General features: G+C 55.8%; 58 protein-coding genes and 1 pseudogene (2 of these 59 cut by a window edge). 40 read left to right on the forward strand and 19 right to left on the reverse strand.

Annotated elements, in window-relative coordinates; genetic code table 11:
• From yhdP to M2406_RS26525, 10 genes and pseudogenes are all read left to right on the forward strand, one after another.
• Positions 1-989: the 3' end of an AsmA2 domain-containing protein YhdP gene (yhdP, locus tag M2406_RS13600; RefSeq protein WP_259190334.1), read on the forward strand. 2,827 nt of this gene lie to the left of the window's left edge; 989 of the gene's 3,816 nt are visible here — the last part of the coding sequence; its start codon lies beyond the left edge, outside the window; its stop codon occupies positions 987-989.
• Positions 986-1,846, forward strand: a complete 861-nt coding sequence (gene nit1 / locus M2406_RS13605) for a deaminated glutathione amidase (RefSeq protein ID WP_012147100.1) — start codon at positions 986-988, stop codon at positions 1,844-1,846. The genes yhdP and nit1 overlap by 4 nt, the downstream gene beginning before the upstream one ends.
• 7 nt (positions 1,847-1,853) lie before the next feature.
• Positions 1,854-3,299, forward strand: coding sequence for a metalloprotease TldD (gene tldD / locus M2406_RS13610; RefSeq protein WP_012147099.1), 1,446 nt, complete (start codon positions 1,854-1,856; stop codon positions 3,297-3,299).
• A gap of 287 nt (positions 3,300-3,586) precedes the next feature.
• Complete coding sequence (locus tag M2406_RS13615; RefSeq protein WP_259190335.1) at positions 3,587-5,260, forward strand: ShlB/FhaC/HecB family hemolysin secretion/activation protein; 1,674 nt, start codon at positions 3,587-3,589, stop codon at positions 5,258-5,260.
• 26 nt (positions 5,261-5,286) lie between these two features.
• Complete coding sequence (locus M2406_RS13620) at positions 5,287-14,409, forward strand: hemagglutinin repeat-containing protein (RefSeq protein ID WP_259190337.1); 9,123 nt, start codon at positions 5,287-5,289, stop codon at positions 14,407-14,409.
• 9 nt (positions 14,410-14,418) lie between these two features.
• On the forward strand, positions 14,419-14,781 hold the full coding sequence (locus M2406_RS13625; protein ID WP_041419068.1) for a hypothetical protein: 363 nt from the start codon (positions 14,419-14,421) through the stop codon (positions 14,779-14,781).
• Positions 14,782-14,891: 110 nt separating this feature from the next.
• Positions 14,892-15,101 (forward strand): hypothetical protein, encoded by a 210-nt coding sequence (locus tag M2406_RS26520; RefSeq protein WP_012147095.1) that lies wholly within the window; start codon positions 14,892-14,894, stop codon positions 15,099-15,101.
• A gap of 110 nt (positions 15,102-15,211) precedes the next feature.
• The gene (locus tag M2406_RS13630; protein ID WP_405050624.1) at positions 15,212-16,315 is read left to right on the forward strand and encodes a VENN motif pre-toxin domain-containing protein; all 1,104 of its coding nucleotides are present in this window, start codon (positions 15,212-15,214) and stop codon (positions 16,313-16,315) included.
• A 4-nt stretch (positions 16,316-16,319) separates the two neighbouring features.
• Positions 16,320-16,625, forward strand: a complete 306-nt coding sequence (locus M2406_RS13635; protein WP_259190339.1) for a hypothetical protein — start codon at positions 16,320-16,322, stop codon at positions 16,623-16,625.
• Between the two features lie 117 nt (positions 16,626-16,742).
• Positions 16,743-16,895 (forward strand): annotated as a pseudogene (locus M2406_RS26525) (adhesin); the annotation flags it as partial.
• 267 nt (positions 16,896-17,162) lie between these two features.
• On the opposite strand, the gene M2406_RS13640 reads toward M2406_RS26525, so the two are convergent.
• Positions 17,163-18,107 (reverse strand): nucleoside hydrolase, encoded by a 945-nt coding sequence (locus M2406_RS13640; RefSeq protein ID WP_017894163.1) that lies wholly within the window; start codon positions 18,105-18,107, stop codon positions 17,163-17,165.
• A gap of 208 nt (positions 18,108-18,315) precedes the next feature.
• Between M2406_RS13640 and M2406_RS13645 the strand changes: the two genes are divergently transcribed.
• Positions 18,316-18,597 (forward strand): zinc ribbon domain-containing protein, encoded by a 282-nt coding sequence (locus tag M2406_RS13645; RefSeq protein WP_259190340.1) that lies wholly within the window; start codon positions 18,316-18,318, stop codon positions 18,595-18,597.
• A 2-nt stretch (positions 18,598-18,599) separates the two neighbouring features.
• Complete coding sequence (locus tag M2406_RS13650; protein ID WP_012147089.1) at positions 18,600-18,977, forward strand: hypothetical protein; 378 nt, start codon at positions 18,600-18,602, stop codon at positions 18,975-18,977.
• Here the strand turns inward: M2406_RS13650 and aaeR are convergent.
• The gene (gene aaeR / locus M2406_RS13655; protein ID WP_012147088.1) at positions 18,940-19,851 is read right to left on the reverse strand and encodes an HTH-type transcriptional activator AaeR; all 912 of its coding nucleotides are present in this window, start codon (positions 19,849-19,851) and stop codon (positions 18,940-18,942) included. The genes M2406_RS13650 and aaeR overlap by 38 nt on opposite strands.
• Before the next feature lie 308 nt (positions 19,852-20,159).
• Between aaeR and aaeX the strand changes: the two genes are divergently transcribed.
• From aaeX to M2406_RS13680, 5 genes are all read left to right on the forward strand, one after another.
• Positions 20,160-20,363 carry a p-hydroxybenzoic acid efflux pump operon protein AaeX gene (aaeX, locus tag M2406_RS13660; RefSeq protein WP_012147087.1) on the forward strand — a complete coding sequence of 68 codons (204 nt, stop codon included), beginning with the start codon at positions 20,160-20,162 and terminating at the stop codon, positions 20,361-20,363.
• A gap of 7 nt (positions 20,364-20,370) precedes the next feature.
• The gene (gene aaeA / locus M2406_RS13665; RefSeq protein WP_012147086.1) at positions 20,371-21,306 is read left to right on the forward strand and encodes a p-hydroxybenzoic acid efflux pump subunit AaeA; all 936 of its coding nucleotides are present in this window, start codon (positions 20,371-20,373) and stop codon (positions 21,304-21,306) included.
• A complete protein-coding gene (gene aaeB / locus M2406_RS13670) occupies positions 21,306-23,273 on the forward strand; it encodes a p-hydroxybenzoic acid efflux pump subunit AaeB (protein WP_012147085.1) in 1,968 nt (655 codons plus the stop codon). Before aaeA ends, aaeB begins: the two co-directional genes overlap by 1 nt.
• A gap of 243 nt (positions 23,274-23,516) precedes the next feature.
• Positions 23,517-23,966: a ribonuclease gene (locus M2406_RS13675; protein WP_259190341.1), complete on the forward strand. Its 450-nt coding sequence runs from the start codon at positions 23,517-23,519 to the stop codon at positions 23,964-23,966.
• Between the two features lie 5 nt (positions 23,967-23,971).
• Positions 23,972-24,271 (forward strand): barstar family protein, encoded by a 300-nt coding sequence (locus M2406_RS13680; protein ID WP_259190342.1) that lies wholly within the window; start codon positions 23,972-23,974, stop codon positions 24,269-24,271.
• A 30-nt stretch (positions 24,272-24,301) separates the two neighbouring features.
• On the opposite strand, the gene yjgA is transcribed toward M2406_RS13680, so the two are convergent.
• Entirely contained in the window at positions 24,302-24,850 is a 549-nt protein-coding gene (gene yjgA, locus M2406_RS13685; RefSeq protein WP_012147082.1) for a ribosome biogenesis factor YjgA, read from the reverse strand.
• A 187-nt stretch (positions 24,851-25,037) separates the two neighbouring features.
• On the opposite strand from yjgA, the gene M2406_RS13690 reads away from it, so the two are divergent.
• From M2406_RS13690 to cybC, 4 genes are all read left to right on the forward strand, one after another.
• A complete protein-coding gene (locus tag M2406_RS13690; RefSeq protein ID WP_259190344.1) occupies positions 25,038-25,388 on the forward strand; it encodes a type II toxin-antitoxin system RelE/ParE family toxin in 351 nt (116 codons plus the stop codon).
• Positions 25,385-25,723 carry a helix-turn-helix domain-containing protein gene (locus M2406_RS13695; RefSeq protein WP_012147080.1) on the forward strand — a complete coding sequence of 113 codons (339 nt, stop codon included), beginning with the start codon at positions 25,385-25,387 and terminating at the stop codon, positions 25,721-25,723. The genes M2406_RS13690 and M2406_RS13695 overlap by 4 nt, the downstream gene beginning before the upstream one ends.
• Before the next feature lie 175 nt (positions 25,724-25,898).
• Positions 25,899-27,239, forward strand: coding sequence for a metalloprotease PmbA (pmbA, locus tag M2406_RS13700; protein ID WP_115183661.1), 1,341 nt, complete (start codon positions 25,899-25,901; stop codon positions 27,237-27,239).
• 151 nt (positions 27,240-27,390) lie between these two features.
• Positions 27,391-27,777, forward strand: coding sequence for a cytochrome b562 (cybC, locus tag M2406_RS13705; RefSeq protein WP_259190345.1), 387 nt, complete (start codon positions 27,391-27,393; stop codon positions 27,775-27,777).
• A 57-nt stretch (positions 27,778-27,834) separates the two neighbouring features.
• On the opposite strand, the gene rnk is transcribed toward cybC, so the two are convergent.
• Positions 27,835-28,245 carry a nucleoside diphosphate kinase regulator gene (gene rnk, locus M2406_RS13710; RefSeq protein ID WP_012147077.1) on the reverse strand — a complete coding sequence of 137 codons (411 nt, stop codon included), beginning with the start codon at positions 28,243-28,245 and terminating at the stop codon, positions 27,835-27,837.
• A 423-nt stretch (positions 28,246-28,668) separates the two neighbouring features.
• Between rnk and M2406_RS13715 the strand changes: the two genes are divergently transcribed.
• From M2406_RS13715 to M2406_RS13760, 10 genes are all read left to right on the forward strand, one after another.
• Positions 28,669-29,016: a glycine dehydrogenase gene (locus tag M2406_RS13715; protein WP_259190346.1), complete on the forward strand. Its 348-nt coding sequence runs from the start codon at positions 28,669-28,671 to the stop codon at positions 29,014-29,016.
• A gap of 34 nt (positions 29,017-29,050) precedes the next feature.
• A complete protein-coding gene (locus M2406_RS13720) occupies positions 29,051-29,416 on the forward strand; it encodes a glycine-rich SFCGS family protein (protein WP_012147075.1) in 366 nt (121 codons plus the stop codon).
• Positions 29,416-29,712 (forward strand): DUF4312 family protein, encoded by a 297-nt coding sequence (locus tag M2406_RS13725; protein WP_017894153.1) that lies wholly within the window; start codon positions 29,416-29,418, stop codon positions 29,710-29,712. Before M2406_RS13720 ends, M2406_RS13725 begins: the two co-directional genes overlap by 1 nt.
• Positions 29,713-29,742: 30 nt before the next feature.
• A complete protein-coding gene (locus tag M2406_RS13730) occupies positions 29,743-30,519 on the forward strand; it encodes a DUF4311 domain-containing protein (protein WP_012147073.1) in 777 nt (258 codons plus the stop codon).
• 11 nt (positions 30,520-30,530) lie between these two features.
• Positions 30,531-31,181 (forward strand): DUF4310 family protein, encoded by a 651-nt coding sequence (locus M2406_RS13735; protein WP_017894152.1) that lies wholly within the window; start codon positions 30,531-30,533, stop codon positions 31,179-31,181.
• Positions 31,182-31,243: 62 nt separating this feature from the next.
• A complete protein-coding gene (locus tag M2406_RS13740; protein WP_259190347.1) occupies positions 31,244-32,383 on the forward strand; it encodes an amidohydrolase/deacetylase family metallohydrolase in 1,140 nt (379 codons plus the stop codon).
• On the forward strand, positions 32,367-33,485 hold the full coding sequence (locus M2406_RS13745; protein WP_259190348.1) for a DgaE family pyridoxal phosphate-dependent ammonia lyase: 1,119 nt from the start codon (positions 32,367-32,369) through the stop codon (positions 33,483-33,485). Before M2406_RS13740 ends, M2406_RS13745 begins: the two co-directional genes overlap by 17 nt.
• On the forward strand, positions 33,482-34,222 hold the full coding sequence (locus tag M2406_RS13750; RefSeq protein ID WP_017894150.1) for a 2-dehydro-3-deoxy-phosphogluconate aldolase: 741 nt from the start codon (positions 33,482-33,484) through the stop codon (positions 34,220-34,222). Before M2406_RS13745 ends, M2406_RS13750 begins: the two co-directional genes overlap by 4 nt.
• A gap of 92 nt (positions 34,223-34,314) precedes the next feature.
• Positions 34,315-35,529, forward strand: a complete 1,215-nt coding sequence (locus M2406_RS13755; protein ID WP_259190349.1) for a lactonase family protein — start codon at positions 34,315-34,317, stop codon at positions 35,527-35,529.
• Positions 35,530-35,580: 51 nt separating this feature from the next.
• The gene (locus M2406_RS13760; RefSeq protein ID WP_017894148.1) at positions 35,581-37,497 is read left to right on the forward strand and encodes a transcription antiterminator; all 1,917 of its coding nucleotides are present in this window, start codon (positions 35,581-35,583) and stop codon (positions 37,495-37,497) included.
• Between the two features lie 55 nt (positions 37,498-37,552).
• On the opposite strand, the gene npr is transcribed toward M2406_RS13760, so the two are convergent.
• The 12 genes from npr to M2406_RS13820 all read right to left on the reverse strand — a co-directional run bounded on the left by npr (position 37,553) and on the right by M2406_RS13820 (position 45,898).
• Positions 37,553-37,825 carry a PTS phosphocarrier protein NPr gene (gene npr, locus M2406_RS13765; protein WP_012147066.1) on the reverse strand — a complete coding sequence of 91 codons (273 nt, stop codon included), beginning with the start codon at positions 37,823-37,825 and terminating at the stop codon, positions 37,553-37,555.
• A complete protein-coding gene (rapZ, locus tag M2406_RS13770) occupies positions 37,822-38,676 on the reverse strand; it encodes an RNase adapter RapZ (protein ID WP_012147065.1) in 855 nt (284 codons plus the stop codon). Before rapZ ends, npr begins: the two co-directional genes overlap by 4 nt.
• A gap of 131 nt (positions 38,677-38,807) precedes the next feature.
• The gene (gene ptsN / locus M2406_RS13775; RefSeq protein WP_012147064.1) at positions 38,808-39,269 is read right to left on the reverse strand and encodes a PTS IIA-like nitrogen regulatory protein PtsN; all 462 of its coding nucleotides are present in this window, start codon (positions 39,267-39,269) and stop codon (positions 38,808-38,810) included.
• A gap of 163 nt (positions 39,270-39,432) precedes the next feature.
• Entirely contained in the window at positions 39,433-39,720 is a 288-nt protein-coding gene (hpf, locus tag M2406_RS13780) for a ribosome hibernation promoting factor (protein WP_012147063.1), read from the reverse strand.
• Between the two features lie 23 nt (positions 39,721-39,743).
• Complete coding sequence (gene rpoN, locus M2406_RS13785; protein ID WP_012147062.1) at positions 39,744-41,177, reverse strand: RNA polymerase factor sigma-54; 1,434 nt, start codon at positions 41,175-41,177, stop codon at positions 39,744-39,746.
• A gap of 50 nt (positions 41,178-41,227) precedes the next feature.
• Entirely contained in the window at positions 41,228-41,953 is a 726-nt protein-coding gene (gene lptB / locus M2406_RS13790) for an LPS export ABC transporter ATP-binding protein (RefSeq protein WP_006317106.1), read from the reverse strand.
• A gap of 6 nt (positions 41,954-41,959) precedes the next feature.
• On the reverse strand, positions 41,960-42,499 hold the full coding sequence (gene lptA / locus M2406_RS13795; RefSeq protein WP_012147061.1) for a lipopolysaccharide ABC transporter substrate-binding protein LptA: 540 nt from the start codon (positions 42,497-42,499) through the stop codon (positions 41,960-41,962).
• The gene (lptC, locus tag M2406_RS13800; RefSeq protein WP_012147060.1) at positions 42,468-43,046 is read right to left on the reverse strand and encodes an LPS export ABC transporter periplasmic protein LptC; all 579 of its coding nucleotides are present in this window, start codon (positions 43,044-43,046) and stop codon (positions 42,468-42,470) included. Before lptC ends, lptA begins: the two co-directional genes overlap by 32 nt.
• A complete protein-coding gene (gene kdsC / locus M2406_RS13805) occupies positions 43,043-43,597 on the reverse strand; it encodes a 3-deoxy-manno-octulosonate-8-phosphatase KdsC (protein ID WP_017894144.1) in 555 nt (184 codons plus the stop codon). The genes lptC and kdsC overlap by 4 nt, the downstream gene beginning before the upstream one ends.
• A gap of 17 nt (positions 43,598-43,614) precedes the next feature.
• Complete coding sequence (gene kdsD, locus M2406_RS13810) at positions 43,615-44,601, reverse strand: arabinose-5-phosphate isomerase KdsD (RefSeq protein WP_012147058.1); 987 nt, start codon at positions 44,599-44,601, stop codon at positions 43,615-43,617.
• A 20-nt stretch (positions 44,602-44,621) separates the two neighbouring features.
• Entirely contained in the window at positions 44,622-45,599 is a 978-nt protein-coding gene (locus M2406_RS13815; RefSeq protein WP_017894142.1) for a calcium/sodium antiporter, read from the reverse strand.
• A 20-nt stretch (positions 45,600-45,619) separates the two neighbouring features.
• Positions 45,620-45,898 (reverse strand): hypothetical protein, encoded by a 279-nt coding sequence (locus M2406_RS13820; protein ID WP_156779312.1) that lies wholly within the window; start codon positions 45,896-45,898, stop codon positions 45,620-45,622.
• A gap of 4 nt (positions 45,899-45,902) precedes the next feature.
• On the opposite strand from M2406_RS13820, the gene mlaF reads away from it, so the two are divergent.
• The 7 genes from mlaF to murA all read left to right on the forward strand — a co-directional run bounded on the left by mlaF (position 45,903) and on the right by murA (position 50,714).
• Positions 45,903-46,718 carry a phospholipid ABC transporter ATP-binding protein MlaF gene (gene mlaF / locus M2406_RS13825; protein ID WP_012147056.1) on the forward strand — a complete coding sequence of 272 codons (816 nt, stop codon included), beginning with the start codon at positions 45,903-45,905 and terminating at the stop codon, positions 46,716-46,718.
• A gap of 4 nt (positions 46,719-46,722) precedes the next feature.
• Positions 46,723-47,505, forward strand: a complete 783-nt coding sequence (gene mlaE, locus M2406_RS13830) for a lipid asymmetry maintenance ABC transporter permease subunit MlaE (protein WP_012147055.1) — start codon at positions 46,723-46,725, stop codon at positions 47,503-47,505.
• A gap of 4 nt (positions 47,506-47,509) precedes the next feature.
• Complete coding sequence (mlaD, locus tag M2406_RS13835) at positions 47,510-48,061, forward strand: outer membrane lipid asymmetry maintenance protein MlaD (RefSeq protein ID WP_012147054.1); 552 nt, start codon at positions 47,510-47,512, stop codon at positions 48,059-48,061.
• Positions 48,062-48,075: 14 nt separating this feature from the next.
• Complete coding sequence (gene mlaC, locus M2406_RS13840; RefSeq protein WP_012147053.1) at positions 48,076-48,705, forward strand: phospholipid-binding protein MlaC; 630 nt, start codon at positions 48,076-48,078, stop codon at positions 48,703-48,705.
• Positions 48,705-49,004 carry a lipid asymmetry maintenance protein MlaB gene (gene mlaB, locus M2406_RS13845; protein ID WP_012147052.1) on the forward strand — a complete coding sequence of 100 codons (300 nt, stop codon included), beginning with the start codon at positions 48,705-48,707 and terminating at the stop codon, positions 49,002-49,004. The genes mlaC and mlaB overlap by 1 nt, the downstream gene beginning before the upstream one ends.
• Before the next feature lie 140 nt (positions 49,005-49,144).
• Complete coding sequence (gene ibaG, locus M2406_RS13850; protein ID WP_012147051.1) at positions 49,145-49,399, forward strand: BolA family iron metabolism protein IbaG; 255 nt, start codon at positions 49,145-49,147, stop codon at positions 49,397-49,399.
• Positions 49,400-49,454: 55 nt separating this feature from the next.
• The gene (murA, locus tag M2406_RS13855; protein WP_012147050.1) at positions 49,455-50,714 is read left to right on the forward strand and encodes a UDP-N-acetylglucosamine 1-carboxyvinyltransferase; all 1,260 of its coding nucleotides are present in this window, start codon (positions 49,455-49,457) and stop codon (positions 50,712-50,714) included.
• Positions 50,715-50,783: 69 nt separating this feature from the next.
• Here the strand turns inward: murA and degS are convergent, their stop codons facing one another.
• The 3 genes from degS to zapG all read right to left on the reverse strand — a co-directional run bounded on the left by degS (position 50,784) and on the right by zapG (position 53,906).
• Positions 50,784-51,842 (reverse strand): outer membrane-stress sensor serine endopeptidase DegS, encoded by a 1,059-nt coding sequence (degS, locus tag M2406_RS13860; protein WP_115183666.1) that lies wholly within the window; start codon positions 51,840-51,842, stop codon positions 50,784-50,786.
• Between the two features lie 96 nt (positions 51,843-51,938).
• Complete coding sequence (gene degQ / locus M2406_RS13865; protein ID WP_126501836.1) at positions 51,939-53,309, reverse strand: serine endoprotease DegQ; 1,371 nt, start codon at positions 53,307-53,309, stop codon at positions 51,939-51,941.
• A gap of 195 nt (positions 53,310-53,504) precedes the next feature.
• Positions 53,505-53,906 (reverse strand): Z-ring associated protein ZapG, encoded by a 402-nt coding sequence (zapG, locus tag M2406_RS13870; protein ID WP_012147047.1) that lies wholly within the window; start codon positions 53,904-53,906, stop codon positions 53,505-53,507.
• A gap of 231 nt (positions 53,907-54,137) precedes the next feature.
• Here zapG and zapE point away from each other — a divergent pair, with 231 nt between their 5' ends.
• Both zapE and rplM read left to right on the forward strand, forming a co-directional pair.
• Positions 54,138-55,268 (forward strand): cell division protein ZapE, encoded by a 1,131-nt coding sequence (zapE, locus tag M2406_RS13875; protein WP_017894135.1) that lies wholly within the window; start codon positions 54,138-54,140, stop codon positions 55,266-55,268.
• 276 nt (positions 55,269-55,544) lie between these two features.
• Positions 55,545-55,712, forward strand: partial view of a 50S ribosomal protein L13 gene (gene rplM / locus M2406_RS13880; RefSeq protein ID WP_012147045.1) — the start only. The gene runs 261 nt beyond the window's last position; 168 of the gene's 429 nt are visible here — the first part of the coding sequence; the start codon lies at positions 55,545-55,547; the stop codon falls past the right edge of the window.

Genomic DNA, 55,712 nt, shown 5'->3' on the forward strand with positions numbered 1-55,712 from the left:
AGGGGGATGAAGTCGACGGCAGTCTGCGGGTGACGGATCGTGGGCCGTGGCGTGCCGATATCAATTATCTTTATTACAATCCGCAGTTTAGCGATAGCAAGGGGACGGCGACGGCGGCGACCAACCCGCTGGCCGCGGCAGAAAAGGTTTCTTTCCGTGACTGGCCGTCGTTGATGCTGCGCTGCAAGTCGTGCTGGATGATGGGGCAAAACCTCGGCAAGGTGGAGGCGGATCTGGCCAATCAGGGTGATACCCTGACCCTGGAGCATGGCTTGGTCGATACCGGCAAAGGGCGCATGACCGCCAGCGGCCTGTGGAAGCAGAACGCCCAGGAAGAACGCAGCTCGCTGAAAGGCAAACTGCTGGGTGGCAAAATTGATGAAACCGCCGCTTTCTTCGGCATCACCACGCCGCTGAAAGGCGCGCCTTATGACATTGATTTTGATCTGTACTGGCGTGGCACGCCGTGGAAACCGCAGATGAGTACCCTCAGCGGTGCGATGAAGGTCAATATGGGCAAGGGTGAGATCGACAGCATGGGCGGTGGACGTGCCGGCCAGCTGTTGCGTTTGGTCAGTGTCGACTCCCTGTTGCGTAAGTTGCAGTTCGATTTCAGTGATACCTTCGGCAAAGGTTTCTACTTTGACTCCATCCGCAGCACCGCGTGGCTGAAAGATGGCATAATGCATACCGATAACCTGTTGGTTGACGGGCTGGCGGCGGATATCGCCATGAACGGACAGGTCGATTTGGCGCGCCGCCGGATTGATATGGAAGCAGTGGTCGCACCGGCCATTTCGACCACTGTCGGTGTGGCGACGGCATTCGTGATTAACCCGATTGTCGGCGCGGCGGTGTTTGCTGCCTCGCAGGTGTTGGGGCCGCTGTGGAGTAAGATCTCGCTGATTCGTTACCACATCAGCGGCGATTTGGACCAGCCGAAGGTCAACGAGGTCCTGCGTAAGCCAAAGGAGGATAAGGCGTCATGAGAAATGCTAACGTTGCGTTGTTACAGTTGTGCAGTGGCGATCGGGTGCGTGATAACCTGGCCCAGATTGAACAGCAGATTAAGCAGCTCAATACCGGGGTAAAACTGGTGATGACGCCGGAGAACGCGCTGCTGTTCGCCAATTCTGCGGCTTATCGTGAACATGCTGAACGCCAGGGCGACGGGCCGCTGCAGAATGCGGTGCGCGAGATGGCACGGCGTTATGGCGTCTGGCTGCTGGTGGGGTCGATGCCGTTGGTCAGCCGTGAAAATCCTGCGCTGATCACCACCAGCAGCCTGCTGTTCGACGACCAGGGCGAGATCCGCGCGCGCTATGACAAGCTGCACATGTTCGACGTGGACATTAACGACTCTCACGGCCATTATCGGGAGTCGGATACCTATCAGCATGGCCAAGAGCTCCAGGTAGTGGATACCCCGGTCGGGCGGCTTGGCATGACCATCTGCTACGATCTGCGCTTCCCGGCGCTGTTCCAGGCGTTACGGGCACAGGGCGCTGAACTGATTTCCGTACCGGCGGCCTTTACTCGTGTGACCGGTGAGGCACACTGGGAAATTTTGCTGCGCGCCAGAGCGATAGAAAACCAGTGTGTGATCCTGGCGCCGGCACAGGTTGGCAGCCATGGCCCGACTCGTCGCACCTGGGGCCATTCGCTGGCGGTGGATGCCTGGGGCAAGGTATTGGCTGAAAACCCCGATGCGGTATCGGCGTTGAAAGTTCGGGTCGATATCACCGGCCTCAAAACCATTCGCGAGCAGATGCCGGTATTGCAGCACAACCGATTCCAGACGTCGCTGACGGCGCCGTTTGACAACAAATTCTCCATTAAAGAGTGAAAAAATTATGAGCCTGACGTTTGTCAGTGAGCAGTTACTTGCTGCCAATAAGCTGAGCCACCAGGATCTGTTTTCCGTCCTGGGGCAACTGGCCGAACGCCGCCTCGATTACGCCGATCTCTATTTCCAGTCGAGCTACCACGAAGCCTGGGTGATTGAAGACGGTATCATCAAGGATGGCTCTTACAATATCGACCAAGGGGTTGGAGTACGCGCCGTGAGCGGCGAGAAAACCGGCTTCGCCTATGCCGATCAAATCACCCTGAACGCCTTGCAGCAAAGCGCCCATGCCGCGCGCAGCATAGTGCGTGACAGCGGTAATGGTCAGGTGCATACCTTGGGTGAAATCAGCCATAAGGCGCTGTATCCCCTGCTCGATCCGCTGCAAAGCCTGCCGCGGGAAGAGAAAATCGCCCTGTTGCACCGCATTGACAAGGTAGCCCGCGCGGCCGATAAGCGGGTGCAGGAAGTTAGCGCCAGTATCACCGGCGTGTATGAACAAATTCTGGTGGCGGCCACCGACGGTACTCTGGCTGCGGACGTTCGCCCATTAGTGCGCTTGTCTGTCAGCGTACTGGTGGAGCAAGACGGCAAGCGTGAACGCGGTTCCAGCGGCGGCGGTGGCCGTTTCGGCTATGACTATTTCCTGGAAATCGCCGATGGCGAAGTCCGTGCTGACGCCTACGCCAAAGAAGCGGTGCGCATGGCATTGATTAACCTTTCTGCCGTTGCAGCCCCAGCCGGTAATATGCCGGTGGTGCTGGGCGCAGGCTGGCCGGGCGTCCTGCTGCATGAAGCGGTGGGCCATGGTCTGGAAGGCGACTTCAACCGTCGTGGTACTTCGGTCTTCAGCGGCCAGATGGGTCAGTTGGTGGCTTCCGAGCTTTGTACGGTGGTGGATGACGGCACTTTGCAGGGGTTACGAGGTTCACTGGCGATCGATGACGAAGGCGTACCGGGCCAGTACAACATGTTGATTGAGAACGGTATCCTGAAAGGTTATATGCAGGACAAACTCAATGCGCGTCTGATGGGCGTTGCGCCGACCGGTAACGGCCGCCGTGAGTCCTATGCGCATCTGCCGATGCCGCGCATGACCAACACCTACATGCTGGCGGGCAAGTCTACGCCGGAAGAGATCATCGCCAGCGTTGAATACGGCCTGTACGCGCCGAACTTTGGCGGCGGCCAGGTGGATATCACCTCCGGCAAGTTTGTGTTTTCCACCACCGAAGCCTACCTGATCGAAAAAGGTCGCATCACCAAGCCGGTGAAGGGCGCCACCCTGATCGGCTCCGGTATTGAGGCGATGCAGCAGATTTCGATGGTGGGCAACGATCTGGCGCTGGATAAAGGCGTCGGCGTTTGCGGTAAAGAGGGGCAAAGCCTGCCGGTGGGGGTTGGTCAACCGACCCTGAAGCTGGACACCCTGACCGTCGGTGGTACCGCGTAATACTTTCCAGGGGCCGGTTCACGGCCCCTATCCGTTTCTGTTTTGCGGCGCTCATCGCATTAGCAGCAATTTTTGGGTTTAGCTGAAATAAAGAGCGATCCACTGTTTTTTCCTTTTCGTGCGAATCAATGAATTATATTTAACTATTACAGGTGATTTTCTGCGGTTTGGCTTAGGAATTGTCTCTACCAATCGGCCTGAACTACCTCATTGGCTAATGATTCAACCTTGTTACATTCCCCGTCCTGTCGTTAAAATGCTGAAAAAACACACGGATGGTCTTCTGAATGGATTCAGTTACTCAACGGCTTTCGGCTGCTTTGCTGTGCATTTTCTTTTCTTCCGCCACCGGCGCTAACCTGCTTAGCCCGGCGGACCGCGACACGATCCAACAACAGCAGCGCGAATTACTGGAACAAAACCAGCAGCAGCGACAGGAATTGCAACGCAGCCTGACGCCGACCTTGCCAGCAACCCCGGCACCCAGCGCCAACGCGGGTGGCCCTTGCTTCACCATCACCCAAATTCAACTGGAAGGCGCCGAGCATCTGCCTGCCAGCGCGCAACGTAAACTCACCCAGAATTACCTGCAGCAATGCCTGAATCTGGGGCAAATCCAAACGCTGGTGCAGCAGATCTCCGACTGGTATATCGGCCGTGGCTATATCACCAGCCGCGCATTTCTGACCGAGCAGGATCTGTCGCGTGGCGAACTGCGGTTACTGGTGCTGGAAGGCAAGCTGGAGAAAATTCAGCTGGAAAAGCAGGACGATCGGATGCTGAAAATGGCCTTCCCGGGCCTGCAGGGCAAGATCCTTAACCTGCGTGATATCGAGCAGGGCATGGAGCAGATTAACCGCCTGCGTCAGCAACCGGTGCAGATAGAAATCCTGCCCGGCAGCCAACCGGGTTACTCATTGGTCAATCTGAGCGCCAAACCCGAATTTCCGCTGATGCTGGGGCTGGGTTTCGACAACAGCGGGCAAAAAAGCACCGGGAGCGGGCAGATCAACGGATCCTTGACCGGCAATAACCTGCTCGGGTTGGCGGACCAATGGTTTGTCGCTGGCGCCCGCAGCAGTGATTTTGCCAACGATCACAACGCACGCAGCGTACAAACCGGCGTCAGCCTGCCCTATGGCTACTGGACGCTGGATTACAACTATTCCTACAGCGATTACCTGACCACGCTCAATAACCAGGGTTTTGACTGGCGCTCCAGCGGTGACAGCCAGACCCATCGCCTGGGCGTTTCGCGGGTGCTGTTCCGTGACGGCGAAATGAAAACCGGCCTGTCGTTGGGGCTGACGCACCGCATCAATCGCAATTACCTCAACGATACCCGGCTGGAAAGCAGCAGCCGCAAGCTGACCAGCGTCACGTTAGGGGTCAGCCATAGCCAGAAATTGCTGGGCGGGTTCGCCACCCTGAACCCGGCCTACAGCCGTGGTGTCCCCTGGCTGGGCGCAGAAAATGACAGCGGAAAAATCAAGGAAGCGCCCCGGGCCGAGTTTCACAAACTTTCGCTTTCTGGCAGCTACTACCTGCCGCTGACGCAAGATTGGACCTATCTCACCAGTCTTTACAGCCAGTGGAGTAACCACCGTTTGTACGGCAGCGAACGCCTGACGATAGGTGGGGAAAGCTCTGTGCGTGGTTTCAAGGAACAATACCTTTCCGGTGACAAGGGCGGTTACTGGCGTAACGAGGTCAATCGCACGCTGGTGACATTGCCGTACCTCGGCAGCATCAACGCCCTGGCGGCGCTCGATGGTGGCTATTTACAGCGTGACAAGCTGGATGCTAACGCCTCCGGCACGCTGTGGGGCGGCGCAGTGGGGCTGGGCAGCCGCGGGCGCTATTTCGGCAGCCAACTGACCGTCGGCTGGCCGCTGGCTTATCCCGACTGGTTGAAGCCGGATCGGGTTTCGGTTTACTACCGGGTGAATATCGTACTTTAACGCTACTGTACAGGAAGGTTTCAAGGATGAAGCGTAAACCGAATCAACCGCTTAATACCCCTCAGCGTCTGCTGAGCTACACCCTGTGCATGTTACTGGCCGGGCAGCCGCTGCTGCCGGCGCTGGCCGAAGGCGTTAACGTGGCCGAAGGTAATACCCGTGTCGATCAGGCCGCCAACGGCGTGCCGGTGGTCAACATTGCCACGCCGAATCAGGCCGGTATTTCCCATAACAAATACAACGATTTCAACGTCGGCAAAGAGGGCGTGATCCTCAACAACGCCACCGGGCAGCTCAACCAGAGCCAGCTTGGCGGCCTGATCCAGAACAACCCCAACCTGCAGGCCGGCAAGGAAGCGCAGGGCATCATCAACGAAGTGGTGGCACCGAACCCTTCACAGCTTCAGGGCTACCTGGAGGTGGCAGGAAAGCAGGCCAGCGTGATGGTCGCCAACCCCTATGGCATCACCTGCGACGGCTGCGGCTTTATCAACACCCCTAACGCGACGCTGACCACCGGCAAACCGGTGCTGGGTGCCGACGGCAAGCTGCAGGCGCTGGAAGTCACCCAAGGGGCGATCACCATTCAGGGCAAGGGGCTGGACGCCAGCAAGAGCGACAAATTCGCCCTGATCGCCCGCGCTACCGAGATTAACGCTCAACTGTATGCCAAAGATCTCAACATCACGCTCGGGGCTAACCGGGTGGACGCTACCGGCAAGGCCACGGCGATCGCCGGTAATGGCGACGTGCCCAAGGTGGCCATCGACACCGGCGCCCTTGGCGGTATGTACGCCAACCGTATTCATTTGGTGTCCAGTGAAAAAGGGGTCGGGGTCAACCTCGGCAACCTCACCGCGCGTGAAGGCGATATTCAGCTGGATGCCAATGGCCAACTGCGACTGAATAAAACGCTGGCGCAGGGCGGTCTGAATGCCACTGCGGCGGGAATAACGCTCAGCGGCAACCACAAGGCCGGGCAGGCGCTTACCCTGAACAGCGGTGGCGATATTGCCATGAGTCAGGCCACGCTGAGCGCCAAAGGGGATATGCAACTGACTGCCGCAGGCAAACTGCAGGCGGGCAAAGCCGATACGGACGGCCGCCTGCAAGTGGATGCTGCCAGCCTGAGCAGCGATAAAAACAGCAGCCTGACGGCCGAAGGCGATATCCACCTGACGCTCAGCGGCGACGGCAACTGGCAGGGCACCCTGACCGCTGGACGCGATCTGCAGTTGCAGGCCAATCATCTGACCAACGCTGGCCAGCTGGCTGCCAATCGCGACAGCCGTGTTAAGACACAGAATCTGACCAACAGCGGCCTGATCCAGGCTCAGGGCACACAGAACCTGACCAGCAACCAACTCGCTAACCTTGGGCAGTTGCAAGCGGGGGGAATGCAGACCATCACCGCCAACGCTGTCGACAATAAGGGGACGATCGGCTCCCAACAACAACTCGAACTGCGGGTACGCGACAGGCTTAATGTCGCGGGCTCACTACTTGCCGATGGCCCATTGACGGTACAGGCGGGTGAATTTTTACTGGCCGGAAGCGCCAGCGGCAAGCAAGGCGTCACCCTTGATCACACCGGCTCTCTGAAAACCGAGCTGGGCTCATCGCTGCTGAGCGACGGCAATATCACCCTCAACGCCGATGATGTACGGCTCGGCGGGCTGCTTTCCAGTGAACTTGGCCTGACGATAGAGACAAAAAAACTGCTGTCTACCGCCGGCGCCCGCACCCAGTCCAAACAGGACATGAAGCTCAAGGTTGCGCAAGACGCGCAGCTGGCCGGCGTGTTCAACACGCTGGAGGATTTGAAGTTTTCTGCCGCCACGGCGGATAACAGCGGCGAAATAGACGCGCGCAATATTGACTGGGGCGGAGACTCGCTGAAGCAGCGCGGACACCTGAAGGCCACTGAGAACGCCACGCTGAAGGTAAAACAGCTCGATCAGCAGGGGGATCTGCTGGCTGACCAACGGCTGGAGCTACGCGGCGATAGCCTGGTGAACAGTGGGCTGATGGGGGCCCAGACGCTGGAACTGGTGTTAAGCGAATCGCTGAACAACACCGGCAACCTGCACGGCGTACAAAAGCTGGCGTTGCAGTTGGCTAAGGATCTGACCAACGCTACTGGGGGCAAGCTGCTCAGCGAAGGCGAATTAACGGCCCAGGCGGCGACGGTTAATAACAGCGGATTATGGCAGGGGGATCGTATCACGCTGACTGCGCGGCAGTTGGATCATAAAGGTACGCTGCAGGCGGGCAAGGGGATCACACTGGATCTAAGCGGCGATCTTGATGCCGGTCTCGACAGCAAGATTTTCTCCAATGGCAAAGCGGACCTGACGGCGCTGACCTTGAACAACCAGGGTCATATACAGGCAGAAGAATTGAAGTTAAGCGCTGCAGACCTGACCAACAGCGGCAGGCTGCAGGGGCAAAAAAGCCTCGAGGCCAAGCTAAGCGGCATATTCAATAACCTGGCCGGCGGCAATGTGCGCAGTCTGGGGACGTTGCAGCTGGAGGCTAAAGAGCTCAATAACGCCGGGGATCTGCAGGGGGATGGCAGCAGCGCGCTGCAGTTGGATCTTCAGTTGATCAACTCAGGTAACCTGATGGCAGGTGGTGCGCTGAGTCTGCAAGCACCGACGCTGAACAACAGCGGCTTGATGCAGGCCGACAGCCTGACGTTCACCGGCACGACGTTGGATAACCGCGGCACATTGAGCACCTCCGGCGATAACCAGCTCACGCTGGATACTCTGAATAATAAAGGGACGTTGCAGGGCGGTAATTTAAAACTGAAGGCGGACAGCCTGGATAACACCGGCACGCTGCTGGCGACAAGCCAGATGAGCCTCAAAGCGCGGCAGATTGATAACCAGAACAGCGGCAAACTATTGAGTGGCGGCGATATTTCACTGGCCAGCACCCTGTTGAATCAGTACGGCCAATTGGTGGCGCTAGGCAACATGACGTTGACACTGAAAGACGCCTTCACCCAGAGCGGCACCCTGGCGGTGGGCAAAGCGCTGGTTCTGACCAGCGACGGCGATATTCTGCTGCAGGGCACCACTCAGGGCCAGTGTGTGGATATTCGCAGCGGCGGTCAGTTGAGCAACGCCGGTTCATTGCGTGGCGGCAGCGGAGAAATGCGCCTCGAAGCCGCCGGGCTCACTCAAAACGCCGCCGCCAGCCTGCAGTCGGGCGGATTGGTGCAGCTGTTGAGCCGTGGCGACATCAGCAACAACGGCTTTATCGGCACCTCCGGTACTCTGCTGTTGAGTGCCGCCAACTCATTGCTCAACAGCGGCATGCTGTACGCCGGCGTCGATATGAAGTTGCTGGCTGATCGTATCACCAACCAGCGTGGCGACATTCTGGCAGCCAGCAAACTGTGGATGCAGAAAGACGCCGACGGTAATACCAACAGCCAGATCGTCAACACCTCGGGCACCATCGAGACCGAAACCGGCGATATTCAGATCAAAACCGCGCATCTGCTTAATCAGCGTGATGGGCTGAAAACCTCGGTTACGCAGGAAGATCTGACCAAAAAATACGACTGGCTGAACGGGGCCACGGCCAGCATTCCGCTGAGCTTCTTTAACGATGACGAGTACGGTTATTACACCGTGGAGACCATGCGTCAAATGGCGGGGGATGCTGCGCGTGAAGTGTACAAGACGTATACCTACGCCTCGCCGTATGCCACCACCAAAGAGTTGGCGTTGTCGACCAGCAAGGTGACGGTCAGCAGCTCGGGCGGCGCGGCGCGCATTGCCGCCGGCCGTAACATGACGCTGAATGCCACGACGCTGGATAATCTGGCCAGCGATATTCTGGCCGATGGGGATATTGCGCTCACCGGCAGCACGCTGAACAACCAGTCATGGGCTGCGGGTACAGAAACACGTTATCAAACCTATACCTATCAAAAACCGCCGTTACCGGGCTCGGATAATACGCCGAAGGTATCCGCGGTCTCTGCAATCAATAATTACGCCAAAGGGAAAATCGACGACAAAAATATCCACTATAAAGCCAGCGGAGAAGTGCGCACTGAACGCACCGACGACGGTGTTTATCGTTCAGTGCTCCAGGCTGGCGGTGCAGTCAACGCCAAGTTTACCGACGATATCAGCAATACCACTGTGACCCCGAACGCCGGTAGCCTCAGCCACACTCTGGCGCGGCCAACGCTGGATAGCCTGCAACAGCCGGAAGCCGTCAATGCGGTAGAACAACAAGCCCTGGCGAAGGACCAAAGCGTAGTGTTTGGTTCGCCGGAGTGGAAAGACAATCTGGCGGATTACCCGTTGCCAACCGGTGGCAACGGTCGTTTTGTCGTGACCGAAGACCCGAACAGCCCCTATCTGATCACCACCAATCCCAAACTGGACGGCCTGGGCCAGTTGGACAACAGCCTGTTCAACGATCTCTACGCCATGCTGGGCCAACAGCCGGGCGCGGCCCCGCGTGAAAGCGACAGCCGTTTCACCAACGAGAAGCAGTTTATCGGCTCGGCCTATTTCCTCGACCGCTTAAAGTTAAACCCAGATTACGACTACCGTTTCCTGGGCGATGCGGCGTTCGATACCCGTTACATCAGCAACGCGATGCTCAGCCAGACCGGTCAGCGCTATCTTAACGGCGTCGGATCCGAACTGGCGCAGATGCAGCAGTTGATCGACAACGCGGCACGGGCGCAGAGCGGCCTGAAGTTGCAGTTTGGCATTGGCCTGACACCGGCACAGGTTTCACAGCTGGAGCACAGCATCGTCTGGTGGGAGAAGGTGACGGTCAACGGCCAGACGGTGCTGGCACCAAAACTGTACTTGGCCAAAGCTGACGTCGCCCCACTGAGTGGCAGCGTGATTGCGGGCAACAAGGTTAACCTGAACGGTGGCAGCATCCGTAACGACGCCAGCACGCTGCAGGGCGGTGAGCGGTTGAACGTCAACAGCCAGGCAGGCATCAGCAATCTTAATCAGGGAATGATCAACGCTAAAGATGGGCTGAGTTTGAACGCTATTGGGGATATCAGCAATATCGGTTCGACCATCAGCGGTCAGCGGGTCGAGCTTGCAAGCCAGAACGGCAGCATTATCAATAAAACCCAGGCCCGCCAGTGGGATGCCACCGGTACCCTGGGTGGCCAATCGCTGACGCTGTCGCGTACCGAAGTCGGTGATACCGCCGTGATCCGCGCCGGAGATACATTGAATATGCAGGCCGGTAACAATATCGATGTTACCGGGGCGCAGGTTACCTCTGGTGGTGCAATGGATCTACGGGCGGGTGGCAATGTCAACTTGCTTGCCAATAACACTTCTCGCGTCGATAAGTCAGACGGCGGCCGCTGGGGCGGTGGGCTAAAAGAAAATGAAACCCATGGCAGCCTGGCCACTGAAATCAGTGCGGGTGGGGCGCTAAACGTCAACGCCGGGCAGGATCTGAACCTGGTTGCCAGCCAAATCGGCAGCAAGGGGGATGCGGCATTAACAGCCGGGCGTGACATCAATCTGAACACCGCCGAACAGGGGAGCCGTCAGAAAACCGACGGTAGCGAACACATCAGCAGTGGTGCGACGCGCAGCACCCTCACTAGCGGTGGGGATCTGCAGTTGCAGGCCGGTCGCGATTTGAATTCGCAGGCGGCGGCGCTGGTGGCGGATAACGACGTTGAACTCCGCGCCGGGCGTGACGTTAACCTCAATACTCAACAAAGCCGGGAATATCAGGAAAGTCACGGCGGTCGCCAACAGCGAGTAAACGAGTCCATACGCCAGCAGGGCACTGAAATCGCCAGCGGTGGCGACACGCGCATTCAGGCCGGACGGGACGCGACCCTTAACGCCACCCAGGCCCAGGCCAGCGGTGACGTGGCGGTGAGTGCCGGGCGTGATATCGCGCTGAACAGCGCCACCGAAAGCGACTATAGCTTCTTTGAAGAGACCAAGGTCAAAAAAGGCCTGATGTCCAAAACCACCACCCATACGGTGGAAGAGGATTACGCCACCCGCGAGAAAGGCGGGCTACTGAGCGGGAACAATGTCTCACTCAATGCCGGTAACGATCTCAAGGTGCAAGGCTCGACGGTGGTCGGCGACGGCAAGGTAAACCTGCAGGCGGGCAATAACGTCGACATTGTGGCAGCCACCGAGGAGCAATCCCGTTATCGGCTGAATGAGAAAAAAACCAGCGGCATGTTCAGCGGCGGTGGCATCGGCGTGACCTTCGGCAGCAAATCTTCCCGTCATCAGTTGAACGAAGACGGCACCACCCAAAGCCAGAGCGTCAGCACCATTGGCTCTACCGGTGGCGACGTGAATATCGTGGCCGGTGCCAAGGCGCATATCGGCGGCGCGGACGTGATTGCGGATAAGAACCTGTCGGTGACGGGAGATAGCGTACAAATCGATCCGGGTCAGGATATCCGTCGTCGTGATGAAACCTTTGAACAGAAACAAAGTGGTCTGAGCCTCGCCTTGTCCGGCACGGTTGGTAGCGCCATCAACACGGCGGTAACGACGGCCCAGCAAGCGAAGCAGGAGACTGATGGTCGGTTGGCGGCATTGCAGGGCACCAAAGCAGCCTTATCTGGCGTGCAGGCCGTTCAGGCAGGGCAACTGGCACAAGTCGGCAATACCGATACCGAAGAAGGCAGCATGGTAGGTATCAGTGTCTCGCTGGGGGCACAGAAATCGTCGTCGAAACAGCATCAGGAGCAAACCTCAGTTACTGGCTCGACGCTCAACGCCGGTAATAACTTGCAGGTGACGGCCACCGGCAAGGGTAACACGGCTGAAAGTGGCGATATTGCCGTGGTGGGCAGCCAGCTCAAAGCAGGGGGCGACACTACCCTAAATGCCGAACGGGATGTGTTGCTGCTGGGCGCAGCCAATACGCAGAAGACCGAGGGCAGCAACAAGAGCAGCGGCGGCAATATCGGCGTCAGTATTGGCGTAGGGCAACAGACCGGATTGAGCGTGTTCGCCAATGCCAACAAGAGCCAGGGCAGCGAGCATGGCGATGGCACGTTCTGGAGTGAAACGACGATAGACAGTGGCGGCACGCTGTCAATGCACAGCGGCCGGGATACCCTGTTGTCGGGTGCGCAGGCCAGTGGCGAAAAGGTGACGGTGGATGCCGGGCGTAATCTGACGTTGCAAAGCCAGCAGGATAGCGATAATTACGACGCCAAACAGACCAGCGTCAGTGGTGGCGTCAGCGTGGCCATCATCGGTGCCGGTGGCTCTGCCAGCTTGAGCATGAGTCGTGACAAACTGCACAGTAATTATGACAGCGTGCAGGAGCAAACCGGTCTGTTTGCCGGCAAGGGCGGCTATGATGTTAAGGTGGGCGAGCATACGCAGTTAGATGGCGCGGTGATTGCCAGCACGGCTACGGCGGATAAAAACCGCCTTGATACCGGCACCTTGGGCTTCAGTGATATCCATAATCAGGCGGATTTCAAGGCCGAGCATCAGGGGGGCAGCATCAGCAGCGGTGGCCCGGTAGGGGCCGACTTGCTAACCAATCTGGCGGGCGCAGCCCTGTCCGGCGCTGGTAATAAAGGGCATGCAGAAGGCACCACGCAGGCGGCAGTGTCGGGCGGTAGCGTGGTCATTCGGGACCAGGCCAACCAGCAGCAGGACGTTAATCAACTCAGTCGCGATACCGATAACGCCAACGGCAGTATCGGACCGATATTCGACAAGGAGAAAGAGCAGAACCGGCTGAAGCAGGCGCAGCTGATTGGTGAGATCGCCGGACAGACGATCGATGTTATCCGCACCCAGGGTGATATTAATGGGCTGAAGGCGGCGAAGGATAAGCATCCGGGGCTGGACGCGAAAGCGTTGCGTAAAACGCCGGAATATCAAGCCGAGATGAAGGAATATGGCACCGGCAGCGATATACAAAGAGCCGCACAGGCGGTGACGGGGGCGCTGCAGGCGCTGGCGGGGAACAATCTTGCCGGAGCACTGGCGAGCGGCGCGGCACCGTATCTGGCGAGAGAAATCAAAGCGCGTATCGGTGATGACAACGTGGCCGCCAACGCGATGGCGCATGCGGTGTTGGGTGCGATAACCGCGCAGTTGAACAACCAGTCGGCGGTAGCGGGTGCGGTAGGTGCCGGTGGTGGTGAGCTGGTAGCGCGGGTGATAGTAGAGATAAGGTTCCCGGGCCGTGACATAAGCAGTCTGACAGAAAGCGAGAAACAGCAGGTCAGTGCTTTGAGCCAGCTGGCCGCAGGACTGGCGGGAGGTCTCGTCTCAGACAGCAGCGCAGGGGCCGTGACAGGTTCGCAAGCCGCTAAGAATGCGGTGGAGAATAACTTGTTGGGCGGGAATGAGGAAACTCAGACCAAGTTCGCGCAGGAACACGGCAAGAATATTGCGTCTTGCAGCACTGACTCAAGTTCAGCATCCTGCCAGAAAGGTTTGGCGATGAACGATGCGCTGATGGTTGCTTTGCCAGCCGGGCTTGGTGGTGGCGTTCTGGCCGCTGCGACACCGGAGCTAGCGGCAGCAGCCAAGGCGGCGATACAGACCTGTGCGGGTAATGTAGTGCTGTGCCTTAATAATGCTGGTATCCAGATGTCGGAAGCCATCGTGCCGGGTGGTGTAGGTGCCGGTGGTGCGGTGGGTATCGGTAAGACAGCGGCAGAGGCGACAGCCGCTAAGGCTGAAGCTGTGGCAGCTAATGCTGCGAAGAATATAGGAAAGGGTACAACGGGTTCTTTAAGTGGCCAGCCAACTAAACTGCCGCCGAATGCCTCAGCAGAAAATATACGTTCACTCCAACGAGAAAATGAGGGGGCGACGATTCTGTCTAAAAATGGTTATCATGTTGAGCAGAATCCTGTAACTCCCGGGGTTAAAAAACCAGATTATAAAATTAATGGTGAGGTGTTCGATAATATCGCCCCTAAAACAAACTCAGTTCGTAATATTTATGACCGAGCTTTAGAGAAAGTGAATAGTGGTCAAACAAACAATGTCGTTATCAACTTGGCAGATACAAAAGCAAGCGTTAGTGAGTTGCAAAAACAATTTAGTGATTGGCCAATCAAAGGGTTAGATAAGGTTATAGTTATCGACCAGTCAGGAAAGCCAATCCGAGTTAAGTAAGGTATGAAAATGTCAATTGATATAGCGTGTTATACATCAATAAGTATTGATGAACTGAGTGAAAGGTTAAGTGTGGTAAGGAAAAAGTACGACCATCTCTTTGATGGCCCGTATCTTATGTTTGATCCACATACAATTTTAAGTCGCCAACAGCTTGGGCTGATTGATGATCGTGTTGAAAAGTACAATCAAGAGACTAAGTTATTAATTGCTGAAGAGTTTGGACTAAAAGAACCAAAATCTTATTTTTTGATTGCAGTGAATGATAAATCCTTCCCTGAGTTGACTACTTCTGGAATAGCAGATGTATTCAGGCAAGAGTTAGGGGAAGGCAATATAATTATGCTTTTAAATGGTGAAGATCTAATCTAGACCATGTGATGAATCCCGGCCAATTGGTCGGGATTATTGTTTTAGGCCCTAAATACCCCTACTTCTCGCCTCCGTAACCGGATCACGTCGGGTACAACGGTGATCTCCAGTTGTTCGGCATCAATGATGCAGGATCCGGAGAGTCAGGTGCCGGTACTCTGGGCTTCAGTGATATCCATAATCAGGCGGATTTCAAGGCCGAGCATCAGGGGGGCAGCATCAGCAGCGGTGGCCCGGTAGGGGCCGACTTGCTAACCAATCTGGCGGTAGCGTGGTTATTCGGGACTAGGCCAACCAGCAGCAGGATGTTAATCAACTGAGCCGGGATACCGATAACGCCAACGGCAGTATCGGACCGATATTCGACAAGGAGAAAGAGCAGAACCGGCTGAAGCAGGCGCAGCTGATTGGTGAGATCGCCGGACAGACGATGGATGTTATCCGCACCCAGGGTGATATTAATGGGCTGAAGGCGGCGAAGGATAAGCATCCGGGGCTGGACGCGAAAGCGTTGCGTAAAACGCCGGAATATCAAGCCGAGATGAAGGAATATGGCACCGGCAGCGATATACAAAGAGTCGCACAGGCGGTGACGGGGGCGCTGCAGGCGCTGGCGGGGAACAATCTTGCCGGAGCACTGGCGAGCGGCGCGGCACCGTATCTGGCGAGAGAAATCAAAGCGCGTATCGGTGATGACAACGTGGCCGCCAACGCGATGGCGCATGCGGTGCTGGGTGCGATAACCGCGCAGTTGAACAACCAGTCGGCGGTAGCGGGTGCGGTAGGTGCCGGTGGTGGCGAACTGGTAGCGCGGGTGATAGTAGAGATAAGGTTCCCGGGCCGTGACATAAGCAGCCTGACAGAAGGTGAGAAGCAGGAGGTGAGTGCTTTGAGCCAGCTGGCCGCAGGACTGGCGGGCGGTCTCGTCTCAGACAGCACCGCAGGGGTCGTGACAGGTTCGCAAGCCGCTAAAAATGCGGTGGAGAATAACTTCTTGGGCGGGAATGAGGAAACTCAGACCAAGTTCGTGCAGGAACACGGCAAGAATATTGCGTCTTGCAGCACTGACCCAAGTTCAGCATCCTGCCAGAAAGGGCTGGCGATGAACGATGCGCTGATGGTGGCGCTTCCTGCAGGTCTTGGCGGTGGCGTTCTGGCCGCTGCGGCTCCGGAACTAGCGGCAGCAGCCAAGGCGGCGATACAAACCTGTGCGGGTAATGTAGTGCTGTGCCTGAATAATGCTGGTATCCAGATGTCGGAAGCCATCGTGCCGGGTGGTGAATGGGGAGCTAATAAATCACACTTCACAATGACGAAGGATGAACTGAAGACTGTCTTGCAGTCAGATACTGTTGTGAAGACACCGGTGCAATACTCACCATCTACTGGTAACTATATTCGTACTGTGGATATGGGGAAAAATATTGGTGTTGATGCAATGAACAACAGTATGCCAACGTCAATTATGACGGTCATCACTGATAAGAAAGGTAATTTGGTCAATACGTTCCCGGGTAAGACGGTGGTGAGGTAACTATATGTTTATTGTTTACTTATGGGATAAAGTTATTGGTGAAAGTATTGCCTCATTGGAAGACTTTCAGGGGAATGAAAGTTCTTTAATCAGGGATGATCACTGTAAATACCCATTGTTATCTGAGTTATCTAACTGTGACATGGAGCTTTTTAGTGATGAGCAACTTGCAAATCTTCGTAAGGAGATTAATAACCTGATGAAAGATGAATCATCAGAGCAAGATGTTCATGATTACCTATTATCTGTGATTGCACTAATAGATCAGGCTGATCGCGATAATAAGAGTATTTTATTTTCTCCGTTTTAATGAACCACCTCGACCGATGGCCGAGGTGGTTGCTCTCAGATCCTAAATCCCCCATCTTCTCGCAGTTGCAACCGGATCACCCCGGGTGCGGCGGTGATCTCCTGTTGGGCGCTGTAGGCGCTGGCGGGGAACAATCTTGCCGGTGCATTGGCGAGCGGCGCGGCACCGTATCTGGCGAGAGAGATCAAAGCGCGTATCGGTGATGACAACGTGGCCGCCAACGCGATGGCGCATGCGATGCTGGGTGCGATAGCCGCGCAGTTGAACAACCCGGAGGTGAATTGGTCGGGGGTCCGTCGACCAGTTCAAGTGCAGCCCAACCCCGCGAACGGCATCGTTGGCGCAGTGGCAAGCCAGTGATTATGCGATGGTGGAGCAGGTCACCACGGAATATATGGATAACTGCCTTAGCCAGTTGGATGGGCAATTAACTGCATTACTAAAACGCTAGTTTATCCCCCGATAAACCCAGGCCGGGTGGCTATCCAAACACCCCCGGCCCACCGCCTTACCATTACCTGTCCTACAAGCCGCAGCCTAAACCTTCACTTCCCCAATTCTCTCCAGCGCATCCACTATCAAATCCCAAAACTTATCCTGATCCAGCGTCACCGCCACCTGAGTGTGGCAGTCCGGCGGCGGTGCGGCGCGGAAGTCGGCTACCGTCATGCCCAGCGTCAGGGTGCCGGTCAGTTCGATATCCACCGGGACTTTACGCACCGTCATCACTTCGGGGTCGATCACATAGGCCACCGCGCAAGGATCGTGTACCGGCGGGGCGCTAAAGCCCTGCGCCTGCTGATACATCTTGCCAAAGAACTCAAGCAGTTCGCCGACAAACCTGGCTGGTCCGGTTTGGATAGCGGCGATGCGGGCACAGACTTCTGGCGTGGCGAGCGCCTGATGGGTCAGATCCAGCCCGACCATGGTCAGCGGCCACTTTTCATTGAACACGATGTGCGCGGCTTCCGGATCGATCTTGATATTAAATTCCGCCACCGCGCTCCAGTTGCCCACGTGGTAGCCGCCGCCCATCAGCACCACTTCTTTCACTCGTTCGGCAATGCGTGGTTCTTTGCGCACCGCCATGGCGATGTTGGTCAGGCCGCCGGTCGGAACCAGCGTCACGCTGCCCGGCGGGTGAGCCATGATGGTATCGATGATCAGATCTACCGCGTGGCAGGGTTCCAGCGCCAGCGTTGGCTTCGGTAACACCGGGCCATCCAGGCCGGATTCGCCATGGATATCTGGTGCGACTTCTATCTGGCGTACCAACGGGCGCGGGCAGCCGGCGGCAAAGGGTACGCCGGTAATATTGGCGATGCGTGCGACGGCCAGCGCGTTACGGGTGACCTTCTCCAGCGTTTGGTTGCCCACCACGGTGGTCACGGCCAGCAGATCGATCTGCGGGTTGCCCCAGGCCAGCAGCATGGCGATCGCATCGTCATGTCCCGGGTCGCAGTCCAGTATGATTTTTTTCATTGTTATTCCTGATGCAGGGAGAGGTCCCCGCAGCATAGCGCACCGATGGTGGGCGAGGTAATGACCGATAATGCTTTTTGCTAACCACATCAAAGCGTTGCTGATTTAGCGATGTAATTAAACGTAAATCCCCCTCGGCGCGCTTTACCCTGGAGTTTACTCCAGGCTTTATTCTATAACCTGGCATAAAGCACAGAGGAGAAGCGCGATGAGCCTGTTGAAAAAACTCTTGGGACAAGGCGATTTTGGCGGTGGGCACCAGCGCTCAGGGTATCGCAGTGGCCACCATGGTAACCGCTATAACCAGCACGGCGAGCAGGGGCCACAATGCCTGCAATGTCAGGCACCTAACAAGCCCGGTGCCTGTTATTGCCACCGTTGTGGACAACCTTTCGAGACGGCGGCGGCACAATGCAGCGGGTGTTCAGCGCCGTTGTCACCGGGCAGCCGTTTTTGCCAACAATGCGGCAAGGCCGCTAACGGGGGATAGCCATGACAAAACGTGGATGGAGTGTGGCAGTGCTGTTGGCGGTAATGGCGTTATGGACGCTGCTGGCCTGGGGCGTTTCTGGCGTATTGGGCTGGTTGCCCGCGTTAACGGGGCTGGCGCAGAGCGGTTCGGCACAGTTGGCACCGCAGCTTACCGGCTTGCTCAGCCTGGTGCCACAGGCGCTATTGGACACTTGGCTGCCGCAGTTGCAGCAACTGGGGAACTGGCTGGCGGGGTCTTTCCCACTGTTGCTCACCTGGGCGAAGTACGCCGTCTGGTTAATCTGGGGGCTGGGCATGCTGGCAATACTGGTGCTTGGCGCTTTGGCGCGTCGTGTATTGCTCAGCGGTAGCCCTGATAGACTTCCCCCACGCGCTTAAAGTACTCGGTCAGGTAGTTGATGCACACCTGAACCTTGAGCGGCAGCTTGTCTTTCTCGGTGTACACTGCGTACACCGGGCGAGGATCCGAATGGTAGTTTTTGAACAGGATCTCGATCTCTCCGCGTTTGATCTCCTCGATCACCCACATCAGCGGTGCATAGGCGATACCGGCCCCGGCTTTCAGCCAGCGGATCATGGTCTGTGAATCGTTGGTGACGAAGCGTCCCTGCGGCGAGATGCGCGTGCTGATGCCTTCCGGTGCGATCAGCTCGAACTCGCTGTCTGGCCGCACGCTGTATTCCAGCCAGGAAAAATTGACCATATCGCTTGGTTTTAGTGGCGTGCCGTGCTGGCTGAGATAGCTTTTGGCGGCGCACACTACCATCGGCATTGAACCCAGGCGTTTGGAGAACAGGCTGGAGTCCTGCAGCGCGCCGGTGCGGATCACTACATCCAGCCCGTCGGCGATCAGATCCGGTGCCGGGATACCGGTTACCAGGTTCACCGTCAGGCCGGGGTACTCTTTGAGCATATCTGCGGTCATGGTTGCCAGCACGTTTTGTGCCATGGTGGATGAGCTACCAATGCGCAGCGTGCCGGTCGGCGTATTGTTAAACGCGTACAGCTGCTCATGCACTTCGCTGACTTCCAGCAGCATGCGGCGACAGCCCTGATAATAGATTTTTCCGGCCTCCGTCAGGCCAATGCTGCGCGTGCTGCGGTTAAGCAGCTTGACCTGCAGCTCATTTTCCAGTTTGGAGACGGTCTGGCTGATAGACGAAACGCTCATATCCAACTGGCGCGCTGCCGCAGTAAATGACCCGCATTCAACCACTTTGGCGAATACCGACATCCGTTTTAGTCTTTCCATTATTCACTCTGGCTTAAAAGTGATTTAGATCACAGATTGTTGATGACTTGATAGTAAGCACGCTAATATAAACAGGTCGGGTGAAAAGACCTTACTAACGCGCGAGTGCGATCGGCAGCGCCATAGTGGCCGATCCCTCCGATATCCTCGCAGTCCCTATCGCGGATGTACGCTCCAGAGTTTACTCTTATTTCAGGTTCCTGACCTGTCTGGGCCTGAATTTGTGGTGCGTGTCAGCTAAAATGTAAAGAGAATGTGAATGGATAGAGTTCTTAACGCCCGGTGCAGTGAACAATAAGGAAAAATTGATGAGTTTGCTTCCGGTTATGGTCATTTTCGGACTGTCGTTTCCCCCGATATTTTTTGAGTTGCTGCTCTCGCTGGCGCTGTTTTTTTTGCTGCGCCGCCTGCTGCAACCCACCGGGATTTACGATTTTGTCTGGCATCCAGCGCTGTTTAATACTGCGCTGTACTGCTGTTTGTTCTATCTGATTACCTGTCTTTTCGTTTGAGGTCGCTGTGAAAAATTTTTCAATAAAAATAACCCGAATCGCGATCACTCTGATTCTGGTCCTGCTGGGGATCATAGCCATATTCAAGGCCTGGGTGTTCTACACCGAATCCCCGTGGACGCGTGACGCCAAGTTCACCGCCGACGTGGTGGCGATCGCCCCGGACGTCACCGGTCTGTTGACCGATGTCCCTCTGGTGGATAACCAACTGGTGAAGAAAGGGCAGGTGCTGCTGGTGATTGACCAGCCGCGCTACCAACAGGCCCTGGCGGAAGCCAATGCCGATGTCGCCTACTACCAGACGCTGGCGGCAGAAAAAAGACGTGAAGCCGGCCGCCGTGTGCGCCTCGGCGTGCAGGCGATGTCGCAGGAAGAGATCGACCAGGCGAATAACGTATTGCAAACCGTAGAGCATCAGCTGGCTAAGGCTGTAGCGACCCGTGAACTGGCTAAATTGGATCTGGAACGCACTACGGTACGCGCACCGGCCGATGGCTGGATCACCAACCTGAACGTGCACGCCGGCGAATACATCACCCGGGGTTCAGTCGCCGTGGCGCTGGTGAAGAAAAACAGCTTCTACATTCTGGCCTATCTGGAAGAAACCAAGCTCAATGGCCTGAACAAGGGCGACCGTGCGGAAATCACTCCGCTGGGCAGTAACCGCATCATGCACGGCACCGTCGATAGCGTGGCCGCCGCCGTCAACAACAGCAGCAGCACCGTGAACAGCAAAGGACTGGCGTCGATCGACAGCAACCTGGAGTGGGTGCGTCTGGCGCAGCGCGTGCCGGTAAAAATCCTGCTGGACGACAAAGACCAATTGCACCCGTACCCGGCTGGCACCACCGCTACCGTGGTGATCACCGGTAAGAATGACCGCGCTACCGACAGCGGCTCGCCTTTTGTGCGTTTGATGCATCGGCTGCGTGAGTTCGGTTAATGAATAACCCAACCTTTATTCGGCTGAGATTTGCCTTCAAGCTCAGCTTTGCGGTGGTGTTTGCGCTGTTCGTCGGCTTCCATCTCAATCTGGAAACCCCACGCTGGTCGGCGATGACCGCCGCCATCGTGGCCGCCGGTACGGCCTTTGCCGCGGGCGGCGAGCCTTTTTCCGGTGCTATTCGTCATCGCGGTTGGCTGCGTATTATCGGCACATTCATCGGCTGCTTTGTCGGCATAGCGATTATCGTCACTACGGCGCGTGCGCCGGTGGTGATGTTGCTGCTGTGCTGCATTTGGGCCGGCTTCTGCACCTGGATTTCCTCTCTGGTTAAAGTTGAAAACTCCTATGCCTGGGGCCTGGCGGGTTATACCGCGCTAATCATTATTGTCACCGTTGCCAGCAGCGAAGCGCATCTGCTGGAAGCGCCGCAGTTTGCTATTGAGCGCTGCAGCGAGATCGTGCTGGGGATCGTCAGCGCCGTGCTGGCAGACTTGTTGTTCTCGCCGCGTTCAATCAAACAGGATATCGACCGGGCGGTGGATAAACTGCTGGTGGATCAGTACCTGTTGATGCAGATGTGCATCAGCAATGCCGAGAAAGAAGATATCGACCGCGCCTGGAGCAATTTGGTGAAGAGCACCACAGCGCTGAACGGCATGCGCAGCAACCTGATGATGGAGTCATCACGCTGGCAAAAGGCGAATCGCCGCATTCTGGCGTTGCATACGCTTTCGCTGACGTTGATTACCCAGGCCTGCGAGACCTATTTAATCCTGTTGAACCACCCGGATGCGCTGAAAGAAAACGTTCGCGAGTTGCTGATGGTTCCGGCCCAAACGCCGCAGGAAATCCATAAACGCATGAAGTTGTTGCGGCAGGTGCTGACCACCAACCGTACCGACGAGACATTAGTGACCATCACCAGTTGGGTGGGGGCGGCCACTCGCTACCTGCTGCTGGCCAAAGGCGTACACACCAACAGCAGTATCAGTTCGGTAGAAGAAGGGGTGTTGAGCAGCGAGGTGGTGGTTAAACCGACCTCGGCGGAAAGACACCACGCGATGATTAATGGTCTGCGCACCTTTGTGGCGACGGCCTTTGGCAGCCTGTTGTGGCTGTGGACCGGCTGGACCTCCGGCAGCGGCTTTATGGTGATCATTGCGGTGATCACCTCCCTGGCGATGCGCACCCCGGCACCGCGCATGGTGGCGATGGACTTTATCCTGGGCATGCTGGCGGCGATCCCGGTCGGCTCACTGTACTTTATGGTGATCCTGCCGGCGACTCAGCAAAGTATTTTACTGCTGTGCCTCAGTCTGGGCCTGCTGGCGTTTTTCATCGGTATCGAAGTGCAGAAACGACGGTTGGGCTCGCTTGGCCTGCTGGCGGGGACCATCAATATTCTGGTATTGAGCAACCCAATGGAGTTCAACGTCACGCAGTTCCTCGATGGTGCACTCGGCCAGTTCCTCGGCAGCTGTGTGGGCCTGATGGTGCTGCTGCTGATCCGCGATAACTCGCGTGAACGTACCGGTCGCACCTTGCTGAACCAGTTTGTCGGCAGCGCGGTATCGGCGCTGACTACCAAGGCCGCACGCCGTCAGCAAAACCACCTGCCGGCGCTGTATCAGCAGTTGAATCAGCTGCTGATGATGTTCCCGAACGATATTGCCAAGTACCGATTGGCGCTGAACCTGATCATCGCTCACCAGCGTATGCAGCGGGCTGAGATCCCGGTCAGCGAGGAGCTTTCGGCTTTCCATAAGCAGATCCGCAATACCGCCGACCACATGGTCTCGGCGAAGAACGAGGTAAAACGTGCTTATTATTACGATCGGCTGTTGAGTGAAATGAACGATTATCAGCAGAAGCTGGTGGATTATCAGGCCCCGCTCAGCGTTACCGGGCCGGTAAAACGTCTGGCCGACATGCTGTATCGCTACCGCCACGCCCTGATTGACTGATACCTCAAATTTTCTTGCCGGGGCTATACTTGCCTGAGATAGCCCCGTTTCAGAGTTGCACTGAGTGCCTGACCGGCTGCAAAATGGCATGATTAGCTTGAACGGGTGATGCAGGTTGTTCGGCGCGCTTTCCCTGAAGTGAAAACGTTACATGCCAGTCATCTCTGCTTCATCCTTTTCATCTATAAATCCAACCAGCATGGGTGTTGATGCGCCCCTGTCGGCCATAAATCAGGGACAGCAATGAATAAGCGGATCCTCGTGGCGATCGTTATCGCCGTTGTGATAGCCGGCTTTACTGCAATGCGCAGTAACGATCGGGTGATTGCCAACGTACCGGCGGTAGCCGAAGGTCAGAGTATTGACCAACTGACGCAGCAGCAAAGGGTGGTGAGCTATCTGCAGCAGCACCAGCGGCTGCCGGACTATTACATCACCAAGAAGCAGGCGCGTGAACAGGGATGGGATGCACGTAACGGCAATCTGTGTTCGGTGTTGCCGGGCAAAGCGATTGGCGGCGATCGTTTCTCAAACCGTGAAGGGCAACTGCCCACAGCCCACAGTCGGGTATGGCGTGAGGCGGATATCAATTATCAATGCGGCCGGCGCGGCGCCGATCGTTTGCTGTATTCCAGCGACGGCCTGATTTTTGTCACGCGTGACCATTATAAAAACTTCATTCGGGTGGAGTGAGCTTGATGGCAAAAGTAGAGTTCGATTTTAATCAGATTAACGATTTGCCGGCTTTTTACCGCGACTTCGCGCAAAAGTTTGCGCTGGATGAGGAGTTTGGTGCCAATCTGGATGCGCTGTGGGACGTGGTGACGGTGGACATCGGTTTGCCGGTGGAGATAGAGTTTACCCATCTCAATGCCCGCAGCAAACGTCGCTTTGGCGCGATAATCCTGTTGTTCGAAGAGGCGGAGGAAGAGCTGGAAGGCAGCCTGCGTTTCAATATTCGTGAAAGCAGCGGTGAACCTGCACATCACCGGGGATGAACTGGGTTCATCCCGTGGTGACGGCGGCGATCATTCTGCGGTCTCGGCCAGATCGCGCAGGTACTGGAAGATTTGACGGTAAGCTTTCGGCGGCTTGTTAGCGGCTTTCTCTTTCTGTGCGTTACGCACCAGTGAGCGCAGCTGCTGGCGATCGGCTTCCGGATACAGCGCCAAAATTGGCGGGATCGCGTCATCACCTTCTTCTACCAGGCGGTCACGTAATGCTTCCAGCTTGTGGAACAGCGAAACCTGTTGGTTATGGCGGTTCTTCAGCTTGTCGAGCGCGGTCTGAATCGGCTCTACGTCGCGGGCGCGCAACATCTTGCCAATCAGTTGCAGCTGACGGCGGCGACCTTCTTTTTTGATTTTCTGCGCCAGATCAATCGCAGCGCGCAAATCTTCATCCAGCGGGATGCGTTCCAGCGCGTTCTTACCCAGCTCGACCAGTTCAACACCCAGGTCTTTTAGCGCTTCGGCATCACGTTTAATTTCACTTTTACTGACCCAGATAATCTCGTCATCTTCCTCGTCAATGTTCTCCGGGACATCGTCGAGCCAGTCTTCAGGCTGTTTGTTCATGGTAGGCTCCGTTAAAAAGAGGCTAATCCTAACAGGTTGTCCAGCAACCCGCCAATTACGCACCAGAGCAGATTGAGTATAGCTGCCGATGCGACGAAAAATCGCCCTTATTAGCGGACAGCCATTTTGATTTGTTGTTTTTATCAGCATGTGAGTATAAAATTTTATACAAATGGAGGCGGTGCTCATGGATGATGAGAGTGAAAAGGCCATTGACTGGCGTGGATCCTCGTTGGTGGATCTATTAGCGTTTCCGACCGACGCGCGAAAGGCTGCCGGGTTTGAATTGAGTAAAGTACAAAGAGGCGTCGAACCTGGCAGTTGGAAACCCATGAGTGGGTGCGGTGCTGGTGTTTGTGAAATCCGCTTATATGCACTTGCTGGTGCATTCAGAGTGATTTACGTGGCTAAGTTCAAAGAAGTTATTTATGTTTTGCACAGTTTTCAAAAGAAGATAGCTAAAACCAGTCGGCACGATATTCAGATTATCAAAACGCGATATGACGCGGTGATAGAAGAGCGGGGTAAGAAGAAATGACCAAGCCAATTGATACCCATTCCCGGCATGTCACGCCACGAGGCGGCAACGTATTTGCTGATCTTGGGTTTGCCCCCGATGAGGCAGGGCAATTACAGGCGCAATCCAACGCCGAGATTGAACACCTCATTGCGCTTAAAAAACAGCTGATGGGAGAGATAAGTGCCTGGATAGAAGGGGAAGGGTATCGTCAAGAAGAGGCCGCACGTCATTTGCATACTTCCAGACCACGCGTGTCTGACGTGGTAAATCAGAAAACAGACAAATTTACTCTTGATGCACTGATCAATATGCTCGCCAATATAGGCAAATCAGTAAAGTTGGTGATTGAGTGACAAACTCACCGATTTAGTGTCCTTTCTATGCCCCGCAATTGCTTTATGCGAAATTCCACGCGGTTCCTGTTAGACTCAAAAGTATAAATCTCATGATTTTTGCGCGTGACTCCACGCGCAACCACGCCGCCACGGCACTTTTCTCAACGATTTTCTGATTAAGTATGGCAGATTGATGAAAGTAGTCACTCAAGTTGCACAGCAGCGCAAGGCGCTGGAACAGGCCGTTTCACAGGCTTTGGAACTGGCGCGCGCCGGTTCCGATGCGGCAGAAGTTGCCGTGACCAAATCTACCGGTATCAGCGTCAGCACCCGCTTTGGCGAGGTGGAAAACGTTGAATTCAACAGCGATGGTGCGTTGGGTATTACCGTCTATCACCAGCAACGTAAAGGCAGCGCTTCATCAACCGATCTCAGCCCGGACGCTATTGCCCGCACCGTGCAGGCGGCGCTGGACATTGCCCGTTATACCTCAGTGGATCCCCATGCCGGCCCGGCGGAGAAAGACCTGCTGGCGTTTGACGCGCCGGACCTGGATCTGTTCCACCCGGCAGAGCTGGACGCCGATCGCGGTATCGAGCTGGCTGCCCGCGCCGAACAGGCATCCCTGGCGGCGGACAAGCGCATCACCAATACCGAAGGCGGCAGTTTTAACAGCCACTATGGCATCAAGGTGTTCGGCAACAGTCACGGCATGCTGCAAAGCTATTGTTCCAGCCGACATTCATTGTCGAGCTGTGTGATCGCCGAGCAAGGTGGTGATATGGAGCGTGATTACGCCTATACCATCGGCCGTGCGATGAGCGATCTGGAAAGTCCTGAATGGGTGGGACAGGAATGTGCCCGTCGCACCTTGTCACGCCTGGCACCGCGCAAGCTGTCGACCATGACCGCTCCGGTGCTGTTTGCCTCTGAAGTGGCGACCGGTCTGTTCGGCCATCTGGTTGGTGCCATCAGCGGCAGCAGCGTTTACCGTAAATCGACCTTCCTGTTGGATTCGCTGGGCAAACAAATCTTGCCGGAGTGGCTGACCATCGAAGAACATCCGCATCTGCTGAAGGGGCTGGCTTCCACGCCGTTCGACAGCGAAGGCGTGCGTACCCAACGGCGCGACATTGTCAAAGACGGCGTGCTGCAAACCTGGCTGATGACCAGCTATGCGGCGCGTAAGCTCGGCATGCACAGCACCGGCCATGCGGGCGGCATCCATAACTGGCGTATTGCCGGTCAGGGTAATGATTTTGCCGGCATGTTGAAACAGTTGGGGACCGGTCTGGTGGTCACCGAACTGATGGGGCAGGGCGTCAGCGGTATTACCGGTGACTACTCACGCGGCGCGGCTGGTTTCTGGGTGGAAAATGGCGAGATCCAATATCCGGTCAGCGAGATCACCATCGCCGGCAACCTGAAAGATATGCTGCGCAATATCGTCAGCGTGGGCAGCGATATTGAAACTCGCAGCAACATCCAGTGTGGTTCCGTGTTGTTGCCGGACATGAAAATCGCCGGTCAGTAAATCTGCTTACGGCTGGCCGCTCAGGTTGCCAGCCGCATCACTCCCCCTTCCCCGTTTTAACCTTGCTTACAAATCTTCGGTTTCGGTTTTCAGCCCTCTTGCCTATGGTTAGCCTGGGTCAAATAAAACTATAACTGGAAGGTGAGCAAGCATGTCGAACAAACTGAAAGCGCTGTTGGCGTTGGCACTGCTGGGTGCCAGTTCACTGGCGGTCGCGGCCGATCTGGCCGACGATATGGATACCATCGCAGGCAATTACAAAAAGGTGCTGAGCACCGACTCCACCGATACCCTCAAACAAAGCTTGCAGAATATGCGTGCTGCGGCAGTGGATGCCAAGCAAAGCAAGCCGCCAAAAATGGAAGACAAAGCCAACGATAGCCCAGAGATAAAAGATTTCCACCACGGGCTGGATACGCTGATCGGCCAGATCGATCAGTCGCTGGTCTTGGCTAATCAGGGCAAGCTGGCCGAAGCCAAACAGGTCGCCCAGGGTTTCAAGCAAACCCGCGACGCCAACCACAAGAAATTCCGTTAAGTTTTTTCGGACAGGCAGGACACAGAAAGGGCGGCAGGGTACCGCCCTGATAACCGCTTAGCGGTGGTATTCACCCGCCGCTTCCGGCTGGTACAACAGTTCCAGCACTTCGATACGCGCTTCTTCACCGTTCGGCAACTGCCAGGTAATCTGGTTACCTACGTGCATGCCCAGCAGCGCTGCGCCCAAAGGTGCCATTACCGAAAGCTGTTCGTGGCTGTCCTTCAGCGAAGCCGGGTAAACCAGCGTCCGCACGTGTTCTTCTGCAGTATGCAGATCGCGGAAACGCACGCGGCTGTTCATGGTCACCACGTTGGCTGGGATCTGGGACGGCGGCAGAATTTCGGCGCGATCCAGCTCGATGTTCAGCGCGGTGGCGACATCGGTGTTGGCAAAGGCCGGTTGTGCCAATAGCGCATCCAGGCGCTCCGCATCCAGCTCATTAATAGTAATGGTTGGTTTGGTCATTCCACTCTCCAGTCAAATCAAAGGGCGTCAGGTTACGCGCCCATAAATTCGGAAAAACAGCACAAAAGCAACACCCCCGCGCCAGAGGAGCGGGGGTGTTGTTGATGTCGAATTGTCTTACCGATAGTAGGCGGTTAAGCGGGGAAAAGAAAGAGATCCCGATCACGAAGCTTTTCACCGTCGTCGGGCGAACTGGAAACAGTTTGTGGCGTTATCTTTTTGTAATTTAATTGAATTATCTGGCAAATGCTTATTTTGCGAAATGGATCCCTGACGGTCACTGAATTTCCACTTCCAACTGGAAAAAAACAGGCTACACAGAAAATCTTCCCGGGGTTAGGGTAAAGGCATCAGAGAAGGCGGGTTATTCAGGTGATGCCGTGCAATTGACCGAGTCATGTTTGGATCTAGGGGTACTGAAAAGTGAATGATGGATCTGTTGCGATAGAAAATAGTGAGCAACCCGATATCAGCGTAGCCGGGGCAATCACCGAACAGGTGCTGGCAGGTATTACCGAGATGCTAAACGCAGAGGGTATTTATACCAACGCGGTACAGCAACAGATGCTGGAGTCGCATATTCGTGCCATGGTGCTGCGATCAATAACCGGAGAGCCATTACCGGAAGTCGATAAATCACTGTTTGATGAAATTTCGGCGGAATCAATGCAAATGGCCGAGCGGGTAGTGGGGCAGTTTGCCACTTTACCGATCGAAGAGGCTTATTTGCTGTCCGTCCATTTTGAAGTGGCAAAAGATAATAACCAATAGCAGTTAACGAATTAATTTAATCAGGAGAAATACCATGGGTCAGATTACCGTAGTGATTGGCGATCGTTTGGGTAAAGGTCAGAAAGTGGGTCAGGGCATTGAAAACGCAGGCGGAAAAGCCATTGTGATCCCTGGCGTAGCGGCAGACATGAAACTCGGCGACGTGATGAAAGCGGAAGGCGCGCAGCTGGGTATTTCTTTCTGCGGCAGCGGCGGTGCAGGGGCAATTACCGCTCAAACCAAATACGGCTATAAAGCCAAATACGGCATGCGCTCGATTGATGAAGGCGTGACGGCAATTAACGAAGGCTGCACCGTATTAGGTTTCGGTTTTATGGATAAAGAAGAGCTGGGCCAGAGGCTGGTTGAAGCCTACGTTAAAAAACACGGCAATCCGTAATGAAAGAGCAATATACAACGTCGGTAAAGGTTGAGGGTAAGGGCGACAGCAAAGCGAAAGCTTTTGCTTCCGCCTTGGCCAATGTCCAGGGCGCGGTATTAAAATCCACCAGTAATATTCTGCTGCGTATTGAACCGCAGGATGTCAGCGTATTAAAAGCGGAAGAGAAAATAACAAAAGAAAAGTTTCTGTTCTTCTTTCTGCCGCGGGAAAGAAAGAACTATTCCGTATCTCTGGAAATAACCGTGAACGTGACAATCATCAATACAGAAAAAGTTGTCTTCGTCGCGAAATAAAAACGTTAGCATAAATCAAAGGGTATACTGATGTTTTTAATCATCTTATTTAAGTCGCTTATTATCGGCGGACTGGTGGGGGTTGGCGTAGGGGCCGGCGCCGCACGCATGTTCCATGCCCCAACCACCCAGGGCATGGGCGCTTTCCGTACCTTGGGCGAGCTGAACTCCTGCGAGGGCGATCCGGCTTCCCATTTCTCATTCGGTCTGGGCTTCTTCTTCAACGCCTGGGCGTCTTCCGTGGCGGCTGGGGCCTTCACGCAGGACGTTGACCACCGCATCATCCCACACTGGGGTGCGGCAGCGTTGATGGTCAAAAACCGCAACCTGGCGCAAACGCTGCACGACCCGAAAAAAATGGCTATCGCCTGCGGCATTATCGGCATGCTGGTGGTGGCTTTCCTCAATACTACCGCCTCCGCGGTGCCTGCTGCGCTGCAGGTCACGGCGATTAAAGTGTTGGTGCCGGCCGCTAACCTGCTGGTGAACACCGTGATGCCGGTGATCTTCTGGCTGGCGGCGATCGACGCCGGGCGTCGTTCCGGTTTCTGGGGCACCATCTTCGGCGGCCTGGCGCAGCTGATTATGGGCAACGCCGTACCGGGTCTGGTGTTGGGCATCCTGATCGGTAAAGGCGTGGAAGAGAGCGGCTGGAACAAAATCACCAAGATCATGATGGCGGTGATCGTGCTGCTGTTCGTGCTGAGCGGTTTCTTCCGCGGCTTCGACATGAAAGTCCTCGAATCCTTCAGCCTCGGCGTGCCGGGCTGGTTGGATGCCATTCACAATACCCTGAGCGGTAAATAAGGAGCTGGATGATGGAAGAACAAACCCAAAAAGGCTTCTGGTATGCCGACTGGTCATTCCCGATTTTTGTCGGCCTGCTCTCGTCCGGCGTGTTCGCCGGGACGCACATGTACTACCTGTACGGCATCGGTGCCTTTAACGAAGTGGCCTTCGTTTCCATGCTGCGGGCCGGAATGGATACCGGCGTTTATGGCGCGGTGGCGGCATTCGGTGCCAGCTTCCTGTTTGCGCGCATCATCGAAGGCTCGTTGGTGGGGATCCTGGACATCGGCGGTGCAATCCAGACCGGTGTTGGCCTGGGGGTGCCGGCACTGCTGCTGGGGGCCGGCATTATCTTCCCGGTTGCCAACTTTGCCGCCTCGCTGGTAACCGGCCTGGTGATTGGTCTGGCGATTGGCTACCTGATCATTCTGGCGCGTAAATTTACCATCAACCAGAGCAACTCCACCTACGGGGCGGACGTGATGATGGGGGCTGGTAACTCCTCCGGTCGTTTCCTGGGGCCGTTGATCATCCTGTCGGCGATGACCGCCTCGATTCCGATTGGCATTGGTTCACTGCTCGGCGCACTGCTGTTCTATATCTGGAATAAGCCAATCACCGGCGGGGCGATCCTCGGGGCGATGCTGTTAGGGGCTATTTTCCCGGTAGCCATCGCTTAAATGCGACTGTGATTGTTGGGGAGCGGCGCGCCGCTCCCCTGCTTGAAAAGGAGTGATGCAGTATGTATGACTTAGTAATCAGACGCGCCAGACTGGCGGATGACCGACTGGTCGATTTGGCGGTTCTGGACGGCAAGATTGCCGCGGTCGGGCAACTGGCTGAAGACATTCGCGCTCATCGGCAATGGGATCTGGCGGGCAATCACCACCTGAGCGCCGGCTGGATTGACTCCCACGTGCATTGTTACCCCTCTTCGCCGATTTACCATGACGAGCCGGATCTGGTTGGCACCGCCTGTGGCGTCACCACGGTGGTCGACGCCGGTAGCACCGGCACTGACGATGTCGATACGTTTTATGCACTGACGCGCCGTGCCAAAACCAACGTTTTTGCCTTCCTGAATATTTCGCGTATCGGTCTGCTGCGACAGAATGAACTGGCAGATCTGACCGATATCGACAAGCAGAAAGTCAGCCAGGCGATCGACAAACATGCCGGTTTTGTCATCGGCATCAAGGCGCGCATGAGCAGCAGCGTGGTCGGCCAGAACGGCACCCGGCCGCTGGTGCTCGCCAAAGAGATCCAGCAGGAAAATAGCCTGTTGCCGCTGATGGTGCATATCGGCAATAACCCGCCGGATCTCGATGAGATCGCCGATCTGCTGACCCGTGGCGATATCATCACCCACTGCTATAACGGCAAGCCAAACCGCATCCTGACCCCGGCCGGCACGCTGCGCGAGTCTATCCAGCGTGCGTTGCAGCGCGGCGTGTTGCTCGACGTTGGCCATGGCACCGCCAGCTTCAGCTTTGAGGTCGCCCGGCAGGCGATTGCGCTGGGCTTTTTGCCGCATACCATCAGTTCCGATATTTACTGCCGTAACCGCATGGCCGGGCCGGTACACAGCCTGGCGACGGTAATGTCCAAATTCTTCGGCATCGGGCTGTCGCTGCCGCAGGTGATTGCCTGCGTGACTGAGAATGCCGCGTCGGCCCTACGTCTGGTCAACAAGGGCCGGCTCGAAGTGGGTTGCGACGCCGATTTCACCCTGTTTGATCTCCGCCAGGGGCCGCAGGTGTTTGCCGATTCAGAAGGGCAATCGGCAGCCGGCCAACAGTTGCTGGTTCCGCTGGCCGCGGTGGTGGCCGGGGAAATCTTATTAACCGATGAAGGGAAAGCCGCTCATGTCTTCGATTTATGAAAAATATAATTTAAAACAAGTCATTAATACTTCAGGTCGCATGACCATGCTTGGCGTGTCGACACCGCGTCAGGACGTCATTGACGCGGTTGACTACGGCCTGAATCACTATTTTGAAATCAAGGATCTGGTCGACAAGACCGGTGCCTATATCGCCAATCTGTTGAATGTCGAAGATGCGGTGATCGTTTCCTGCGCCTCGGCAGGTATCGCCCAGTCGGTAGCGGCATTGATCGTCAAAGACAACGCCAACCTGCTGGTGAATTTGCACTCTGCGCCGATTACCGTACCGCGGGAAATCGTGTTGCCGCGTGGCCATAACGTCAACTTCGGCGCGCCGGTCGACACCATGGTCGCGCTGGGTGGCGGCAAAGTAGTCGAGGCGGGTTATGCCAACGAGTGCTCTGCCGAGCAGCTCGAAGCCTGCATCACGCCGCAGACTGCCGCCATTCTCTATATCAAGTCGCACCACTGCGTGCAGAAAAGCATTCTTTCCGTTGAACAGGCGGTGGTGGTGGCACGTAAACATAACCTGCCGCTGATCGTCGATGCCGCCGCGGAAGAAGATCTGCTGTGCTACTACCAGATGGGGGCCGACCTGGTGATTTACAGCGGTGCCAAAGCCATTGAAGGCCCAACCAGCGGTTTGGTGATCGGCAAGAAGCAATATGTTGAGTGGGTGAAGCTGCAATCCGGCGGCATCGGCCGGGCGATGAAAGTAGGTAAAGAGGGCATCCTCGGCCTGACGCAGGCGATCGAAAGCTATCTGACGTTGGAGAAAACCACCGGTCAGCAAATGGTGGAAAGAATGACGTCGTTTATCGATAGCCTGAACACCCTGACCGGCATCAGCGCCAAAACCGTCTGGGACAGTGCCGGCCGTGATATTGCACGGGCAGAGATCACCTTTGACGAAGCGGTACTCGGGCGTTCGACCTACGACATCGTGCAGGCGCTGAAAACCGGCGCTATCGCCATCTACTTCCGTGGCTATAAGGCTAACGAAGGCAAGATTGAAGTGGATGTACGCAGCGTTGATCAGCAACAGCTGATGACCGTCTTCACCTGTATTAAAAATCTGTTCACGGAGAAACAAGCATGAAGCTGCAACCCAACTACTATCGCGATCGCGTGTGCCTCAACGTATTGGCCGGTTCGAAAGACAATGCGCAGGATATTTATTCGGCGGCGGAAGGGCATGTGCTGGTGGGCGTTCTGTCCAAGAACTACCCGGACGTCGACAGTGCGGTGGCAGACATGCAGCGCTATGCGCGGCTGATTGAAAATGCGCTGTCGGTGGGGCTGGGCGCGGGGGATCCGAAACAATCGGCGATGGTCAGCCTGATTTCTCAACAGGTGCAACCGCAGCACGTAAACCAGGTGTTTACCGGTGTCGGTGCCAGCCGCGCGCTGCTGGGCCAGAATGACAGCGTGGTCAATGGCCTGGTGTCGCCTACCGGCCGCGTTGGCTGGGTGAAAATCTCAACCGGCCCGCTGAGTGCTGCGGCACCGGACGGCATTGTGCCGGTAGAAACCGCCATTGCCCTGTTAAAAGATATGGGCGGCAGCTCAATCAAGTATTTCCCGATGGGCGGGCTGGCATGCAAAGAAGAATACCAGTATGTGGCCCAGGCCTGCGCCGAACATGACTTTATGCTGGAGCCGACCGGCGGCATCGATCTGGAAAACTTCGAGCCGATCGTCGAGATCGCACTGGCTGCGGGTGTGAAGCGGGTGATCCCACATATCTACAGCTCCATCATCGATTCCGCCACGGGCAACACTCGCCCGCAGGACGTTAAAACCCTGCTGGCCATCACCAAAAAACTGGTCGGGTAAACGCATTATCGGATGACGTAAGGCAGGGAGGCGACAGGCTTTGTATTCACAGGCGCGGGCATTCCGCGCCGCTATCTATCATAAGGATAACTATGCGAAACTGGCAGTCACCAACCCTACGCACCGCGTTAACTCTGGCGTTACTGGCGATGACCAGCCCGGTGCTGCATGCTGAGGATGCAATGAAATCTACGTCATCTCATTTTGCTTATATCGGTACTTACAATCCCAACGGTGAAGGCGTTTACCGGGTGCAGGTTGACTCGGCCAGCGGTGCGTTAAGCGCCAGAACGCTGGTCAGCAAGCAGGCCAATCCGGCACAGCTTACCGTGGATGCCAAAGGCCAGACGCTGTATGTCGCCAGTGAAGTGGCGGATTTTAACGGCACCAGGCACGGCGGCATTATTGCCTACCATATCAATCCGTCCGATGGCAGCCTGACGCAGCTTAATCAGGTCGATTCACAAGGCGCAGGGCCAGTTTATCTTTATCCGACGCCCAATGGCCGTTATCTGCTGTTAGCGAACTACGTCAGTGGCACCGTGGCGGCCTTCCCGCTGGAGAGTGACGGTAAACTGGGCAACGCCAGCTCGGTGCAGCAACAGCAAGGGCCTGCAGGTGCCGGCAAGCCGGAAGGCGCGGTAGAGGGCAGTTTTGCCATCAGCGATCACAATGGGCCGCATGCGCATATGATCGCCAGCGATCCGAGCGGCAAGTTTGTGTTTTCTACCGATCTGGGGCTGGATCGGATCTACCAGTGGCGCTTTGACGATGCCAGTGGTCAACTGACGCCGAACGATCCGCCGTGGATTGCCGCATCTTCTGCGGGTGCCGGCCCACGTCACTTTGTCTTCCATCCGGACGGCAAAACTGTACTGCTGGTGAATGAAGAGGCCTCGACGCTGACCAGCTACCGTTTCGACAGCCAAAAAGGGACATTGAAACAGTTACATGTCGTTTCTTCGTTGCCTGCCGATTATAAGGGTACCAACTTTGCCGCCGGGCTGGTTCTGAGCGCGGACGGCAAAAATCTGTATGTTGCCAACCGGCTACATAACAGCATCGCGCAGTTCAGCGTCGGTAGCGATGGCGAGTTGCACGCGGTGGCGGAAACCTGGACGCGCGGCGATTATCCACGCTCCCTGACGCTAAGCCCGGACGGGCGTTATCTGTATGCCATGAACCAACGCAGCGATAACGTCACCCGCTTTGGCGTGGATAAGGCCAGCGGCAAACTCAGCTTTGTTGAAGGCTATACGCCGGTGGGCAGCCCCTCGCAAATGGTGTTCTTGCCGGTGGCGAAGTAACCCGTTGCCCGCCTGATTCCCCAGGCGGGCACCTTAATTGACGGAAAGAGAATGGTGCGATTTCCCTACCCGCGTTTGGCCTATCTGTTTGATGCTTTGCAGTCAGAGACTTTGCCACAGGAAGAGCTGGCGAAGCGCTTCGCCGTGTCCACCCGAACCGTGCGCGCCGACATCACCGCGCTGAACGATATTCTGGAAAACTATGGTGCCCACTTTGTGCATAGCCGTGGGGCGGGTTATCGCCTGCAGGTCGATGACGCCGTACTGTTTAGCGCCCTGCAACATCAGGAACGTAAAAAACACGCCACGCCACGCAGCGCGCAGGAACGGGTGCACTATTTGCTGATTCGTTTTCTGACCTCAGCCTTTTCTCTGAAGCTTGAAGATTTAGCCGATGAATGGTTTGTCAGCCGTGGCACGCTGCAAAACGACATGGCTGAGGTAAGAGAGCGTCTGGCGCACTACCAATTGACCATTGAAACCAAACCGCGCTACGGCATGAAGCTGTTTGGTTCGGAGATGGCGATCCGCGCCTGTCTGACCGATCTGTTATTCCAGCTGCATCTGGCCGATGCCGAAAATCCGCTGCTCAACAATGAGATCCTGCGTCAACCGCAGGTGACGACCTTTGCCGGTTTGCTGCATCCGTTGCTGTCGCAATATGCCATTCGTTTGACGGACGAAGGTGAGCAGTATCTGATTTTCTATTGTGCAGTCGCGCTGCAACGCATTACCGATGGTTATCCGCTGCCGGACTTTGACGTTGAGGACGGGGATGACGCGGTGCGCAAGGTCTCGACCTGGCTGGCCGGGGAACTGCGTAAAGCCAGTGGCAAAGAGATATCGATAGCAGAAGAGGCCTACCTGCGGGTGAACATTGCTGCGCGGCGGGTGCAGGAGGTGCAACCTACCGAGATCAACGCCGATGATGAAGAAGCGCTGGTGGATTACATTTTGTCGTATATCAACGCGCACTATAACTACAATCTGCAGGGTGACAAGCAGCTGCGTGCCGATCTGCTGACCCATATCAAGACCATGATCACCCGGGTGAAATACCAGATTAATATCCCCAACCCGCTGCTGGCGAACATTAAACAGCACTACCCGATGGCCTATGACGTGACGCTGGCCGCGGTCTCCAGCTGGGGGAAATATACGCCCTACACCCTGAGTGAAAACGAGATCGGTTATCTGGTACTGCACATTGGCGTTGGGCTGGAGCGGCATTACAACATCGGCTATGAGCGACACCCGCAGGTGATGCTGGTGTGCGATACCGGTAACTCGACGGTGCGGATGATCCAGGCGCAGATCGCACGCAAATACCCGCAACTGGTGATGACGCGCATCGTTTCACTGCGAGATTACGAGGTGCTCAGCCATATCGACGAAGACTTCGTTATTTCCAATGCGCGGGTTAGCGAAAAGAACAAGCCGGTGGTGGTGATGTCGCCGTTCCCGACCGAATACCAGCTCGAACAGCTCGGCAAACTGGTGCTGGTGGATCGTACCAAGCCCTATATGCTGGAGAAGTTCTTCGACGCTGAGCATTTTATGTTGGTCAATGAACCGCTGACCCAGGCGGAATTATTCCAGCAGGTGTGCCGTCAGCTTGAGCAAGAAGGCTATGTTGGCGAAGATTTTTACCCTTCAGTGGTCGAGCGCGAGGCGATTGTTTCTACCCTGCTGGGTGAAGGGATCGCGCTGCCGCACTCGCTGGGGTTGCTGGCGAAAAAAACCGTCGTGGTGACGCTGCTGGCGCCGCAAGGGGTGGCCTGGGGTGAAGGTGAAATTGCCCACGTGATTTTCCTGCTGGCGATCAGCAAGAGCGATTACGAAGAGGCGATGGCAATCTACGATCTGTTCGTCACCTTTGTGCGCGAACGTTCGATGAGTCGCCTGTTGGGCAGTGATAATTTCGACAGCTTCAAGGCGGTGGCGCTGGACTGTTTAAGCCGGATCTAGCTGCAGGAATGATGTGTTGTAAAGTAGGTGCGCTGCATGTAGCGCACCTGACTCTTTAGTCTTCGTCAAAACCGGAATTGATCAACTCAATTACCGCCGCCAGTGCCTTGGCTTCATCCGGGCCGGTGGCTTCCACTTCGATATGACGGCCCTGCGCGGAGTCCAGCATCAGCAGCGCAATCACGCTGCTGGCTTCGGCCTCGGTGCCACTGTCGTTGCGTAGCATCACCTCGGCATCAAAGCTCTGCACCAGCTCAAACAGCTTCATCGCCGGGCGCGCGTGCATCCCCAGCTTGTTTTTGATTTCAACCGTTTGTTTGACCGTCATTGTTTGCGTTTTTCCAGCGTGCGGTGGCGTGACTGCACGTTTTTGCCGCGTGAGCGGAAGTAGTCGGCCAGCTGTTCTGCTACGTAGACTGAACGGTGCTTACCGCCGGTACAGCCAATGGCGACCGTCAGGTAGCTGCGGTTGTTGGTTTCCAGCATCGGCAACCACTGTTCGAGATAGCTGCGGGTCTGGTAGATAAAGTTGTGCACTTCGGTGTGGCGATCGAGGAACGAGGCGACGGGTTTATCCAGACCGGTCATTGGGCGCAGTTTCGGATCCCAGTGCGGGTTAGGCAGGAAGCGCACGTCAAACACGTAATCGGCGTCGATTGGAATACCGTGCTTGAAACCAAAGGATTCGAACACCATGGTCAGTTCGCGCTCGCGTTTGCCCAACAGGCGGGTACGCAGCATTTCGGCCAGTTCATGCACTGACATTTCTGAGGTATCGATGATCAGATCGGCCCTGGAGCGCAGTGGCTCAAGCAGGTCGCTCTCTTCATCTATGGCGCTTTCCAGCGACAGGTTCTTGCTCGATAGCGGGTGCAGACGGCGAGTATCACTGTAGCGGCGAATCAGCGTATTACGGTCGGCATCGAGGAACAGCAACTGCGGCGAAAAACTGTCCGGCAGTTGAGTCATCGCATATTCAAACACTTCCGGCGATTCCGGCATGTTACGTACGTCGATGCTTACCGCAGCGGAGCTATTGCGTTCCGCCAGCGTATTGGCAAGCTGCGGCAGCAGTACCACGGGCAGGTTATCAACGCAGTAAAAACCCATGTCTTCCAGCGCCCGTAAGGCGACGGATTTCCCTGAACCGGAACGGCCGCTGACAATCATCAGCACCATGTGGCAACTCCCCCTGGCATCTCAGTGGCGTTTATCGCCACCGTTAGAAACTTTAGGATCCCTGTCCGAACCGGGATCCATCGTGGCTAAACAGTATCGTTATCCGGGCTGGAAGTCACGCCAGCCGGGCGTTACTCGGTGATGATTTGGTAAAGCTCTTCGTCACTTTGCGCCGCACGCAGGCGGCGGCATACGGTTTTGTCGGCCAGGCGTTTGGCGACCAGCGACAGAGTATGCAAATGGGTTTTACATTGGTCGGCAGGTACCAGTAAGGCAAACAGCAGATCGACCGGCTGGTTATCAATGGCGTCAAAGGCGATAGGTTGGTCGAGACGGATAAACACGCCAACGGCCCGCAGTGTGTCCTCTTCCAGTTTGCCGTGGGGAATAGCGATACCATTGCCGATACCGGTACTGCCCATGCGCTCGCGGGTGAGAACCGCGTCAAACACTACCTGTGATGACAGGTTGAGCTGTTTTGCGGCCAGTTCGCTGATAATTTCCAAAGCCCGTTTCTTGCTGGTGCAATGGACGGAGCTTCTGGTGCACTCGATGTTTAACACCGAGCTTAATTGCATTGTTTCGTTGTTCATCTCATCTTCACTTAAAACCACACCAGCAAGCAGGAGGCTTGTGAGGTGATTTTTCGCCTTGTTTAACCCTTGATGGCTTATCGGCGCGATACCCATACAGGTAACGCGCCGATGGCCGAGGCTACGTTTGAGCCGTACCCGCTGACGGAAACGGCCCAGAATGTCAGTGTTGTTTCAGTTTGTCTTTATGTTTGTTCAATTGACGTGCCAGTTTGTCGATCAGGCTATCAATTGCAGCATACATGTTCTCGTCTTCCGAGGTGGCGTGCAACTCGCCTCCATTCACGTGCACCGTCGCTTCCGCAATCTGCTGCACTTTTTCCACACTAAGTACGACATACACCTGATTTATGCGATCAAAATACTGTTCGAGTTTGGCGAACTTGGTGTTCACGAACTCGCGCAAAGGTTCGGTGATTTCGATGTGGTGTCCGGTAATGTTGAGCTGCATAATGTCTTCCTTCTCAATAGAGGTCAAACCAACTGTTTACGCTGGTTGGACGGCGGGATGGACAAAGACTCTCGGTACTTGGCGACGGTACGCCGCGCCACGATGATCCCCTGGTCGGAGAGCAGGGTGGCCAGCTTGCTGTCGCTGAGCGGTTTGGCGGGGTTTTCCGCCGCGATCATTTTCTTGACCACTGCCCGGATCGCCGTAGAGGAGGCTTCGCCCCCGCTGTCGGTATTCACATGGCTGGAGAAGAAATATTTCAATTCGAAAATGCCGCGCGGACTGTGCAAAAACTTCTGCGTGGTCACGCGTGAAATTGTCGATTCATGCATCTCCACGGCCTGGGCAATATCTGCCAGCACCATGGGCTTCATAAATTCTGTGCCCTGTTCAAAGAACGCCTGTTGCTGCTCGACGATGCAGCGCGAAACTTTCAGCAGAGTGTCGTTTCGGCTTTCCAGACTTTTGATCAGCCATTTCGCTTCCTGCAAATTGCTGCGGATGTACTGCCCGTCACTGTCGTTACGTGCGCTATTGCCCATCGCGGCGTACTGCTGGTTGATCTTCAAGCGTGGAATGCTGTCGCTATTGAGCTCGACCGTCCAGACATCCTGCACTTTGCGCACCAGCACGTCCGGGATCACATACTCGGATTCGCCGGTGTTGATCGACTGACCCGGACGGGGATCCAATGACTGGATCAGCAACATCGCTTCTTTCAGTGTATCTTCTTTTGAGCGCGTTGTTCGCATCAGGCTGCGAAAGTCGTGGTTAGCCAGCAGGTCCAGATGCTCGCTGATGATCAGGCGTGCCTCAGCCAGATAGGGCGTGTCTTTAGCGTACTGGGAAAGCTGAACCAGCAGACAATCGCGCAGGTCGCGCGCGGCGACGCCAACCGGATCAAAACGCTGTACGCGCTTCAATACCGCTTCGACTTCGTCCATTGTCACATTATCGTCACCCAGACTCTCCAGAATGTCTTCCAGCGGCACGGTGAGATAGCCGGTGTCGTCAACGGCGTCGACGATTGAGGTGGCAATAGCGGCATCGGTATCAGAAAACGGCGTCAGATCCACTTGCCACATCAGGTAATCCTGCAGGGTCTGGGTGGTCTCGCCCTGATAAACCGGTAGCTCATCGTCACTGTAATCGGTGCGGGTACCGGACGGCGTACCGGCGGTATAGATTTCGTCCCAGGTGGCGTCGAGCGGCAGCTCTTCGGGCATGTCCTTTTGTTCCAACGCCTCGCGGGTATCCAAACCTTCGGTTTCGACAGTTTCTTTGGCGTCGACTTCTTCGTGCAGGTCGCTCTGTTCAAGCAATGGGTTGCTCTCTAACGCCAGCTGTATCTCCTGCTGGAGCTCAAGCGTGGACAACTGCAGCAGGCGGATAGCCTGCTGGAGCTGGGGGGTCATGGCCAGTTGTTGGCTAAACCTGAGTTGCAAACCTTGCTTCATAATCTTCAGTCTACTTCCGTTAACAGTCGTCCATCAGGACGCGCTGGCACTCAGAGGCGGAATTCTTCGCCCAGATAAACGCGTTTCACCTGCTCATCGGCCAGAATAGCATCCGGCGTGCCGTGGGCAATCAGTTTGCCCTGGCTGACGATATAGGCGCGTTCACACACGTCCAGCGTTTCGCGCACGTTATGGTCGGTGATCAGCACGCCCAGGCCGCTGTCACGCAAGTGCTCGATAATTTTTTTAATGTCGATAACGGAAATCGGGTCAACCCCGGCGAACGGTTCATCCAGCAGGATGAATTTCGGATTCGCCGCCAGCGCACGGGCGATCTCGACGCGGCGGCGTTCACCACCGGACAGCGCCTGGCCCAGGTTGTCGCGCAGGTGGGAGATATGGAATTCTTCCATCAGCTCTACCGCACGGTCTGCTCGCTGCTCGCTGCTGAGATCTTCACGGATCTCCAGCACGGCCATCAGGTTGTCATACACGCTGAGGCGGCGGAAGATGGAGGCTTCCTGCGGCAAATAACCGATGCCACGGCGCGCACGGGCGTGCAGCGGCAGCAGGCTGATGTCTTCTTCGTCAATCACGATACGCCCGGCATCACGCTGAACGATACCCACCACCATGTAGAAGGTGGTGGTCTTGCCGGCGCCGTTTGGCCCCAGCAGGCCGACGATCTCGCCGGATTTCACTTTCAGGCTGACGTCTTCAACAACTTTGCGGCCCTTGTAGGCTTTCGCCAGGTTTTCTGCGATGAGTGTAGCCATAAGTGATTAGTTACTCTTCTTTTGCCCGTTTTTGTCTTGCAACTGCGACGGTACCAGAACCGTAGTCACGCGTTTGCCTTTGTCGCTAAACGCCTGCATTTGCTGCTGTTGCACCAGATAGGTGATGCGATCGCCTTTTACGTTGCTGTCGAGCTGTTCCAGATAGGCGTTCCCGGTCAGGGTCACCAACTGCGACGCCACATCGTAACGGACCTTCTGCGCGTGGCCTTTCACCGGCTTGCCGCTGTCTTGCATCTGATAGAAGGTCACCGGATTGCCAAAGGCTTCGATATAGGTTTTATTCTGATCGCCGCCTGGGCGGGTCACCACAACCTTGTCTGCCTTGATATCGATAGTGCCTTGCTTGATCACCACGTTATCGGTAAAGGTGCTGACGTTGCTCTGCATATCCAGAGACTGTTTCAGTGAGTCAATGCTTACCGGTTGGCTGGAGTCGGACTTCAGCGCCCAGGCGGGTGCGCTGGCGGCCAAAATCAAGCTGCCGATCAACAGATTACGGCTTGGTTTGTTGGTTCTGAATTTCATAGTTGGTCTTAACCTTATCAATCAGCTCAGCGGTTTTGGCCCGCAGGTTCCCACGCATTTTCATGCCGTTAGAGGTGAAGTTCGTCCCATAGAGCGTCACTTCGTCATCCGAAGCCACATCCTGGGTCACCAGGTTCACCTGAGCATTGTCTGTTTTAATTTTTTCCAGCTGTGAGGTGGTGGTCAGGCTGTTCACCTCGACATGGCCGTAAAGATACAGCATCCGGTCTTTAGTCAGTTTGGCGCGATCGGCGCGAACTGACCAGGTGGCCACCGCGTTTTCATCAAACAGCGTCATCACCGGCTGGGTAAACCAGCTTAATTCGTCGGCCTCATAGTACTTTACGTCTTCCGCCACCAGCTTATAGCTCAGCTTGCCGGTCGGATTGTACACTATGGTGACCGTGTGCTGGCTCTGATAAGTCGGGTCTTTACTGTTAGCCGGTCCCGGCATGGCATCATCATTGACATCAGTCATGTTCCAGCCAATCAGCGCCAATGCGATCACCGCCAGCAGGATGGTGATCCAAAGTTTGGTTTTACTCATATCGACAGCCCTTTGGCGTCCTCCAGCTTGTTCTGAGCCAAAAGAATAATGTCACACAGCTCGCGCACCGCACCGCGGCCGCCGGCAATGCGGGTAATATAGTGGGCTCGTGGCAGCAACAGAGGATGTGCATCTGCTACCGCGACTGCCAGGCCAACCTGGGCCATCACCGGCCAGTCGATCAGATCGTCACCGATATAGGCTACCTGATCTGCCGTTAGCGACAGTGTATCCAACAGTTCGCGGAAGGCCAAAAGCTTATCGGATTGCCCCTGATAAAGGTGGGTAATACCGAGGGTATTTGCGCGGTCCTCCAGCAGCTTGGCGGAGCGGCCGGTAATAATTGCCACTTCAATATCCGAGGTTTTCAGGCAGCGAATGCCGTAACCGTCGCGCACGTTAAACGCTTTTAGTTCTTCACCGTTGTTGCCCATGAAAATCAGGCCGTCTGACAGCACGCCATCGACATCACAAATCAGCAGGCGGATTTTACCGGCGCGCGCCATGACGTCTTGTTCTACAGGCCCGTAGCAGGTTTCAACCAGACTCATTGAGTTCTCTTCCATAATTAAACGACGCCGGCGCGCAGCATGTCATGCATATGTACCACACCCAGCAACTGGTCGCCATCGGCAACCAGCACTGAGGTGATATGACGTTGCTGCATCAGGTTCAGCGCGTCGACCGCCAGCAGGTTCGGACGCACTCGCACGCCACCGAGCGTCATGACATCGACGATCCTGGCCTCGTTGAGATTGATACCCATATCAAAAATCCGGCGCAGGTCACCATCGGTAAAGATACCGGCGATCTTCATCAGATCGTCACAGATGACCGTCATGCCCAGATTTTTGCGGGTGATTTCCAGCAGCGCGTCGCGCAGCGATGCATCGGCGCTGACGTGGGGAATTTCATCGCCGCTGTGCATGATATCACTCACGCGCAGCAGCAGTCGGCGGCCCAGAGCGCCACCAGGGTGTGACAACGCAAAATCTTCCGGCGTGAAACCGCGGGCTTTCAGCAGGGCGACGGCTAGCGCATCGCCCATCACCAGGGTGGCGGTGGTGCTGGTGGTCGGTGCCAGGCCGAGCGGGCAGGCTTCCTGTGGCACCTTGATGCACAGGTGAATATCCGCCGCTTTGCCCATCGAGCTTTCCGGGTTGTTGGTCATGCAGATCAACGGGATTTGCTGGCGCTTCAATACCGGGATCAGCGCCTGGATTTCGTTGGACTCGCCGGAGTTGGAGATGGCGAGCACAATATCCTGCGCAGACACCATGCCGAGATCGCCGTGGCTGGCTTCCGCAGGGTGAACAAAGAACGAAGGCGTGCCGGTGCTGGCGAAGGTGGCGGCAATCTTGCAGCCGATATGACCGGATTTGCCCATGCCCATGACCACCACTTTACCCGTGCATTCGGCGATCAACTCGCAGGCGCGGGTAAAGTCTGCATTGATGTATTGATCGAGCTGAGCCAGCCCGTCACGCTCAATCTGCAGCACTTCTTTGCCTGCCTGCTGAAAATCAAAGCCTGGTTGCAACTGAATGTTCGACATACTCATTCCCGCTCGTCGGTTTAGCCGAAAGTACTGAAAGGGTTAAAAAACAGCACCGCAAGATACGCAATAAAGCCACATAATAACAGAGCCCCTGCCAGATGACCGATGCGATGTTTACGCCCAACGCACAAGGCGGTGAGCACAATGCTGACCGCCAGCATCACCCAGTAATCGCGGTGGAAGGCGGCGCCATCGACACTGCCAGGGGACAGCAGGGCGGGGACACCCAGCACTATCACCGTATTGAAAATGTTGGAGCCGATGATATTGCCAATCGCCATATCATCCTCACCCTTTAGTGCTCCGGCGATGGAGGTCGCCAGCTCCGGCAGGCTGGTGCCGACAGCGATAAGGGTCAGGCCGACCACCAGCTCACTCATACCGAAAAAGTGCGCGATCACCGTGGCGTTATCGACCACCATTTTGGAAGACAGCGGCAGAATGATAAACGCCAGCACCAGCCACAGCACCGCCACGGTGTTGCTGCTGTCCTGCGGCAGCTCGGCCATTTGTTCCACGGTCAGGCTGTCGTTGCCTTCACGCTGTGCCAGCCGGGCAATTTTCAACATCAGCAGAATGAAGACGGCGGCGGCGGCCAACAGCACCACGCCATCCAGCCGACTTAGCGTGCCGTCCATCAGCACGAAACCGCACAATACTGTGACCGCCAACATCAGCGGCAGTTCGCGTCGCAATACTTCAGAACGCGCAGCCAGCGGGTGGATCAGCGCGGCAACGCCGAGGATCAAGAGAATATTGGTGATGTTGGAACCAATTACGTTTCCCACCGCCATATCTATCTGCCCGTTCAGCGCGGCGGTGGTCGAAACAAACAGTTCCGGCAGCGAAGTGCCGATGCCGACGATGGTCATGCCGATAATCAGCGGTGGCACACCAAGTGAACGAGAAATCACCGCAGCACCGTAAACTAAGCGGTCTGCGCCATACACCAGTAAAAATAAACCAACGATTAATAAAACTATCGCGAGAAACATGCAGGGTCCTTTGTTGGGAATTATCCCGGTTCGTTGGTTAAAAGCCGTAATTCGGCTATCTTGCTTTGCCCTCCGTTGCGCAGGCAAAATCCGCAGCAACGGGATTTCCCGGCTAATATATGAACACTTTCGTTTTTTTTCGTTATGGTGCCAATTTTGACCGGGTGGCGCGTAAAAGTAAAACCTATGGCACCATTGGTAACGAAATGCCGGTAAGTTTTTGTAAAGATGAGACGCATTGCGCCCGTTGCTTTAACATCGCGGGTAGATTTGGCAAAAATAAGCCGCAAAGGATCCATTAACATGCACCAGAAGGCAGAGAATCTGGTCGAAGTTCGCGACATGACTTTCTCTCGCGGCGATCGACTAATATTCGAAGACATCAACCTGACGGTTCCCCGTGGCAAGGTGACGGCGATCATGGGGCCGTCCGGTATTGGTAAAACGACGCTGCTGCGTCTGATTGGCGGCCAGTTGGCACCGGACAGCGGTGAGATCTGGTTTGATGGCGACGACATTCCTGCGTTGTCCCGTCATCAGCTGTATGAAGCACGTAAGAAAATGAGCATGCTGTTCCAGTCAGGCGCGCTGTTCACCGATCTGACGGTGTTTGAAAACGTGGCTTATCCGCTGCGTGAGCACAGCCGCTTACCGGAACCTATTTTGCGCAGTACGGTAATGATGAAGCTGGAGGCGGTCGGACTGCGTGGCGCGGCCGAGCTGATGCCCAATGAGTTGTCCGGCGGTATGGCGCGGCGTGCGGCGCTGGCGCGGGCGATTGCGCTTGACCCGGAGATGATCATGTTCGACGAGCCTTTCGTCGGTCAGGATCCGATCACCATGGGCGTGCTGGTGAAGCTGATTGATGAGCTCAATCACGCGCTGGGCATCACCTGCATTGTGGTTTCGCACGATGTACCTGAGGTGCTGAGCATCGCCGACTACGCGTACATTGTTGCCGATCATCGGGTGATTGCCGAAGGCACGGCGCAAGAATTACAGAACAATCCTGATGCACGCGTGCGCCAGTTCCTGGATGGTATTGCCGATGGGCCGGTGCCTTTCCGTTATCCGGCTGGCGATTATCAGGCCGAGTTGTTAGGTTTAGGGAGTAAATAAGCTGATGTTATTACAGGCGTTAGCGTCGTTAGGACGCCGTGGCATCAACACCAGCGCCAGTTTTGGACGCGCCGGATTGATGCTGTGGGGCGCGCTGGTCGGGCGGCCCGAGCCGCGCAAACAGTGGCCGTTGCTGCTCAAGCAAATGCACAGTGTAGGCGTGCAATCACTGCTGATTATCATGGTTTCCGGGTTGTTTATCGGCATGGTACTGGGGCTACAGGGCTATTTGGTGCTGACCACCTACAGTGCCGAAGCCAGCTTGGGCATGATGGTGGCGCTGTCGCTGTTACGTGAACTGGGCCCGGTGGTGACGGCACTGTTGTTTGCCGGTCGTGCCGGTTCCGCGTTGACGGCCGAAATTGGCCTGATGAAGGCAACCGAACAAATCTCCAGCCTGGAAATGATGGCGGTCGACCCGCTGCGGCGTATTGTCGCACCGCGCTTCTGGGCGGGTTTGATCAGCATGCCGTTGTTGACGCTGATCTTTGTCGCAATTGGTATCTGGGGCGGTTCGATAGTCGGTGTGGATTGGAAGGGCATTGACGGTGGCTTCTTCTGGTCGGCGATGCAGGGCGCCGTAGAGTGGAAAAAAGACTTGCTCAACTGCCTGCTCAAGAGCGTGGTATTTGCCATTACCGTGACCTGGATTGCCATCTTCAACGGGTATGATGCAGTACCGACCTCTGAAGGGATTAGCCGGGCAACGACCCGTACCGTGGTACATTCGTCACTGGCGGTGTTGGGATTGGATTTCGTGCTGACAGCACTGATGTTTGGGAATTGATTCGATGCAAACGAAGAAGAGTGAAATCTGGGTTGGGGCATTTATGCTGATTGCGCTGTGCGCCGTCGTGTTTTTGTGCCTGCAAGTGGCAAACATTAAGTCGATCGGTAACGAACCTACATACCGTATTTACGCGACCTTCGATAATATCGGTGGTCTGAAAGCACGTTCACCGGTGAAAATCGGCGGCGTGGTGATTGGTCGAGTGGCCAATATCTCTCTCGATCCTAAAACTTATACGCCGCGCGTTGCCCTGGATATCCAGGATAAATTCAACCAGATACCGGATACCAGCTCACTGGCGATCCGCACCTCCGGCCTGCTGGGGGAGCAATATCTGGCACTGAACGTCGGTTTTGAAGACCCGGATATGGGCACCACCATTCTGAAGGACGGTGGTACCATTCAAGACACCAAATCAGCCATGGTTCTGGAAGATCTGATCGGCCAGTTCTTGTATAAGAGCGGCGGCCAGGATAACGCAGATAAAGCGGGAGACGCGGCTGCCAGCCCGGCTGCCGGTACTGCGCCGCAACCTGCTGCCCCCATTCATTAAGAGAGGAAGCCTGCATGTTTAAACGTTTACTTATGGTTGCCCTGCTGGTGGTTGCGCCGCTGGCGAACGCGGTCGATCAAACCAATCCTTACAGCCTGATGCAGGACGCGGCTCAAAAGACCTTTAACCGTCTGAAAACCGAGCAGCCGAAAATCAAGCAGGATCCCAACTACCTGCGTTCCGTGGTGCATCAGGAGTTGATGCCTTTTGTACAGGTTAAATACGCCGGTGCACTGGTACTGGGCCGTTATTACAAAGAAGCGACCCCGGCGCAGCGTGAAGCTTACTTCACCGCATTCCAGGCCTACCTGGAACAGGCCTACGGCCAGGCGTTGGCGATGTACCACGGCCAGACTTACCAGATTGAACCTGAAAAGCCGTTGGATAATGCCGATATCGTCGCCATCCGCGTGACCATCATTGACCAGGGCGGTCGCCCGCCGGTGCGTCTGGACTTCCAGTGGCGCAAAAACAGCAAGACCGGTTACTGGCAGGCGTATGACATGATCGCCGAAGGCGTCAGCATGATTACCACCAAGCAAAACGAGTGGGCATCTACCTTGCGTACCCAAGGGATTGACGGCCTGACCAAACAACTGCAGGCGGCGGCGCAGCGTCCAATCACGCTGGATCAGAAAAACTGATGACCGCACTCAGCTTTGAATCGCAGCAGCAGACTCTGATCCTGCGCGGTGAACTGGATCGGGAAACTCTGTTGCCGCTGTGGGAACAGCGGGAAACGTTGCTGGCGGATATAACTGTCCTCGACGTTACGCAATTGCAGCGTGTGGACTCTTCCGGGCTGGCATTGCTGGTACATCTGCGTGAACAGCAGCGTCAGCACGGCGTGGAATTAAAAATTTCTGGTGCCAGCGATCGCCTGAAAACCTTGATCACGCTGTACAACCTGCAAGCAATAATGCCTGTCGATACCGCTGGTTAGCCCTACTTTCGGCTGGTTAAAGACGGTTTCGCCTCAGAAAGCCCCTGTTACACAGGGGCTTTTTCTTTAGTTTAAGAAAACGTCTGATTCCACTAAGATGTCAGGCTGATTATGATCCTTTTGATGCAGAACTGGATACTATGGAAAATAACGAGATTAAAGACGTGCTGATGCGAGCATTGGCACTGGATGAAGCACATGTTACCGGTGACGGTAGCCATTTTCAGGTGATCGTGGTCGGCGAGCTGTTTGCCGCCATGAGCCGCGTCAAGAAACAACAGACGGTGTATGCACCGCTGATGGAATACATTGCGGACAACCGAATTCATGCCTTGTCGATCAAGGCGTACACCCCAGAAGAGTGGCAGCGAGATCGCAAACTCAACGGATTTTAAGGCTGTTTGCCCAGCGGGGCGGGCAGCGTCAGTTTAGATAATAGAGAGTAGTCAAATGGATAAATTTCGTGTGCAGGGCCGGACCCGCCTAAGCGGTGAAGTTGCTATTTCCGGGGCCAAAAATGCTGCCCTGCCGATCCTGTTCGCCGCATTATTAGCGGAAGAGCCGGTCGAGCTGCAGAATGTCCCGAAGCTGAAGGACATCGATACCACCATTAAGCTACTCAACCAGTTAGGCACCAAGATTGAGCGTAACGGTTCCGTATTCGTTGATGCCAGCGGCGTGAACGAATTCTGCGCGCCGTATGACCTGGTGAAAACCATGCGTGCTTCTATCTGGGCTTTGGGGCCGCTGGTCGCTCGTTTTGGTCGTGGTCAGGTTTCCCTGCCGGGCGGTTGTGCGATCGGCGCTCGTCCGGTTGATCTGCATATTACGGGTCTGGAACAGCTGGGTGCAGAGATCAAACTGGAAGAAGGTTACGTAAAAGCTTCCGTTGACGGCCGCCTGAAGGGTGCACACATCGTTATGGACAAGGTGAGCGTTGGCGCTACCGTGACCATCATGAGCGCCGCCACCCTGGCGACCGGTACCACCGTGATTGAGAACGCCGCACGTGAACCGGAAATTGTCGATACTGCCAACTTCCTTAACACGCTGGGTGCGAAAATCACCGGTGCCGGCAGTGACCGCATCACCATCGAGGGCGTTGAGCGCCTGGGCGGCGGCGTTTATCGCGTTCTGCCGGACCGTATCGAAACCGGCACCTTCCTGATCGCTGCCGCGGTTTCCGGTGGCAAAGTGATGTGCCGTGATACCCGTCCGGATACGCTGGATGCCGTGCTGGCCAAACTGCGTGAAGCCGGTGCGGATATCGAAGTAGGTGAAGACTGGATCAGCCTGGACATGCACGGCAAACGTCCGAAAGCGGTGACCATTCGCACCGCACCGCACCCGGGGTTCCCAACCGATATGCAGGCTCAGTTCAGCTTGCTGAACCTGGTCGCGGAAGGCACCGGTGTGATCACCGAGACCATCTTTGAAAACCGCTTTATGCACGTGCCTGAATTGATCCGTATGGGTGCACATGCCGAGATCGAGAGCAACACCGTGATTTGTCACGGCGTTGAGCAACTGTCCGGTGCTCAGGTTATGGCGACCGATTTGCGCGCTTCAGCCAGCCTGGTGATTGCCGGCTGCATCGCCGACGGCGTGACCGTTGTCGATCGTATCTATCACATTGACCGTGGCTATGAGCGTATTGAAGACAAGCTGCGTGCGCTGGGTGCAAATATCGAGCGTGTGAAAGGCGAGTAATCTGTTGGATGCCGGGGTGATGCCCCGGCGCAATGCAGTATTGGAGGGCTCGGCGTTGCCGGGCCCTTTTTAATTGCTGTCTTCCGGGAATTCGCCCACGGTCATTTTCAAGGTGATGCGTTTGCCTTCGCGCAACACAATCACCGGAATTTCAGTGCCTGGGCGGATCTCCGCCACCTGGTCCATGGTCTCCAGCACCGAAATCGCCGGTTTGTTGTCGACGTTGATGATCACGTCGTTGATATGGAACCCGGCGTTACCAGCCGGCCCGTTCGGCGTAATTTCGGTCACGATAATGCCCTGCAGGCGATCGATGCCGGAATTGGACGAACGCAGAGGAATAATCTCTTTCCCCTGAATACCGAAATAACCGCGGATGACGCGGCCGTCGCGGATCAGCTTGTCCATAATCTTGGTGGCCAGCTCGATGGGAATGGCGAAGCCCAAACCTTCCGGCGTTTCCCCGTCGGTGATTTTATCGTAGGTCAGGGTATTGATGCCGATTAGCTCGCCCAGCGAGTTGACCAGCGCGCCACCCGAGTTGCCGCGGTTAATCGAGGCATCGGTCTGCAGGAAGGTTTGGCGACCGGTGGTGCTCATACTGATGCGGCCGGTAGCGCTGAGGATCCCCTGAGTGACGGTCTGACCGAGATTGAAGGGGTTGCCGATCGCCAGTACTACGTCACCTACGTGCGCGGTGCGAGCCGTGTTTATCGGGATCACCGGCAGGTTGCCCGGATCAATTTTCAGCACCGCCAGATCGGTCAAACCGTCAGAACCGACTAACAATGCTTCGTAACGGCGGCCGTCTTGCACCACCACGGTAATTTGTTGTGCATCCTTGATCACGTGGCGATTAGTCAGGATATAACCGCGCTCGTTCATGATCACGCCAGATCCCAGAGAGAGTATGTTGGCGGAACCGTTCATATTGCGGTTGTAGATATTCACCACGGCGGGCGCGGCGCGGCGCACCGCTTTGTTGTAGCTGACCGGCGTTTCGTCAAGAGTACTGTCATGTTTTTCTGCGAACAGAGCATTGGAAGAACGTAGCACGGGCAGTGCAACCAGCAGCAGGCCGGCAACGATTAAACCAATAACGACGGAACGCAAGAGCTTAGCAAACATGGAGTTTTAGTACGTGAGATGAAAGATACACGGAGGATAGCATGAGAATACCGGGCGCAGTATGTCACCGGGCCCGGTTTTTAAACAAATTACCGATTAACGCAACAGCAGATAAATGGTTTCGCCGCCGCGCACGATGTTCAGTGCCATCACCGGTGGCTTGGCTTCCAGCACCTTGCGTAAGGTCGTGATGTTTTCAACGCGCTGACGGTTGACGCCAATGATCACATCGTCTTTCTGCAACCCGATCTGCGCGGCTACGGAGCCTTTATCGACTCTATCGATCTTCACGCCTTTGTCACCACTTGGAATGGCACCGTTGCTCAGTGACACGCCCTGCAGAGCCGGAGAAAGCGTTTCGGCATTGGTGGAGGCGCCTTCGCTGTTGTCCAGCGTGACGGAAACTTCCTGCGGCTTACCGTCGCGCAGCAAGCCAACCTTGATGGTTTTGCCCGGCGCGGTGGTACCGACCTTGGCACGCAGTTCGGCGAAGCTGCTGACGGGCTTGCCGTCGACGGAAACCAGAATGTCACCGGCTTTGATGCCGGCCTTGGCGGCGGCAGATTTCGGCAACACTTCGCTGACGAAGGCACCGCGTTGGGCGTCGGTGTTAAACGCCTTGGCCATATCGGCGGTCATTTCACTGCCTTTGATGCCCAGCAGGCCGCGTTTCACTTCGCCAAATTCAATCAACTGCTGGCTGAGGTTCTGCGCCATGTTGCTCGGAATGGCAAAGCCGATGCCCACGTTGCCGCCGCTTGGCGCCAAAATGGCGGTGTTGATACCGATTAACTCACCGTTGAGGTTAACCAGTGCGCCACCGGAGTTACCGCGGTTGATGGAAGCATCGGTCTGAATGAAGTTTTCCAACCCTTCCAGGTTCAGACCGCTACGACCCAGTGCAGAGATAATACCGGAAGTCGCCGTCTGGCCGAGGCCGAATGGGTTGCCGACGGCCACGGCAAAGTCGCCGACCCGCAGTTGATCGGAGTCCGCCATTTTTATCGCGGTCAGGTTTTTCACATCGCTGAGCTGCAGCAGGGCGATGTCGGACTGTTCGTCACGTCCCAACAACTTGGCATCCACTTCACGCCCGTCATTCAACTGTACGCTGATTTTGTCGGCATTGTTGATCACGTGGTTGTTGGTCAACACATAGCCCTTGGCGGCGTCGATGATCACGCCAGAACCCAAGCCTTCAAACGGGCGTGAGCTTTGCTGTTGTCCTGGCGCGTCGGGGCCGAAGAAGCGTTTGAGCTCTTCCGGTACCTGCTGGCGCTGCACCTGAGTGCCTTCCACATGCACGCTGACGACAGCGGGCAATACTTTTTCCAACATCGGCGCCAGGCTTGGCAACTGCTGCCCCTGCACGGCGACAGGCATCGCCGCGTTGGCTGCCGGTACGGAGGTCAGTGTGAGGCCAATACTCATTGCCAATGCACTAAGAATTAACGACTTTTTATTCATTGATGATAACTCTCTCAATACCTGCCGGTGAAAGGGTGATGATAATGCAGCAGCACTACCATAGTGAAGGGTAAGACCGTGAATTTGCGTGAAAAGTTCACTCAGGCGCCAGCTTTAAGGATAGCTCGGCGTGGGGAAGAAAAAGCATGGGGGAGCAAAAGCCCGTGGAACTGGCCCACGGGCGAAGAACAGCGTTTAGTCGCGGCGCGGACGTTCGCCACGCAGCAGGCCGGATGCGCCTTCTGAGTAGTCGCGCGGCATCTCTACCGGCGTCTGATCGTTATCCGCTTCGGCTTCGGTCAGGCGATAGCGGAACGGGTTTTCCTGCATTGGCAGGTCCGGCAGCAGGTTGTTGGAGCTTTTCGCCATGTGCTGATACAGCTGGCGATAGTCGCGTGCCATATTGTCCAGCAGCTCGGCGCTGCGGGCAAAGTGGCCGACCAGCTCCTGGCGATACTCTTCAAGATCGGTTTTGCTCTTGTCCAACTCGTTCTGCAAAACTTGTTGTTGACGTAATTTACGGTTACCAAAACGCATCGCTACCGCACCAATGACGATACCGACCACCAAACCAATCAGCGCATACTCCCAGGTCATGATGACTCCTATTTTGACTTCGTTGTTCCGCAGGGATTTTTCACTTAATAATATCCACTATAACCGTTAACCTTGTCCGAGTGGAATCCTGATGAGCCATGACCTGATTTCTTCAGGGTTTTCAGCGCCGCCCTGAGCGGGTATTTGTAGCGATAAGGGCGCGAAGCCACCCAAAGTTGCCGCGAAAATGGGCTAAATAATTTCTAAGCGTTGTGAAGGAACATCGAACAGATGCAGGCACAATCACCGTTATCACGCTACCAGCGGCTGCTTGCTGCGGGAGAATACCAGGCCGATGAAGTCCAGATGGAGGCCGTGACTCAACTGGATCATATCTATCAGGCATTATTGCAGCAGACGCCCGCTGTCAGTGCGCCGGCCGCGGGCCTGCGCGGCAAACTGAATCGTTGGCTGGGCAAGAGCAGTGAAACGACTCAGCAGCGTCCGGTTCAGGGCTTATATATGTGGGGCGGCGTGGGACGCGGCAAAACCTGGCTGATGGACATGTTCTTCCATAGCCTGCCGGGGGAGCGCAAGCTGCGGCTGCATTTTCACCGTTTTATGCTGCGGGTGCACGAAGAGCTGACCGAACTGCAGGGGCAGGAAAACCCACTTGAAATCATCGCGGATGGTTTCAAGGCACAGACCGATGTGCTGTGTTTCGACGAGTTCTTTGTTTCCGATATTACCGACGCCATGTTGTTGGCAACGTTGTTGCAGGCGCTGTTTGCCCGTGGCATTACGCTGGTGGCGACCTCCAATATCCCGCCGAACGATTTGTACCGCAACGGCCTGCAGCGGGCGCGTTTCCTGCCGGCGATCGATCTGATTAACGAATTCTGTGACGTGATGAACGTTGACGCCGGCATTGATTATCGCCTGCGTACTTTGACTCAGGCGCATTTGTACCTGACGCCGCTTGATGAACAGACCCGGCTGACCATGGACCGGATGTTTGTGAAGCTGGCCGGCAAGCCAGGAGAGGCGGCACCGGTATTACAGATCAATCATCGGCCGTTGCAGGCGATCAACGCGGTAGACGGCGTGCTGGCGGTCGATTTTCACACGTTGTGCGAAGAGGCGCGTAGCCAATTGGACTATATTGCGCTGTCGCGCCTGTATCACAGCGTGATCCTGTATAATGTGCGGGTGATGGGGCCGCTGAAGGAAAATACCGCGCGCCGCTTCCTGGCATTGGTCGATGAATTTTACGAACGTCACGTCAAACTGGTGATCGCTGCCGAAGCGTCGATGTTCGATATTTACCAGGGTGAGCGGTTGAAGTTCGAGTACCAGCGTTGTCTGTCGCGGCTGCAAGAAATGCAGAGTGAAGAGTATCTGAAGTTGCCGCATCTGCCGTGACGTCCAGGGGGACCCAGGCCACTGGCGTCCCCGGTTTTCTGCCATTGGCGTTTAATTGCGTTTCTATTCAAAAAGCGTTCGATCTTTGTGAGCGACTTCTCTATAATCTTGCGACCCCACGTTACAACAAAGTTTTTTTCCCAAAAACTTTTTAGTGCCGGCAATGGCTATTCGAAGGGGTAGGTTTGCTGGACTTGTATGGTCGTGTGAGCCTCAACTGTTTTCGAGCGTTTGGGTGTTCACCAACGTGTAACTAATTATTGGGTAAGCTTTCTAATGAAAACTTTTACAGCTAAACCAGAGAGCGTAAAACGCGACTGGTACGTTGTTGATGCAGATGGTAAAACTTTAGGCCGTCTCGCTACTGAACTGGCTCGTCGTCTGCGCGGCAAGCATAAAGCGGAATACACCCCGCACGTTGATACCGGTGACTACATCATCGTT

It is taken from the genome of Serratia sp. BIGb0163 (assembly GCF_024809935.1).
Lineage (GTDB): Bacteria > Pseudomonadota > Gammaproteobacteria > Enterobacterales > Enterobacteriaceae > Serratia > Serratia quinivorans.

Bases quoted from the DNA above. Each gene is read 5' to 3' on its own strand.
- nit1 (WP_012147100.1), top strand. From the start codon at position 986: ATGAGAAATGCTAACGTTGCGTTGTTACAGTTGTGCAGTGGCGATCGG.
- tldD (WP_012147099.1), top strand. From the start codon at position 1,854: ATGAGCCTGACGTTTGTCAGTGAGCAGTTACTTGCTGCCAATAAGCTG.
- M2406_RS13615 (WP_259190335.1), top strand. From the start codon at position 3,587: ATGGATTCAGTTACTCAACGGCTTTCGGCTGCTTTGCTGTGCATTTTC.
- M2406_RS13620 (WP_259190337.1), top strand. From the start codon at position 5,287: ATGAAGCGTAAACCGAATCAACCGCTTAATACCCCTCAGCGTCTGCTG.
- M2406_RS13625 (WP_041419068.1), top strand. From the start codon at position 14,419: ATGTCAATTGATATAGCGTGTTATACATCAATAAGTATTGATGAACTG.
- M2406_RS13630 (WP_405050624.1), top strand. From the start codon at position 15,212: ATGGATGTTATCCGCACCCAGGGTGATATTAATGGGCTGAAGGCGGCG.
- M2406_RS13635 (WP_259190339.1), top strand. From the start codon at position 16,320: ATGTTTATTGTTTACTTATGGGATAAAGTTATTGGTGAAAGTATTGCC.
- M2406_RS13640 (WP_017894163.1), bottom strand. From the start codon at position 18,107: ATGAAAAAAATCATACTGGACTGCGACCCGGGACATGACGATGCGATC.
- M2406_RS13645 (WP_259190340.1), top strand. From the start codon at position 18,316: ATGAGCCTGTTGAAAAAACTCTTGGGACAAGGCGATTTTGGCGGTGGG.
- M2406_RS13650 (WP_012147089.1), top strand. From the start codon at position 18,600: ATGACAAAACGTGGATGGAGTGTGGCAGTGCTGTTGGCGGTAATGGCG.
- aaeR (WP_012147088.1), bottom strand. From the start codon at position 19,851: ATGGAAAGACTAAAACGGATGTCGGTATTCGCCAAAGTGGTTGAATGC.
- aaeX (WP_012147087.1), top strand. From the start codon at position 20,160: ATGAGTTTGCTTCCGGTTATGGTCATTTTCGGACTGTCGTTTCCCCCG.
- aaeB (WP_012147085.1), top strand. From the start codon at position 21,306: ATGAATAACCCAACCTTTATTCGGCTGAGATTTGCCTTCAAGCTCAGC.
- M2406_RS13675 (WP_259190341.1), top strand. From the start codon at position 23,517: ATGAATAAGCGGATCCTCGTGGCGATCGTTATCGCCGTTGTGATAGCC.
- M2406_RS13680 (WP_259190342.1), top strand. From the start codon at position 23,972: ATGGCAAAAGTAGAGTTCGATTTTAATCAGATTAACGATTTGCCGGCT.
- yjgA (WP_012147082.1), bottom strand. From the start codon at position 24,850: ATGAACAAACAGCCTGAAGACTGGCTCGACGATGTCCCGGAGAACATT.
- M2406_RS13690 (WP_259190344.1), top strand. From the start codon at position 25,038: ATGGATGATGAGAGTGAAAAGGCCATTGACTGGCGTGGATCCTCGTTG.
- M2406_RS13695 (WP_012147080.1), top strand. From the start codon at position 25,385: ATGACCAAGCCAATTGATACCCATTCCCGGCATGTCACGCCACGAGGC.
- pmbA (WP_115183661.1), top strand. From the start codon at position 25,899: ATGAAAGTAGTCACTCAAGTTGCACAGCAGCGCAAGGCGCTGGAACAG.
- cybC (WP_259190345.1), top strand. From the start codon at position 27,391: ATGTCGAACAAACTGAAAGCGCTGTTGGCGTTGGCACTGCTGGGTGCC.
- rnk (WP_012147077.1), bottom strand. From the start codon at position 28,245: ATGACCAAACCAACCATTACTATTAATGAGCTGGATGCGGAGCGCCTG.
- M2406_RS13720 (WP_012147075.1), top strand. From the start codon at position 29,051: ATGGGTCAGATTACCGTAGTGATTGGCGATCGTTTGGGTAAAGGTCAG.
- M2406_RS13725 (WP_017894153.1), top strand. From the start codon at position 29,416: ATGAAAGAGCAATATACAACGTCGGTAAAGGTTGAGGGTAAGGGCGAC.
- M2406_RS13730 (WP_012147073.1), top strand. From the start codon at position 29,743: ATGTTTTTAATCATCTTATTTAAGTCGCTTATTATCGGCGGACTGGTG.
- M2406_RS13735 (WP_017894152.1), top strand. From the start codon at position 30,531: ATGGAAGAACAAACCCAAAAAGGCTTCTGGTATGCCGACTGGTCATTC.
- M2406_RS13740 (WP_259190347.1), top strand. From the start codon at position 31,244: ATGTATGACTTAGTAATCAGACGCGCCAGACTGGCGGATGACCGACTG.
- M2406_RS13745 (WP_259190348.1), top strand. From the start codon at position 32,367: ATGTCTTCGATTTATGAAAAATATAATTTAAAACAAGTCATTAATACT.
- M2406_RS13750 (WP_017894150.1), top strand. From the start codon at position 33,482: ATGAAGCTGCAACCCAACTACTATCGCGATCGCGTGTGCCTCAACGTA.
- M2406_RS13755 (WP_259190349.1), top strand. From the start codon at position 34,315: ATGCGAAACTGGCAGTCACCAACCCTACGCACCGCGTTAACTCTGGCG.
- M2406_RS13760 (WP_017894148.1), top strand. From the start codon at position 35,581: ATGGTGCGATTTCCCTACCCGCGTTTGGCCTATCTGTTTGATGCTTTG.
- npr (WP_012147066.1), bottom strand. From the start codon at position 37,825: ATGACGGTCAAACAAACGGTTGAAATCAAAAACAAGCTGGGGATGCAC.
- rapZ (WP_012147065.1), bottom strand. From the start codon at position 38,676: ATGGTGCTGATGATTGTCAGCGGCCGTTCCGGTTCAGGGAAATCCGTC.
- ptsN (WP_012147064.1), bottom strand. From the start codon at position 39,269: ATGAACAACGAAACAATGCAATTAAGCTCGGTGTTAAACATCGAGTGC.
- hpf (WP_012147063.1), bottom strand. From the start codon at position 39,720: ATGCAGCTCAACATTACCGGACACCACATCGAAATCACCGAACCTTTG.
- rpoN (WP_012147062.1), bottom strand. From the start codon at position 41,177: ATGAAGCAAGGTTTGCAACTCAGGTTTAGCCAACAACTGGCCATGACC.
- lptB (WP_006317106.1), bottom strand. From the start codon at position 41,953: ATGGCTACACTCATCGCAGAAAACCTGGCGAAAGCCTACAAGGGCCGC.
- lptA (WP_012147061.1), bottom strand. From the start codon at position 42,499: ATGAAATTCAGAACCAACAAACCAAGCCGTAATCTGTTGATCGGCAGC.
- lptC (WP_012147060.1), bottom strand. From the start codon at position 43,046: ATGAGTAAAACCAAACTTTGGATCACCATCCTGCTGGCGGTGATCGCA.
- kdsC (WP_017894144.1), bottom strand. From the start codon at position 43,597: ATGAGTCTGGTTGAAACCTGCTACGGGCCTGTAGAACAAGACGTCATG.
- kdsD (WP_012147058.1), bottom strand. From the start codon at position 44,601: ATGTCGAACATTCAGTTGCAACCAGGCTTTGATTTTCAGCAGGCAGGC.
- M2406_RS13815 (WP_017894142.1), bottom strand. From the start codon at position 45,599: ATGTTTCTCGCGATAGTTTTATTAATCGTTGGTTTATTTTTACTGGTG.
- M2406_RS13820 (WP_156779312.1), bottom strand. From the start codon at position 45,898: ATGGATCCTTTGCGGCTTATTTTTGCCAAATCTACCCGCGATGTTAAA.
- mlaF (WP_012147056.1), top strand. From the start codon at position 45,903: ATGCACCAGAAGGCAGAGAATCTGGTCGAAGTTCGCGACATGACTTTC.
- mlaE (WP_012147055.1), top strand. From the start codon at position 46,723: ATGTTATTACAGGCGTTAGCGTCGTTAGGACGCCGTGGCATCAACACC.
- mlaD (WP_012147054.1), top strand. From the start codon at position 47,510: ATGCAAACGAAGAAGAGTGAAATCTGGGTTGGGGCATTTATGCTGATT.
- mlaC (WP_012147053.1), top strand. From the start codon at position 48,076: ATGTTTAAACGTTTACTTATGGTTGCCCTGCTGGTGGTTGCGCCGCTG.
- mlaB (WP_012147052.1), top strand. From the start codon at position 48,705: ATGACCGCACTCAGCTTTGAATCGCAGCAGCAGACTCTGATCCTGCGC.
- ibaG (WP_012147051.1), top strand. From the start codon at position 49,145: ATGGAAAATAACGAGATTAAAGACGTGCTGATGCGAGCATTGGCACTG.
- murA (WP_012147050.1), top strand. From the start codon at position 49,455: ATGGATAAATTTCGTGTGCAGGGCCGGACCCGCCTAAGCGGTGAAGTT.
- degS (WP_115183666.1), bottom strand. From the start codon at position 51,842: ATGTTTGCTAAGCTCTTGCGTTCCGTCGTTATTGGTTTAATCGTTGCC.
- degQ (WP_126501836.1), bottom strand. From the start codon at position 53,309: ATGAATAAAAAGTCGTTAATTCTTAGTGCATTGGCAATGAGTATTGGC.
- zapG (WP_012147047.1), bottom strand. From the start codon at position 53,906: ATGACCTGGGAGTATGCGCTGATTGGTTTGGTGGTCGGTATCGTCATT.
- zapE (WP_017894135.1), top strand. From the start codon at position 54,138: ATGCAGGCACAATCACCGTTATCACGCTACCAGCGGCTGCTTGCTGCG.